The 54900-nt window shown below is 73.1% G+C and carries 41 protein-coding genes, 1 tRNA gene and 1 pseudogene (1 of these 43 running past the window's edge); 22 read left to right on the top strand and 21 right to left on the bottom strand.

Going from position 1 to position 54900, the window contains the following annotated elements:
• Nucleotides 1–130: 130 nt before the first annotated feature.
• The 3 genes from ABZ939_RS11405 to ABZ939_RS11395 are packed head-to-tail and all read right to left on the bottom strand — an operon-like array spanning nt 131 to nt 2710.
• Entirely contained in the window at nt 131–367 is a 237-nt protein-coding gene (locus tag ABZ939_RS11405) for a hypothetical protein (RefSeq protein WP_260226244.1), read from the bottom strand.
• A 20-nt stretch (nt 368–387) separates the two neighbouring features.
• Nucleotides 388–2481, bottom strand: a complete 2094-nt coding sequence (gene malQ / locus ABZ939_RS11400) for a 4-alpha-glucanotransferase (RefSeq protein WP_361851893.1) — start codon at nt 2479–2481, stop codon at nt 388–390.
• A 43-nt stretch (nt 2482–2524) separates the two neighbouring features.
• The gene (locus ABZ939_RS11395; RefSeq protein WP_361851890.1) at nt 2525–2710 is read right to left on the bottom strand and encodes a hypothetical protein; all 186 of its coding nucleotides are present in this window, start codon (nt 2708–2710) and stop codon (nt 2525–2527) included.
• A gap of 201 nt (nt 2711–2911) precedes the next feature.
• Here ABZ939_RS11395 and ABZ939_RS11390 point away from each other — a divergent pair, with 201 nt between their 5' ends.
• Nucleotides 2912–5929, top strand: coding sequence for a beta-N-acetylglucosaminidase domain-containing protein (locus ABZ939_RS11390; protein ID WP_361851887.1), 3018 nt, complete (start codon nt 2912–2914; stop codon nt 5927–5929).
• Between the two features lie 69 nt (nt 5930–5998).
• On the opposite strand, the gene ABZ939_RS11385 is transcribed toward ABZ939_RS11390, so the two are convergent.
• A complete protein-coding gene (locus tag ABZ939_RS11385; protein WP_361851884.1) occupies nt 5999–6562 on the bottom strand; it encodes an HNH endonuclease in 564 nt (187 codons plus the stop codon).
• 247 nt (nt 6563–6809) lie between these two features.
• On the opposite strand from ABZ939_RS11385, the gene ABZ939_RS11380 reads away from it, so the two are divergent.
• The 14 genes from ABZ939_RS11380 to ABZ939_RS11315 all read left to right on the top strand — a co-directional run bounded on the left by ABZ939_RS11380 (nt 6810) and on the right by ABZ939_RS11315 (nt 25979).
• A complete protein-coding gene (locus ABZ939_RS11380) occupies nt 6810–7874 on the top strand; it encodes a mechanosensitive ion channel family protein (protein WP_361851881.1) in 1065 nt (354 codons plus the stop codon).
• Between the two features lie 200 nt (nt 7875–8074).
• Nucleotides 8075–9289: an ROK family transcriptional regulator gene (locus ABZ939_RS11375; RefSeq protein ID WP_361851879.1), complete on the top strand. Its 1215-nt coding sequence runs from the start codon at nt 8075–8077 to the stop codon at nt 9287–9289.
• An 81-nt stretch (nt 9290–9370) separates the two neighbouring features.
• Nucleotides 9371–10708 carry an ABC transporter substrate-binding protein gene (locus ABZ939_RS11370; protein ID WP_361851876.1) on the top strand — a complete coding sequence of 446 codons (1338 nt, stop codon included), beginning with the start codon at nt 9371–9373 and terminating at the stop codon, nt 10706–10708.
• A gap of 19 nt (nt 10709–10727) precedes the next feature.
• Complete coding sequence (locus tag ABZ939_RS11365) at nt 10728–11687, top strand: sugar ABC transporter permease (protein WP_361851873.1); 960 nt, start codon at nt 10728–10730, stop codon at nt 11685–11687.
• Between the two features lie 3 nt (nt 11688–11690).
• On the top strand, nt 11691–12587 hold the full coding sequence (locus ABZ939_RS11360; RefSeq protein ID WP_361851870.1) for a carbohydrate ABC transporter permease: 897 nt from the start codon (nt 11691–11693) through the stop codon (nt 12585–12587).
• Nucleotides 12588–12593: 6 nt separating this feature from the next.
• The gene (locus ABZ939_RS11355; protein ID WP_361851867.1) at nt 12594–13901 is read left to right on the top strand and encodes a 6-phospho-beta-glucosidase; all 1308 of its coding nucleotides are present in this window, start codon (nt 12594–12596) and stop codon (nt 13899–13901) included.
• Nucleotides 13892–14866 (top strand): BadF/BadG/BcrA/BcrD ATPase family protein, encoded by a 975-nt coding sequence (locus ABZ939_RS11350; protein WP_361851864.1) that lies wholly within the window; start codon nt 13892–13894, stop codon nt 14864–14866. Before ABZ939_RS11355 ends, ABZ939_RS11350 begins: the two co-directional genes overlap by 10 nt.
• 389 nt (nt 14867–15255) lie before the next feature.
• Entirely contained in the window at nt 15256–16530 is a 1275-nt protein-coding gene (locus ABZ939_RS11345; protein ID WP_361851935.1) for a hypothetical protein, read from the top strand.
• Nucleotides 16531–16568: 38 nt separating this feature from the next.
• Nucleotides 16569–17609, top strand: coding sequence for a glutamate ABC transporter substrate-binding protein (locus tag ABZ939_RS11340; RefSeq protein ID WP_361851932.1), 1041 nt, complete (start codon nt 16569–16571; stop codon nt 17607–17609).
• A gap of 15 nt (nt 17610–17624) precedes the next feature.
• Nucleotides 17625–18923, top strand: coding sequence for a hypothetical protein (locus tag ABZ939_RS11335; protein WP_361851861.1), 1299 nt, complete (start codon nt 17625–17627; stop codon nt 18921–18923).
• Complete coding sequence (locus tag ABZ939_RS11330; protein WP_361851858.1) at nt 18917–21544, top strand: tetratricopeptide repeat protein; 2628 nt, start codon at nt 18917–18919, stop codon at nt 21542–21544. The genes ABZ939_RS11335 and ABZ939_RS11330 overlap by 7 nt, the downstream gene beginning before the upstream one ends.
• A 2-nt stretch (nt 21545–21546) precedes the next feature.
• Nucleotides 21547–23241, top strand: coding sequence for a protein phosphatase 2C domain-containing protein (locus ABZ939_RS11325; RefSeq protein ID WP_361851855.1), 1695 nt, complete (start codon nt 21547–21549; stop codon nt 23239–23241).
• 95 nt (nt 23242–23336) lie between these two features.
• Nucleotides 23337–24671 carry a VWA domain-containing protein gene (locus ABZ939_RS11320; protein WP_361851852.1) on the top strand — a complete coding sequence of 445 codons (1335 nt, stop codon included), beginning with the start codon at nt 23337–23339 and terminating at the stop codon, nt 24669–24671.
• A gap of 42 nt (nt 24672–24713) precedes the next feature.
• The gene (locus ABZ939_RS11315) at nt 24714–25979 is read left to right on the top strand and encodes an FHA domain-containing protein (protein WP_361851850.1); all 1266 of its coding nucleotides are present in this window, start codon (nt 24714–24716) and stop codon (nt 25977–25979) included.
• 17 nt (nt 25980–25996) lie between these two features.
• Here ABZ939_RS11315 and ABZ939_RS11310 read toward each other — a convergent pair whose 3' ends face one another.
• Nucleotides 25997–26971, bottom strand: coding sequence for a methyltransferase domain-containing protein (locus ABZ939_RS11310; RefSeq protein ID WP_361851847.1), 975 nt, complete (start codon nt 26969–26971; stop codon nt 25997–25999).
• 96 nt (nt 26972–27067) lie between these two features.
• Between ABZ939_RS11310 and ABZ939_RS11305 the strand changes: the two genes are divergently transcribed.
• The 4 genes and pseudogenes from ABZ939_RS11305 to ABZ939_RS11290 all read left to right on the top strand — a co-directional run bounded on the left by ABZ939_RS11305 (nt 27068) and on the right by ABZ939_RS11290 (nt 34772).
• Entirely contained in the window at nt 27068–27472 is a 405-nt protein-coding gene (locus ABZ939_RS11305; protein WP_329120479.1) for a globin, read from the top strand.
• A 169-nt stretch (nt 27473–27641) separates the two neighbouring features.
• Nucleotides 27642–31001 (top strand): FtsX-like permease family protein, encoded by a 3360-nt coding sequence (locus ABZ939_RS11300; RefSeq protein ID WP_361851842.1) that lies wholly within the window; start codon nt 27642–27644, stop codon nt 30999–31001.
• Nucleotides 31002–31033: 32 nt separating this feature from the next.
• Nucleotides 31034–33816: pseudogene (locus tag ABZ939_RS11295) on the top strand (FtsX-like permease family protein).
• A complete protein-coding gene (locus tag ABZ939_RS11290) occupies nt 33813–34772 on the top strand; it encodes an ABC transporter ATP-binding protein (protein WP_361851839.1) in 960 nt (319 codons plus the stop codon). The pseudogene ABZ939_RS11295 and the gene ABZ939_RS11290 overlap by 4 nt, the downstream one beginning before the upstream one ends.
• Nucleotides 34773–35022: 250 nt before the next feature.
• Here the strand turns inward: ABZ939_RS11290 and ABZ939_RS11285 are convergent, their stop codons facing one another.
• The 7 genes from ABZ939_RS11285 to ABZ939_RS11255 form a co-directional block, all read right to left on the bottom strand.
• On the bottom strand, nt 35023–35688 hold the full coding sequence (locus ABZ939_RS11285) for a hypothetical protein (protein ID WP_361851836.1): 666 nt from the start codon (nt 35686–35688) through the stop codon (nt 35023–35025).
• A complete protein-coding gene (locus tag ABZ939_RS11280) occupies nt 35685–36107 on the bottom strand; it encodes a thioesterase family protein (protein WP_361851833.1) in 423 nt (140 codons plus the stop codon). The genes ABZ939_RS11285 and ABZ939_RS11280 overlap by 4 nt, the downstream gene beginning before the upstream one ends.
• A gap of 2 nt (nt 36108–36109) precedes the next feature.
• Nucleotides 36110–37774, bottom strand: coding sequence for an energy-dependent translational throttle protein EttA (ettA, locus tag ABZ939_RS11275; RefSeq protein WP_361851830.1), 1665 nt, complete (start codon nt 37772–37774; stop codon nt 36110–36112).
• A 317-nt stretch (nt 37775–38091) separates the two neighbouring features.
• Complete coding sequence (locus ABZ939_RS11270; protein ID WP_361851828.1) at nt 38092–39483, bottom strand: Cys-Gln thioester bond-forming surface protein; 1392 nt, start codon at nt 39481–39483, stop codon at nt 38092–38094.
• Nucleotides 39484–39753: 270 nt separating this feature from the next.
• Nucleotides 39754–40269 carry a single-stranded DNA-binding protein gene (locus ABZ939_RS11265; RefSeq protein ID WP_361851825.1) on the bottom strand — a complete coding sequence of 172 codons (516 nt, stop codon included), beginning with the start codon at nt 40267–40269 and terminating at the stop codon, nt 39754–39756.
• Nucleotides 40270–40400: 131 nt separating this feature from the next.
• A complete protein-coding gene (locus ABZ939_RS11260) occupies nt 40401–42215 on the bottom strand; it encodes a GTPase (protein WP_361851823.1) in 1815 nt (604 codons plus the stop codon).
• Nucleotides 42216–42221: 6 nt separating this feature from the next.
• Entirely contained in the window at nt 42222–43829 is a 1608-nt protein-coding gene (locus tag ABZ939_RS11255) for a dynamin family protein (protein ID WP_361851929.1), read from the bottom strand.
• Nucleotides 43830–44131: 302 nt separating this feature from the next.
• Here ABZ939_RS11255 and ABZ939_RS11250 point away from each other — a divergent pair.
• Nucleotides 44132–44204: transfer RNA gene (locus ABZ939_RS11250), tRNA-Arg, on the top strand.
• A 52-nt stretch (nt 44205–44256) separates the two neighbouring features.
• Here the strand turns inward: ABZ939_RS11250 and ABZ939_RS11245 are convergent.
• From ABZ939_RS11245 to ABZ939_RS11215, 7 genes are all read right to left on the bottom strand, one after another.
• Complete coding sequence (locus ABZ939_RS11245; RefSeq protein WP_361851820.1) at nt 44257–45246, bottom strand: MBL fold metallo-hydrolase; 990 nt, start codon at nt 45244–45246, stop codon at nt 44257–44259.
• Nucleotides 45243–45701 carry a PaaI family thioesterase gene (locus ABZ939_RS11240; protein ID WP_361851817.1) on the bottom strand — a complete coding sequence of 153 codons (459 nt, stop codon included), beginning with the start codon at nt 45699–45701 and terminating at the stop codon, nt 45243–45245. The genes ABZ939_RS11245 and ABZ939_RS11240 overlap by 4 nt, the downstream gene beginning before the upstream one ends.
• 99 nt (nt 45702–45800) lie before the next feature.
• Complete coding sequence (locus ABZ939_RS11235; RefSeq protein WP_361851814.1) at nt 45801–46964, bottom strand: lactate 2-monooxygenase; 1164 nt, start codon at nt 46962–46964, stop codon at nt 45801–45803.
• A gap of 66 nt (nt 46965–47030) precedes the next feature.
• Nucleotides 47031–47384 (bottom strand): fluoride efflux transporter CrcB, encoded by a 354-nt coding sequence (gene crcB / locus ABZ939_RS11230; RefSeq protein ID WP_361851811.1) that lies wholly within the window; start codon nt 47382–47384, stop codon nt 47031–47033.
• Nucleotides 47381–47728, bottom strand: coding sequence for a DUF190 domain-containing protein (locus tag ABZ939_RS11225; RefSeq protein WP_361851808.1), 348 nt, complete (start codon nt 47726–47728; stop codon nt 47381–47383). Before ABZ939_RS11225 ends, crcB begins: the two co-directional genes overlap by 4 nt.
• Nucleotides 47725–48135, bottom strand: coding sequence for a CrcB family protein (locus tag ABZ939_RS11220; protein ID WP_361851805.1), 411 nt, complete (start codon nt 48133–48135; stop codon nt 47725–47727). The genes ABZ939_RS11225 and ABZ939_RS11220 overlap by 4 nt, the downstream gene beginning before the upstream one ends.
• Before the next feature lie 176 nt (nt 48136–48311).
• Nucleotides 48312–49013 (bottom strand): DsbA family protein, encoded by a 702-nt coding sequence (locus ABZ939_RS11215; RefSeq protein ID WP_361851802.1) that lies wholly within the window; start codon nt 49011–49013, stop codon nt 48312–48314.
• A gap of 154 nt (nt 49014–49167) precedes the next feature.
• On the opposite strand from ABZ939_RS11215, the gene ABZ939_RS11210 reads away from it, so the two are divergent.
• A complete protein-coding gene (locus ABZ939_RS11210; RefSeq protein WP_361851800.1) occupies nt 49168–50289 on the top strand; it encodes an LLM class flavin-dependent oxidoreductase in 1122 nt (373 codons plus the stop codon).
• Nucleotides 50290–50783: 494 nt separating this feature from the next.
• Entirely contained in the window at nt 50784–51977 is a 1194-nt protein-coding gene (locus ABZ939_RS11205; protein ID WP_361851921.1) for a transposase, read from the top strand.
• 218 nt (nt 51978–52195) lie between these two features.
• Here the strand turns inward: ABZ939_RS11205 and ABZ939_RS11200 are convergent, their stop codons facing one another.
• Nucleotides 52196–54169: a GAF domain-containing protein gene (locus tag ABZ939_RS11200; RefSeq protein WP_361851797.1), complete on the bottom strand. Its 1974-nt coding sequence runs from the start codon at nt 54167–54169 to the stop codon at nt 52196–52198.
• A gap of 309 nt (nt 54170–54478) precedes the next feature.
• Nucleotides 54479–54900, bottom strand: partial view of an NADPH:quinone reductase gene (locus tag ABZ939_RS11195; RefSeq protein ID WP_361851794.1) — the final stretch only. The gene runs 562 nt beyond the window's last position; 422 of the gene's 984 nt are visible here — the last part of the coding sequence; the start codon falls outside the window, past its right edge; it ends in the stop codon at nt 54479–54481.

Genomic DNA, 54900 nt, shown 5'->3' with positions numbered 1-54900 from the left:
CCTGCACCAGCGCATCGAACCGGAGCCGGCCGCCCGGTGTGCTCAGGCTGAGCTGCGGCTCGCCCTTGCGCCAGCGGGTGGTCAGCATGAACTCGTGTACCGCCGCGGCGCCCTCGGAAACTGCGGAGCCCTAGGCCTTCTTGGGCCGGTCGGACTTGTCGAGCACCATCACCAGACCGGCGATCACCAGGAACAGCACGATCGGTGCGGCCACGAACAGGCCGAGGGTCTCGACGACACTCAGCTTGGGGGCCGGGTCGTCGCCGTCGTCGCGGGTGAGCGCGAGCGCGGGGGACGACATGAGCAGCATCATCAGCGTCGTACCGGCCGCGACAGCACCGGCGCGCAGGGCGTTCTTCTTGTCCACGGTGCAAACGTAGCGAACACCTAAACGGGCCGCGCGTCCGGGGGTGCCGTACGGACGTCCCCCAGGGATTCGAAGACCGCGAGGAGGCGGTGCAGACGGGGCGAGGCGGCCAGTTCCTCCAGGCCCATCGGCTGGCCCTCCGGGCCCGCCACCGGCAGCCGCCAGTTGGGGTACTGGTCCCAGGTGCCGGGCAGGTTCTGCGGCCTCCGGTCCCCTACCGCGTCCGGCAGCCACACCCCGAGCATCGTCGCCGGGGTGCGCAGCAGGAACCGGTGGACGGCCCGGACCTCGGCCTCCTCGTCCCCCGGGCCCTCCGGGAGCAGCCCCAGCCGTTCCAGGCAGTCCAGCCACTCGGCGACCTCGGCCGCGTCCCTGGCCCGCTCCCGCCCGAGATCGCCGGTGAGCAGCCCGAGCCGGTGGCGCAGGGCGACGTGGTCGCCGGAGAGCCGGGCCGCGGTCGAGGGGAGGTCGTGCGTGGTGGCGGTGGCCACACAGTCGGTGCGCCACTCCTCCGGGGCGAGCGGGCGGCCCGTGCCCGACCAGTCCCGCTCGAACCAGAGCACGGAGGTGCCGAGCACCCCGCGGCGCGCGAGCTGCTCGCGGACGCCCGGCTCGACGGTGCCGAGGTCCTCGCCGATGACGACCGCGCCCGCCCGGTGGGCCTCGAGGACGAGGACCGCGAGCATCGCCTCGGAGTCGTAGCGGACGTACGTCCCCTCGGTGGGTTCGCGCCCCTCGGGGACCCACCAGAGCCGGAACAGGCCCATCACATGGTCGATGCGCAGCGCACCCGCGTGCCGCAACAGCTCCCTCAGGAGACCGCGGTACGGGGCGTAGCCCGAGGCGGCGAGCGCGTCGGGGCGCCAGGGCGGCAGGCCCCAGTCCTGGCCGCGGGCGTTGAACGCGTCGGGCGGGGCGCCGACCGACATACCGGCGGCGAAGGCGTCCTGTTGGGCCCAGGCGTCGGAGCCGTCCGGATGGACGCCGACCGCGAGGTCGTGCACGATCCCGACGGCCATGCCCGCCTCCCGGGCGGCCTCGGCGGCGGCGGCGAGCTGCCGGTCCGTCAGCCAGGCCAGCCGGCAGTGGAAGTCGATCCGGGCGGTCAGCTCGTCGTCGGCGCGGACGGCCACGGCGGCGGAGCGGGGGTCGCGCAGCTCCTCGGGCCAGCTCCGCCAGTGGTGTCCGTACCGCTCGGCGAGGGCACGGTAGGTGGCGTGGTCCTCCAGGGCGCGGCCGCGCTCGGCGAGGAAGTCGTGGTACTCCGCCCGTCTGCCGGGGCCGAGTTCCACCGTCCGTACGAGCTCCAGGGCGCGCCGCTTGACCTCCCACACCGCGTCCCGGTCGATCAACGCGCCCTTGCGCAGGACCCGTTCGCGCAGCTCGGCGGCGTCGGCGCGGACGGCGTCCAGTGCCTCGCGGTACTCGGGGCCCACGAAGTCGTACTCGGGGATGTCCTCGATCCGCAGATGGACGGGGTCGGGGAAGCGGCGCGAGGAGGGGCGGTACGGCGAGGGGTCCGTGGGCGCCCCGGGCACCGCCGCGTGCAACGGGTTGACCTGGACGAACCCGGCGCCGTGCGTCCGGCCCGCCCAGGCCGCGAGCTCGCGCAGGTCGCCGAGGTCGCCCATGCCCCAGGAGCGGGTGGAGAGCACCGAGTACAACTGGGCGAGCAGGCCGAAGACCCGCCGCTCGGGCCGGGGCACGCGCGCGGGGGCGACGATCAGCGTGCTCGCGCCGGTGCGCCCCTCGGGGTCCAGGGCCTCGACGCGGTGGACGCCGAGCGGCAGCCGGTCCCAGTCCGCGCCCTCGACCACGTCGCCGGACTCGGTGGTGACGCGCAGCCGGGTGCCCGGCGGGAGATCCCGGGGCGGGCGCACCGGGCCGTCGCCGTCGTCCTGCCAGCGCACCAGCGTGGCCGGCAGCAACCGGTCCTCGTCGGCCCGCCGCGCCGCCCGAAGGGCGGCGGCGACCGCCTCCGGCGTGGTGGCGTCGACGTCGAGGGCGCCGAGGACGGCCACGACCGCGGCGTCGGGCACCTGGACGGTGACGCCCGCGGACGGCTCGTACGCGGTGGCGACGCCATGGAGTTCGGCGAGACGGGCCAGGGTCACTTCACACTCCAGAGGTCTGGGACGGTGGCGGCCGGCCCACCGGTCACACTCCGGGGGACTCCGTGCCGCCCGCGGTGCCAGGGGCGGTGGGTTCGCTGGTCAGGGGGGCCGCGTGGGTCAGGGGCGGCTCGCTGGTGAGAGGGGCGGCGTCGGCAAGGGGCGGTTCGCTCGTGAGCGGGCCCTGTTTCGGTACGCGTATGTGCTCGGAAAGGGGGGTGGTCGCGGCCACGGGGGTCTCCCGGTTCGTCTCGACAGGTGGAACAACGACTCAGCCCTACCCACCGCACCCCGTTTTACCGGCGCAAGTTGTCCAAAGGACGCCACCTCGCCGAAAGCGGACCGGGCAAAACAGACACTTCGACCAGCTGCATTGACACCTTCGTCGGCCGGGTGGTGGGCTCGTAATCCACTCGTGACAAAGGAGTCCCCCGTGCACCTCGGGCGCAGGAAGCGGACCGCGACGGCCGTGGCCGCCGCGGTGATCGGTGGCCTCCTGGGCGGCGGCATGCCCGGCCTCGCCCAGGCCGCGCCGCTCTCCCCCGTCACCACACCCGACGCCACGCCCGACGCACAGCGGTCGGCCGGGACGGCGGTCTGGCCGCGTCCGCAGTCCCAGCGGGCCACGGGCGGCCCGTCGGTGCCCCTCGGCGACGAGGTGACGCTGCTCACGGACGCCGACGCCGATCCGTACGCCGTCGCCGCGCTGCGCGAGGTGCTGCGGGCGGCGGGGGTACGGACCGTCCACACGTCCCTGCCGGGCGGCGGGACCGTGATCCGCGCCGGCTCCGCCACCTCCGGAGAGGCGCTGCGGGCGCTGCGCGTGCCCGAGCGGGCCGACCTGCCGCGCGGCGGGTACCGGCTGGCCACCGGCCGGGTCCAGGACCGGGACACGGTCGCCATGGACGGAGTCGGCGAGGACGGCCTGTTCCACGCCGTACAGACCCTGCGTCAGCTGATCGGGACCGGGCGCGAGGTCCCGGGCACGGTGGTCCGCGACTGGCCCGGCACCGCCGTGCGCGGCCTGACCGAGGGCTTCTACGGCCGCCCCTGGACCCAGGAACAGCGCCTCGCCCAGCTCGACTTCATGGGCCGCACCAAGCAGAACCGCTACCTCTACGCGCCCGGTGACGACCCGTACCGCCAGACCCAGTGGCGCGACCCGTACCCCGCCGAGCAGCGTGCCGCCTTCCGCGCGCTGGCCGAGCGGGCGCGGGCCAACCACGTGACCCTCGCCTGGGCGGTGGCACCCGCCCAGTCCATGTGCCTCGCCTCGCACGACGACGTGAAGGCGCTGACCCGCAAGCTCGACGCCATGTGGGCGCTGGGGGTGCGCTCCTTCCAGCTCCAGTTCCAGGACGTCAGCTACAGCGAGTGGCACTGCTCCGACGACGCGGACACCTTCGGCCGCGGGCCCGAGGCGGCCGCCGCCGCCCACGCGCGCGTGGCGAGCGTGGTGGCCCGGCACCTGGCCGCCCGTTACCCGGACGCGGAACCGCTCACCCTGATGCCGACGGAGTACTACCAGGACGGTGCGACGAAGTACCGCACCGCGCTCGCCGCCGCACTGGACGACCGGGTGCAGGTCGCGTGGACGGGCGTCGGGGCCGTCCCCCGCACGATCACCGGGCGGGAGCTGGCCGGCGCGCGGGACGCGCTGCGCCACCCGCTGGTCACCATGGACAACTACCCGGTCAACGACTACGCCCAGGACCGGCTCTTCCTCGGCCCCTCCACGGGCCGCGAGCCGGCCGTGGCCGCCGGTTCCGCCGCGTTCCTCGCCAACGCCATGGAACAGGCGGCGATCTCCCGCATCCCGCTCTTCACGGCCGCGGACTACGCCTGGAACCCGAAGGGTTACCGGCCGCAGGAGTCCTGGCGGGCCGCCGTGGACGAGCTGGCCGGGCCGAACCCCGCGGCCCGCGAGGCGCTGCGGGCCCTGGCCGGCAACGACGCCTCCTCGATCCTCGACCCGGCGGGGGAGTCGGCGTACCTCAAGCCGCTGATGGCCGCGTTCTGGCAGAGCCGTACGACCCCGGACCCGGCGGTGCGGGAGAAGGCGGCACGCGAACTGCGGGCCGCGTTCACCGTGATGCGCGAGGCGCCCGAGAGGCTGACCGCGACCGCGGACGGCACCCTGGACGACGAGGTACGGCCCTGGCTGGAGCAGCTGTCCCGCCACGGCCTCGCCGGGGAGACGGCCGTCGACATGCTGCTGGCCCAGGCAGGCGGCGACGGCGCGGCGGCCTGGCAGGCCCAGTTGCGCCTCGAGCCGCTGCGGGAGGCCCTGAAGGCGAGTGAGGTGACCGTCGGCAAGGGCGTCCTCGATCCCTTCCTCACGCGCGCGGTGACGGAGTCGGCGGCCTGGACCGGCGCGGACCGGGAGCCGCGCGCCGGCCGGCGGGCGGACCGCGAGCCGGCGGCGTACACCGTCCGGCTGGAGCGTTCGCGGCCGGTCGAGACGGTGACGGTGATGACGGAGCCGGGCGCGGGCGAGTCGGCGCGCGTGGAGGCGTACGTCCCCGGCGAGGGCTGGCGGTCGCTGGGTCCGGTGTCCCCGTCCGGCTGGACGCAGGCGGATGTGAAGGGGCTGCGCGCGGACGCGGTCCGCGTCGTGTGGGACGGCACGGATCCTCAGGTGCGCTCCCTGGTGCCGTGGTTCGCCGACGAGCCGCGCGCCGAGCTGGAACTGGCCCGGAGCGAGACGGACGCCGAGATCGGCGGGCCCGTTCAGCGGGTGGACGTCCGGCTGTCGGGCCGGCGCGCCGACGAGGTGCGCGGGGAGCTGGCGGCACGGGCGCCGAAGGGGATCACGGTGCGGCTCCCGAAGGAGACCCGCGTGCCGCGCGGCACGCGGACGACGGTCCCGCTCGAGATCGCGGTGGCGCCGGACGTGCCCGCGGGCTCGTATCGGGTGCCGGTGTCGTTCGCGGGCGAGGAGCGGGTCCTGACGGTCCGGGCCTTCCCCCGCACGGCGGGCCCGGACCTGGCGCGGACCGCGACGGCCTCCTCCTCCGGCGACGAGACCCCCGACTTCCCCGCGGCCTCGGCCCTGGACGGCGACCCGGCCACCCGCTGGTCCTCCGAGCTGGTGGACGGCGCCTGGTGGCAGCTGGAACTCGCGCGGCCGGCCCGGATAGGGCAGGTGGTCCTCCACTGGCAGGACGCGTACGCCTCCCGCTACCGCATCCAGGTCTCCGCCGACGGCCGCACCTGGCGCACCGCCGCGACGGTCACCGACGGGCGTGGCGGCCGGGAGAGCGTCCGCATGGACGCGGCGGACACCCGTTTCCTGCGGGTCCAGGGCGACGCGCGGGCGACGGAGTACGGCTACTCGCTCTGGTCGGTGGAGACATACGCGGTGGCCACGCCGGCCGGCCCGGAGAAGCCCACGCAGCCGGAGCCGCCCGAGCAACCGGAACAGCCGGAACAGCCCGAGCAGCCAGAGTAGGGACGCCCCGACGAGGCGTCCCCACGACGATGCCGTACGGCGCGCAGGCCCGTACGACGAAGGCCCGGATCAGCCCGTCTTCACGGCCCCCGCGGGGGTGGTGGAGACGGCGTCGATCCGGGCCATCACATCGTCCGCGCCGTACGGCTGCAGATAGGGCAGCCAGCGCGGGTCCCGGTGTCCGGTCCCGATGATCCGCCAGGCCAGGCCGGTGGGCGGGGCGGGTTGGTGCCGCAGCCGCCAGCCCAGCTCGCGCAGGTGCCGGTCGGCCTTGACGTGGTTGCAGCGGCGGCAGGCCGCCACGACGTTCTCCCAGGCGTGCGTACCCCCGCGGCTGCGCGGAATGACGTGGTCGACGCTGGTTGCGACGCCACCGCAGTACATACAGCGTCCGCCGTCACGGGCGAAGAGCGCTCTGCGGGTCAGAGGAACGGGCCCCCGGTAGGGGACCCGCACGAACCGCTTCAGTCTGACCACACTGGGTGCGGGGATGACGCGGGTCTCGCTGTGCAGGAAGGCGCCGGACTCCTCGAGGCAGAGTGCCTTGTTCTCGAGGACGAGGACGAGCGCGCGACGGAGCGGTACGACGCCGAGGGGCTCGTACGACGCGTTGAGGACCAGGACATGCGGCACGGATGCCTCCTAATACGCCGGCGGCGCGTGGCTCGCGCCGGGACGAACTGCTCTCAGTCTCTCCTCATGCCTGGTCGGAGCGCCACCACGTACCGGTAACGGGCTTGAGGTGTTCTCGACCACATCGGCATCGTCGACCGGATCATCCCCGCGTGAGGTCCGTCTCTCCCTCGAACAGGGCAACAGGAGCACATCCGATGCCCCGTTAGTGTGGATGTTCCGCGTACGCCACGCCTGGAGGTTTTACGTGTCCTGGTCCGCCCTGCAGACCGACGATCCGCAGAAGGTCCCCGTCACCCTCGACGAGGCCGCGGAGAAGGCGACGAACGCCGCGGGCTGGGTGGAGGAGAACTGGTCCACCTGGCTGAACACGGGCCTTCGCATCCTTCTCATCCTGATCGTCGCGTTCCTCCTGCGCATGGCGATCCGCCGCGCCCTGACGAAGCTGATAGACCGGATGAACCGCTCCGCCCAGGCGGTGGAGGGCACGGCGCTCGGTGGGCTGCTGGTCAACGCCGAGCGGCGCAGACAGCGCTCGGAGGCGATCGGCTCGGTGCTGCGCTCGGTCGCGTCGTTCCTGATCCTGGGCACGGCGGGGCTGATGATCCTGGGCGCCTTCAAGATCGACCTGGCGCCGCTGCTCGCCTCCGCGGGTGTGGCGGGTGTGGCGATCGGTTTCGGCGCCCGGAACCTGGTCACCGACTTCCTCTCCGGTGTCTTCATGATCCTCGAGGACCAGTACGGCGTCGGCGACTCGGTCGACGCGGGCGTGGCCTCCGGCGAGGTCATAGAGGTCGGCCTGCGGGTGACGAAGCTGCGCGGCGACAACGGCGAGATCTGGTACGTCCGCAACGGCGAGATCAAGCGGATCGGCAACCTCAGCCAGGGCTGGGCGACCGCGGCGGTGGACGTGACGGTGCGCCCGACGGAGGACCTGGACCGGGTGCAGTCGGTGATCAACGAGGCGACGGTGTCCATGGCGAAGGAAGAGCCCTGGAACGAGCGGCTGTGGGGTCCGGTGGAGATCCTCGGTCTCAACGAGGTGCTGCTCGACTCCATGACGATCCGGATCTCGGCGAAGACGATGCCGGGCAAGGCGCTGGGCGTCGAGCGCGAGTTGCGCTGGCGGATCAAGCGGGCGCTGGACGCGGCCGGCATCCGTATCGTCGGCGGTGTCCCGGCCCAGGCGGAGGAGTCCGCGGCGGACCCGACGGCGGCCATGGCGGCCCCCTCGGCCTTCGCCTCGTCGACCTCCCCGCAGTCGGCGGCGGCCACCCCGATCCCGTCCGCGAAGCCGGACCTCGCCAAGTAGCACCCCGATCCGACGACGCCCCCGCAGGTAACGCTTTCGTTGCCTTCGGGGGCGTCGTGCGTGCGCGGGTATTGACGCCCCGGTGGCGCCCGGCCTACGGTCCTCCCACCGAATAGGAAACTTTCCTAACAGTGAGTTGGGGGAGCGGTCGACGGGGCAGCAGAATGGCCCCTCCAGAACCGAAGGGCAGGTGCACCGTCATGGCCGGTACGACCCCGGGTACCCCCGGCACCCCGCGCGTACTGCGGGCCATGAACGACCGCGCCGCCCTCGACCTGCTCCTGGAGCACGGGACCCTCTCGCGGACCCGGATCGGCAAGCTCACCGGCCTGTCCAAGCCGACCGCCTCCCAGCTCCTCGCCCGCCTCGAAGCCGCCGGGCTCGTCGTCGCCACCGGCACCACCGCGGGCCGGCCGGGACCCAGCGCACAGCTGTACGCGGTCAACGCCCGGGCCGCCTTCGCCGCCGGACTCGATGTGAACCCGCACCGGATCCGCGCCGCCGTCGCCGACATCACCGGCGAGGTCGTGGGCGAGTTCGAGCTCGCGACCCCGGGGCGCGCCGCGGAAGGCGTCGTACGGCAGGTCACCACCGCCCTCGACGGCGCCGTCAAGGACGCCGGGATCACCCGGGCCGAGGTGCACCGCCTCGTCATCGGCACCCCCGGCGCCTTCGACCCGGCCACCGGGCGGCTGCGGTACGCCTCCCACCTGCCCGGCTGGCACTCCCCCACCCTCCTGGAGGAGCTGGCGGCGGTGCTCCCGATGCCGTTCGAGTACGAGAACGACGTCAACCTCGCGGCCGTCGCCGAGCAGCGGCTCGGCGCCGCCCGTGGCCACGAGGACTTCGTCCTGCTCTGGAACCAGGAGGGCCTCGGCGCCGCCCTCGTCCTCGGCGGCCGACTCCACCGCGGCTTCACCGGCGGCGCCGGCGAGGTCGGCTTCCTGCCCGTGCCCGGCACCCCGCTCGTACGGCAGGTCACCAAGGCCAACTCCGGCGGCTTCCAGGAGCTCGCCGGCGTCCAGGCCGTGCCCCGGATCGCCCGGGCGCTCGGCATCGACACCCCCGAACAGCCCTATGTGCCCACCGCGACCCGGCTGCTCACCCACGCCGCCGCCCACCACGACGACGACCCCCGGTACGCGGCGCTCCTCGACCAGTACGCCGAGCGCCTCGCCACCGGTCTCGCCTCCCTCGTCGCCGTCCTCGACCCCGAACTCCTCGTCCTGTCCGGCGATGTGACCGTCGCCGGCGGGGAACCCCTGCGCGAGCGGGTCCAGTCCGAACTGGCCGAACTCGCCGCCTCCCGGCCCCGGCTCGTCCTCGGGGACGTGGACCGGCACCCCGTCCTGCGCGGGGCCCTGGAAAGCGCCCTCGCCACCACCCGCGACGAGGTCTTCGACACGTCCCGGTAGTACCTCCGGACCCCTCCGGCCCGGTCGTTCCCCTCTCCCCCTTCACCCCGTACCCCGCCCTCCGCCACAGGGAGCTTCGTCATGCCCGCACGCCCGCGCAGAGCCGCTGCCGCACTCGCCGCCACCGCCTCCATCGCCCTGTTCGCCTCGGCCTGTACCGGCTCCGCCGAGAACAAGGCGAGCGACGACCCCCAGGCGAAGACCGAGATCACCTTCTGGCACGGCTGGTCGGCGCCCGCCGAGGTCAAGGCGATCCAGGAGAACGTCGCCCGCTTCGAGAAGGCGCACCCGAACATCAAGGTGAAGGTCGTCGGCAACATCAACGACGACAAGCTCAACCAGGCGCTGCGCGCGGGCGGTTCGAACGGGCCGGACGTGGCCGCCTCCTTCACCACGTCCAACGTCGGCAAGTTCTGCGCCTCCGGCGCGCTCGCGGACCTGAAGCCGTTCCTGGAGAAGGACAAGGTGGACCTGGACAGGACCTTCCCCAAGGTCCTCCAGGAGTACACCCAGTTCGAGGGCAAGCGCTGCTCGCTGCCGCTGCTCTCCGACGCGTACGGGCTCTACTACAACAAGGACGCCTTCAAGGCGGCCGGCATCACCGCCCCGCCGAAGACCTGGTCGGAGTTCGCGACCGTGGCGAAGAAGCTGACCAAGGAGAAGGGCGACTCCTACGAGCAGCTCGGCTTCATGCCGAACTACCTCGGCTACGAGACGGTCCCGAGCCACTACATGTCGCAGTGGGACCACGCCTACTTCGACGGGAACGGCAAGTCGAACCTCGCCAAGGACCCTGCGTTCGCCGAGATGCTGACCTACCAGAAGTCGCTGGTCGACGGGCTCGGCGGGTTCGCCAAGCTGGACAGGTACCGCACCACCTTCGGTGACGAGTGGGGCGCCAAGCACCCCTTCCACACCGGCCAGGTCGCCATGCAGCTCGACGGCGAATGGCGGCTGAACTTCATCAAGGACGCCAAGGTGGGCTTCGAGGTGGGCGTGGCGCCGCTGCCGGTCGCGGACGACGAGGTGGCCGAGTACGGAAAGGGCTACCTCTCCGGCACGATCATCGGCATCGCCCCGCAGAGCAAGAAGCAGAACGCGGCCTGGGAACTGGTCAAGTACATGACCATGGACACCGAGGCCGTGGTGAACTTCGCCAACGGCATCGGCAACGTCCCCTCCACCCTGGAGGCCCTGAAGTCCCCGAACCTGAAGTTCGATGCGCGGTTCAAGACCTTCCTGGACATCGCCCAGCACCCCGAGTCCACCACCTCCGACGGCGCGGTGAACGGCTCCACGTACCAGGACACCTTCCAGGACTTCGCCCAGAAGTACGAGAAGGGCCAGGTCCCGGACCTGAAGAAGGGTCTCGAGGACACCGCGGCCCAGATCGACCGCGACATCGCCCAGGCGAAGTGACGGCCGGGACGCACCCCTCATGAGCACCGACACCCTGGACGGGCGTCACACGCTGCGGTCGAAGCGCGTGCGCAGCGCGCTTCGCACCGCGGCGTTCATGTCGCCCTGGCTGATCGGATTCGGCGTCTTCTTCGCCTATCCGCTCGTCTCGACCGTGTACTTCTCCTTCATGAAGTACGACGGGCTCAATCCGCCGACCTGGCGGGGTCTGGACAACTGGTCGTACGTCTTCTCGGATCTGCCGAAGTTCTGGCCGGCGATGCAGAACACCCTCTGGCTGGCCGTCGTCATGGTCGCCTGCCGGGTGGTGTTCGGCCTCGGCGTCGGCCTGCTGATCACCAAGATCAAGACGGGCGCGGGCATCTTCCGCACCCTGTTCTACCTGCCGTACCTGGCCCCGCCGGTGGCCGCGACGCTGGCCTTCGTCTTCCTGCTCAACCCGGGCACGGGACCGGTCAACTCGCTTCTGGAGGCGGTCGGCATCCCCGCCCCCTCCTGGTTCAACGACGCGGCCTGGGCCAAGCCCGCGCTGACCGTCCTCGCGGTCTGGGGCGTCGGCGACCTCATGGTCATCTTCATGGCGGCGCTGCTCGACGTGCCGAAGGAGCAGTACGAGGCGGCGGAGCTGGACGGGGCGTCGACCTGGCAGCGGTTCCGGTACGTGACGCTGCCGAACATCTCGCCGATCGTGCTCTTCGCGGTCGTCACCGGGATCATCGGCGCGATGCAGTACTACACCCAGCCGATCGTGGCCGCGAAGGTCGCATCGGGGGTGATGGGCGGCTCCGGCCAGACCTTCGAACCGGGCTATCCGGACGACTCCACGCTGACCCTGCCGCAGCTGGTCTACAACCTCGGCTTCGGCCGCTTCGACTACGGCGCCGCCTGCGTCGTCGCGCTCGTCCTGTTCGCCCTCTCCATGGCCTGCACCGCGCTGCTGATGCGCAGGCGCGGCGGCCTGATCGGCTCGGGTGACTGACCCATGACCACCGTGTCCACACTCGACCGTGCCGCACGCGAGACGTCCGCCGAAGCCGCCGGGAAGCGCGCCCGCCGCAGGGCGGCCCTGCACTGGATCGCCGTGCACTCCCTCGGGATCGCCGCGGCCCTGTTCTTCGTGCTGCCGTTCGTCTTCGTCTTCCTGACCTCCCTGATGAGCGACCAGCAGGCGCTGACCCGCGACCTCACGCCGAACTCCTGGCACTGGGACAACTACGTCCGGGTGTTCGAGACCCCCGGCTTCCTCACCTGGTGGAAGAACTCCCTGCTGTACGCGGGGCTCGGCACCGCCCTCGTGGTGGTGTCGTCGGTCCCGGTGGCGTACGCGCTCGCCAAGTTCCGCTTCCGCGGCCGGCATCTGTCGCTGCTGCTCGTCATCTCGATGATGATGCTGCCGCCGCAGGTGATCATCATCCCGATGTACCTGTTCTGGGCCAAGCAGATGGATCTCTCCGGGACGCTCTGGCCGTTGCTCGTCCCGCTGGCGTTCGGCGACGCGTTCGCGATCTTCCTGCTGCGTCAGTTCCTGCTGACGATCCCCAACGAGTACATCGAGGCGGCCAGGATCGACGGGTGCGGTGAATTCCGTACCCTCCTGAAGATCGTGCTCCCGATAGCCAGGCCCGGCATCGCCGCCGTGGCGCTGTTCCAGTTCTTCTACTGCTGGAACGACTACTTCGGACCGCAGATCTACGCCTCCGAGAATCCCGGGGCCTGGACGCTGAGTTACGGCCTGGAGTCCTTCAAGGGCGCGCACCACACCGACTGGAACCTGACCATGGCCGCGACCGTACTGGTCATGGCCCCTGTGATCCTCGTCTTCTTCTTCGCCCAGAAGGCGTTCGTCGAGGGAGTCACACTGACCGGAGTGAAGGGCTGATACGAGATGCTGCATTCAATCGGGGGACAGTCCCCGAACCCCCGGTCGTCGAAGATCGTTGTCGTGGGGGGCGGCTCCACCTACACCCCCGAACTGATCGACGGATTCGCGCGGCTGCGCGACACCCTGCCCCTCACCGAACTCGTCCTCGTCGACCCGGCCGCCGACCGCCTCGAGCTGGTCGGCGGGCTCGCCCGGCGGATCTTCGCCAGGCAGGGGCACGACGGGAAGATCGTCACCACCTCGGACCTCGACGCGGCGGTGGAGGGCGCGGACGCCGTCCTGCTCCAGCTGCGGGTCGGCGGCCAGGCCGCCCGGAACCAGGACGAGACCTGGCCGCTGGAGTGCGGCTGCGTCGGGCAGGAGACCACCGGCGCCGGCGGGCTCGCCAAGGCGCTGCGGACCGTCCCGGTGGTCCTGGACATCGCCGAGCGGGTCCGGCGGACCAACCCGGACGCCTGGATCATCGACTTCACCAACCCCGTCGGCATCGTGACGCGCGCGCTGCTCCAGGCCGGGCACAAGGCCGTCGGCCTGTGCAACGTGGCCATCGGCTTCCAGCGGAAGTTCGCGGGGTTCCTCGACGTGGCCCCGGCCGACGTCCACCTCGACCACGTCGGGCTCAACCACCTGACCTGGGAGACGGCCGTACGCCTTGGCGGGCCCGAGGGCGAGAACGTCCTGCCCCGGCTGCTCGCCGAGCACGGCGAGGCCATCGCCGACGACCTGCGCATGCCACGCGCGATCGTGGACCGGCTCGGTGTCGTCCCCTCGTACTACCTGCGCTACTTCTACGCGCACGACGAGGTCGTACGGGAGCTCGGCAGCAAGCCCTCGCGGGCCGCCGAGGTCGCCGCGATGGAGAAGGAACTCCTGGAGATGTACGGGGACCCGGCGCTCGACGAGAAGCCCGCGCTGCTCGGCAGGCGCGGCGGCGCGTACTACTCGGAGGCGGCCGTGGACCTGGCCGCCGCCCTGCTGGGCGCCGGAGGCTCGCCGTACCAGGTGGTGAACACGTACAACAACGGCACGCTGCCCTTCCTGCCGGACGACGCCGTGATCGAGGTGCAGGCGGCCGTGGGCGCCCAGGGAGTCTCGCCGCTCCCGGTCGCCCCGCTCGACCCGCTGTACGCCGGACTGGTCGCGAACGTGACCGCGTACGAGGACCTGGCCCTGGAGGCGGCGCTGCGCGGCGGTCGCGAGCGGGTGTTCAGGGCACTGCTCGCGCACCCTCTGGTGGGGCAGTACGCCTACGCCGACGGGCTCACCGACCGGCTGATCGCGCACAACCGGGAGCACCTCGCGTGGGCGTGAACGACGTGCTCCTCGCGATCGACGCCGGCAACAGCAAGACCGATGTGGCGGTGCTGGGTACGGACGGGAGGGTGCTCGGCGCGGCGCGCGGCGGCGGCTTCCAGCCGCCCGTGGTCGGGGTCGGGGCGGCCGTGGACGGCCTGGCGGAGACGGTGGGACGAGCGGCCTCCCAGGCCGGCCGTCCGTTGGCGTTCGCGCATGTCTCCGCCTGTCTCGCCAACGCCGATCTCCCGGTGGAGGAGGCGGAGTTGACCACGGCGCTGGGAGCCCGGGGATGGAGCCGGAGCGTCCGCGTGTACAACGACACCTTCGCGATCCTGCGCGCCGGGCTCGACGAGCCGCGCGGTGTCGCCGTCGTCTGCGGGGCCGGCATCAACTGCGTCGGCATGCTGCCGGACGGTCGTACCGCCCGCTTCCCCGCCATCGGGAAGATCTCCGGCGACTGGGGCGGCGGCAGCGGGCTCGCCGAGGAGGCGCTGTGGTTCGCGGCCCGCGCGGAGGACGGGCGGGGCGAGCCGACCGCGCTGGCGCACGCCCTGCCCGCGCACTTCGGGCTGCCGACCATGTACGCGCTGATCGAGGCGCTGCACCTGGGCCGTGTCCCGTTCGACCGGCGGCACGAGCTGACGCCCGTGCTGTTCCGTACGAGCGCGGAGGGCGACACGATCGCCCGGTCGCTGGTGCACCGGCTCGCGGAGGAGGTCGTCGCCCTGTCGACCGTCGCCCTCGGGCGGCTCGGCCTGCTCGACGAGGAGGCGCCGGTGATGCTGGGCGGCAGCGTGCTCGCCGCACGCCACCCGGAACTGGACGCCCGGATCGCGGAGCTGCTGGCCGTGAAGGCTCCGAAGGCCGTGATCGGGGTGGTGACCTCGCCACCGGTCCTGGGTGCGGCGCTGCTCGCGCTCGACGAGGTGGCGGCGGACCCCGGGGCCGCCGCCCGGCTGCGGGAGCACTACGGCGCATGAGGCCGCGCGACCGACGGGGCGTCCCGAATGACTCAAAGGGATGCCCCGTCGGTCATGTTCACCCGTACGTGGTGGAACCGATTCAGGCCGGGCGGCGTATTCATAGCAGGGGGTTCGCCCACGGGGGTGGCGCGCGCATGGGGCACGATAGGAACAAGATCGAGTCATTCCTGGTGTGCGGGTGGGGCCCCTGAGGTCATACTGCCCTCCGGGCACTACGTCGGACCGAGGGGGAGGCCACGTTGACATACCCGCCGAATGCGCCAGCCGCCTCGGCTCCGGGCACGGCGCCCGCGCAGCCGGGATTCGGTGTGCCCGCGCAGCCCTCGCCCCCGCCCGCCGCGACACCGCCGGCCGGGCACGGGGCCTGGGACGAGGTCAGGACGCGGCTGCGCCGCGCCGCCACGACCGAGCCCGGTCGGCTGCAGATCCTCGGCGCCGTACTGGCCCTGCTGGTCGTCGCGTTCGGGGCCGTCACCGCCTTCGAGGTCGCCGACCGGGCCTCCTCCGCCGACGACGTGGTGAGCCGCAGCCAGCCGCTGAGCGCCGACGCCGCCGACATCTACCGCTCGCTCGCGGACGCCGACACCGCCGCGGCCAGCGCCTTCCTGGCCGGTGCGCAGGAACCCCCGGACGTCCAGAAGCGGTACGCCGACGACATCAGGACCGCCTCCCGTCTCCTGGTCAAGGCCGCGGCGAGCACCGGGGGTTCGACCGAGTCGGCCCGCGAGATCGCCGCCCTCAACGAGCAGCTGCCCCGCTACACCGGCCTGATCGAGCGGGCCCGCGCCGCCAACCGGCAGGGCCTGCCCCTCGGCGGCGCCTATCTGCGGTACGCCAACCAGCAGATGACGAGCGAGCTGCTGCCCGCCGCCGAGCGCCTGTACGAGGCGGAGACCGCGCGGCTCCAGCAGGACGACGAGGACGCCCGTGACTGGCCGTACCTCTCCCTCGCGCTCGGGATCCTCGCCCTCGCCGCCCTGGTCTGGGCCCAGCGCCGCAACTACGCGCTGACGAACCGGGTGTTCAACCACGGACTCCTCGCCGCCACCGCCGCCTCCGTGGTCGTGCTGCTCTGGCTCGCGGCGGCGCACACGCTCGCGCGCACCGAGCTGAACAACGCCCGCGAGCACGGGCAGAGCTCGCTCCAGGTGCTGACCACCGCCCGGATCAACTCCCTCAAGGCCCGGGCCAACGAGAACCTGGCGGTGGTCTCGCGCGGCGCGGTCCTCACCGACGACGGCAAGAACGACAAGTACGAGACGGACTACGCCGGCAGCATGGAGACGCTGACCGACGCGCTCGCCGTGGCGCGGGAACGCGCCGACGACGACGCGGGACGCGGCCCGGTGGACGAGGCGGCAACCCGCACGGCCGAGTGGAAGGAGCGCCACAAGGTCGCGCGGGCGGCGGACGACTCGGGCGACTACGAGGGCGCCCTGACCCGGATCATCGGCTCGAAGGAGTCCACCGGGCAGTCCTTCGACCAGGTCGACGCGGCCCTGAAGCAGGCCCTGGACCACGAGCAGTCCGAGTTCACCCGCGCCGCCGAGGACGGCAGGGGCGCGCTGACCGCACTCCCGCTGGGCGCGGCCGCCCTCGGGATCCTGGGCGCCGCGGGCGCCGTGCTGGGCATCAACCGCAGGCTGTCGGAGTACCGGTGAGAGGGGGCGGGATGCGGAACGGCGTCGACGACGCGAGGATGCACGGCCCGGCCGGGCCCGGCGAACGCCTCAGGGGCAGACGCCCCCTCGCGCGGCTGCGCGGCTGGGGCGGGGTGGCCGCGATGGCGGTGGCCTGCGGCCTGACCGCCTCTCTGACCCTGCTGCCGCTCACCCACAGCGCGCGCGGCGACTCGGGCACGACCGCCGTGACGGGTCCGGGCGTGGGCATCGGTGTGCCCGTGAAGGCGGACACCTGCACGGACCCGGAAGCCTCCCTCAGCCCCTCCTCGGCCGGCGGTCCCTCGATCGACGCGATCAAGGCACGCGGGAAGATCGTCGTCGGCGTCGACCAGTCCAGCTACCGCTGGGGCTACCGGGACCCGTCCACGCGCACGCTCGAAGGCTTCGACATCGACCTCGCCCGGGCCATCGCGAAGGACATCCTCGGCAGCGAGGACCGGATCATCTTCCGGGCCATCCCGACCAACCAGCGGATCGCGGCCCTGGAGAGCGGCAAGGTCGACCTCGTCGTCCGGACGATGACGATCAACTGCAAGCGGATCCAGCAGGTCGCCTTCTCCACCGCCTACTTCCAGGCCGGCCAGCAGGTCCTCGCGCCCAAGACCTCCACGATCACCGGGTACGACTCCTCGCTCAGCGGCAAGCGGGTCTGTACGGCCGAGGGCTCCACGGCCTACGAGGCCCTGGAGAACAACTCGTTCGGCGCCACGTTCAAGGACGAGGCCGACGGCACCAAGAACGACAAGGACCTGCTGACCGTCCCCAACCAGCTGGACTGCCTGGCACGGCTCCAGCTGGGCGAGGTCGACGCCGTCGTCACGGACAACGCGCTGGCGGCCGGCCAGGCCGCGCAGGACCCGGCGGTCGAGCTCAAGGGCAAGCCGTTCACCACCGAGTACTACGGAGTCGCCGCCAAGCTCGGCAACGACGACCTGGTCCGCCGGGTCAACCAGGTTCTCGTGCAGTACCGGCAGGGCGCCTGGACGGCGGCGTACGTCAAGTGGCTGAAGGCGGACCTGCCCGGGATATCCGGGCCCCCCGCACCCAAGTACAAGTAGAGCGAGAGGTGATCGATGGGCGTCGCGGGCACCCCCGGGCCGGTGATGGACCGGGACGAGGTGGACCGTGCGCTGGCGCGGCTCGGCGCGGAGCACAAGGCGATCGAGGACTCGCTCCTCGCTCTCCAGGACCACGCGGGCCGCAGGCTGCTGGAAGGCGCCGAGCTGACCGGCACGACCCGGGACCGCTGGCAGTCCACCGAGCGGACCATCACCCTGCTCTGGACGTACTTCGACGCGTACACCGGCGCGCTGAGCGAAGCTCGTGAGCTGCGGGCGCGGCGGCGCTGGTCCAGTCGCGAGGACCTGGAGGAGCTGACCGAGCGGCTGCGCGGCGAGAGCGTCCTCGTCTCCGGCGGGGCGCAGCACCCCGCCCCGTCGATCACCGGTTCGGCCCGGCTCTCCGAGCGGTTCACGCTGGAGCGGCTGGTGGAGCGGATGAACGAGCTGTACGCGTCCTCGCTCGACATGGTCGTGACCGCCGACGCCGTCTGGTCCGCGCTGCCCGCCCGGATAGATCTGCTCGCCGCCGAACTGGGGCGTACGCGCTCGCTGGCGCACTCGGTCGGCGTGCGCCCCGGGGAGCACCCGGCCGGCGACGAACTGGAGTCGATCACGGCGGAGCTGACCGCGCTGCGCGCCCAGGTCGTCACCGACCCGCTGTCCTTCTGGCGTCCCGCGATGGGCAGTTCGGCGCCCGGCGGCGGACGGCCCGACACCGAGCGGTACGACCGGGCGGCGCGGGCCCTGGAGGACATCCGGCGGGAGATCGAGGCGGTCCTCGCGGTCCGGCAGGACTCCGAGGAGAGGCTGCTGCGGCTGCGGGACGTGCTCTCGCGGGCCGACCGGACGCTCGCCGAGGCCCGGGCGGCGCGCGGCGAGGTCCTCGCCAAGATCGCCGCCTCCGAGGTGCCGGCCGTCAGCGGCCCGCCGACGGTCCTCCAGGAACGGCTCTCGACGGCCGCCGAGTACCGCAGGCACGCCCAGTGGCACCGGTTGTCCCCGCTCCTGGAGTCCCTGGAACGGGAGGCCGAGGACGAACTGCTGCGCGCCCGCGAGTCCTTGACCGCCGTCACCGCGCCGCTCGCGGTCCGCGCCGAGCTGCGCGGACGGCTCGACGCGTACAAGGCGAAGGTCGCCCGCCTCGGCGCGGCGGAGGATCCGCTGCTGATCGAGCGGTACGACGCGGCGCGCCGGATGCTGTGGAGTGCCCCGTGCGACCTGCGGGTGGCCGAGCAGGCCGTGCTGCGGTACCAGCAGGCCGCGGCAGAGGTTCTGTCCGGCCCCAGAGATGCCAGGGGGAGTCAGTGGTGAGCGCCTGTCAGCGTCCCTCGTGTGAGGGCTCGTACGAGGACATGGGCGGCGGCGAGCTGTACTGCGACACCTGCGGGCTCGCCCCCGTCGTCGCGCCCGGCGGTCTGCTCCAGTCCAACCCGACCGGGCTGGCCGTGCCCGGCAAGGAGTCCGGTTCGTCGCGGTCGAGTTCGCGGGCCTCGGCCCGCAGCTCCTCGCGCTCCTCCCGCTCGGCGACCTCGCGCCGCTCGGTCTCCGGGCGGCTCTCGCGCTCGCTGTCGGGTGGGAGCAGCACCCGTTCGGTCTCGGTGCGCAGCTCCGGCGCGTCGTCGGCGCAGTCCGGGCGCAACCGGCTGGGCGCCGGCCTGGTCTCGATCCCGGAGGTGCCGCGCCCCGACCCGCGCGCCGCGGTGATGGAGAACCCCGAGGTCCCGGAGCGGAAGCGATACTGCTCGCGCTCGGACTGCGGTGCCCCGGTGGGCCGCTCGCGCGGTGACCGGCCTGGCCGCACGGAGGGCTTCTGCACCAAGTGCGGCCACCCGTACTCCTTCGTGCCGAAGCTGCGCGGCGGCGACATCGTGCACGGACAGTACGAGGTCGCGGGCTGTCTCGCGCACGGCGGGCTCGGCTGGATCTACCTCGCCGTCGACCGGGCGGTCTCCGACCGCTGGGTGGTGCTCAAGGGCCTGCTCGACACGGGCGACCAGGACGCGATGGCCGCGGCGATCTCCGAGCGTCGCTTCCTCGCCGAGATCGAGCACTCCAACATCGTCCGGATCTACAACTTCGTCGAACACCTCGACCAGCGCACCGGCTCCATGGACGGCTACATCGTCATGGAGTACGTCGGCGGCAAGTCGCTCAAGGAGATCGCCAACGACCGCCGGACGCCGGACGGCCGGCGCGATCCGCTGCCGGTGGAGCAGGCGTGCGCGTACGGGATCGAAGCCCTTGAGGCGCTCGGGCACCTGCACAGCCGGAACCTGCTGTACTGCGACTTCAAGGTCGACAACGCGATCCAGACCGAGGACCAGCTCAAGCTGATCGACATGGGCGCGGTCCGGCGGATGGACGACGACGAGTCCGCGATCTACGGGACGGTCGGCTACCAGGCCCCGGAGGTGGCCGAGGTCGGTCCTTCGGTGGCGAGCGACCTGTACACGGTGGCGCGCACGCTGGCCGTGCTGACCTTCGACTTCCAGGGCTACACCAACGTCTTCGTGGACTCGCTGCCCGACCCGGAGCACATCGAGGTCTTCCGGACGTACGAGTCGTTCTACCGGCTCCTGGTGCGCGCGACGGACCCCGACCCGGCCCGCCGGTTCGCCTCCGCGCAGGAGATGGCGGACCAGCTGACGGGGGTGCTGCGGGAGGTCGTGGCCCTCCAGTCGGGTCGGCCGCGCCCGGCGCTCTCGACGCTCTTCGGCACGGAACTGCGGGTCACCGACACGGAGTTGTTCGCGGAGCTGACGGAGGACGTGTCCGTTCTCGGGGCGCGTGAGACCCGCCGGGGACGCGGACGGAACCGGACGGCCCCGCCGGCGGCTCCCGCGGCCCTGCCGGCCGCTCCCGGTACGGCAGTTCCCGGCGCGGCCCTTCCAGGTACGGCCGGTCCGGGTACGGCCGCAACCGTCGCCGCGCCCGTCGCCCCGAGCGTGGCACCGGTCCCCGCCGGGCCTGTCGCCCCGGTCGTGGCATCGGTCCCCGCCGGGCCGTTCCTCACACCGCTCGACGGGCGAGGGGCCTCGCTCGCGCTGCCCGTACCGCGGGTGGACCCCGGGGACCCCAACGCCGGTTTCCTCGCCGGACTGATGGCCTCCGCCCCCGCCGAGCTGATCAGCGCCCTGCAGCACGCGCCCGCGCCCTCCCTGGAGCTGCGACTGCGCGAGCTGCGGGCCCGCCTGGAGATGGGCGACCTGGGCTCCGCCGGGCGCGCGCTGGTCACGCTGGAGGAGCAGTTCCCGGACGACTGGCGGGTGGTCTGGTACCGCGGCCTCACCTCCCTGGTGACCGGCGACCACGAGAACGCGGCGCTGTCCTTCGACGCGATCTACGACGCGTTCCCCGGGGAGCCGGCGCCCAAGCTGGCCCTCGGCATCTGCGCCGAGGTCCTCGGCCAGCTGGACAACGCCGCGGAGTACTACCGCCTGGTCTGGGCGACCGACCCGAGTTACGTCAGCTCCGCGTTCGGGCTCGCCCGGGTGCAGCTCGCGGCCGGCGACCGCACCGGAGCCGTACGCACCCTGGAGTCCGTACCGGAGGCGTCCATCCACTACACCGCCGCCCGGGTCGCCGCCGTACGCGCCCGGCTGCGGAGACGCCCGTCGCACGAGCCGCTCGGCGCGGATCTGACGGCCGCGGCGGCGCAGGTCTCCGCGCTCCAGGGCTTCGGTCTGGACGCGGTGCGCCGGGAGCAGTTGTCGACCGAGGTCCTCGGCACGGCGCTCGACTGGGTACTCTCCGGAAGTCCCGGAGCGGGACCGGGCGGCACACGTCTGCTCGGCAGTGAACTGGACGAGCGCGGACTGCGCTTCGGCCTCGAACGCTCGTACCGGGTTCTCGCCCGGCTCGCTCAGCGGGGCGAGGAGAGGATCGAACTGGTGGAGCGGGCCAACCGTTTCCGCCCCCGGACGTGGGTGTGAGTATGTCCCAGATGCCCGAGCACGATCTCTCCGCCTGCCCCGGCTGCGCGGAGCCGCTGGAGTCGGGTGACCGGTTCTGCGGAGCGTGCGGATACGACCTGTCGGCCGTACCGGCGCCGCCGCCGGACCGTCCGACGGTGGCGATCGGTACGCCCGTGAACTGGCCGGAGGCCCCGGCCCGCGAACCCGGCTCCCTCTCGACGGTGACCCAGCACCCGGGCGACCTGCCCGGCACGGACTCGGGCGGCCACGACCTCCCGACGACACCCCCGCACGCCCCCCAGACCGCGGCCACGCCCACGCCCGGCGGCCCGGGCCACGAAGCCCCGCCGGCCGGCGCCGCACACGGACCCCAGACCGCGGGCATGCCAGCGCCCGGCGGCCCGAGCCACGGAACCCCACCGGCCGGCGCCGCTCCGGGGGCCGGCGGTCCCGCCGGCGGTCCCGCCGCAGCCGATGCGGGTGTCGGTGCGCACACGCAGGGCGTTCCGGACGCCGGGACCCCGGCACCGGACACCGCGCCGGACCCGGCTGCCGCGCCCGGCGCCGTCGCGCACGAGCCGGAGGGGTCGGTGCCGCGGCCCGCCCGGGACCTGCCGACCGTGCCCGTCCGTACGGACGGCCCGCACGCGGCCGCGACGTCCGGCAGCGGTCTCGCGGCGCTCGCCGCGGGCACCCCGGAGGCCCCCGCCTCCCCCGTCCCCGACGGGGATTTCGAGCTCGCCGCGCCCGACCCGCGTACCGCCCCTCCGTCGGCGACCCCGCCCGCCGGGACGAAGCTGTGCGTCGCCTGCCGCGCCGGGCACGTGGACCCCGACGGGTACTGCGAGAACTGCGGGCACGCCCAGCCCCGCGAGCGCGACCACATGGAACAGGAGCTCTCCACGGTCGCCGCCGTCAGCGACCGCGGCCTGCGCCACCACCGCAACGAGGACGCGTTCGCCGTCTCCGCCACCGCGCTCCCCGACGGCTCCCCCGCCACCCTGGCGATCGTCTGCGACGGCGTCTCCTCGGCGACCCGTCCCGACGAGGCGTCCGCCGCCGCCGCGAACGCCGCCGGTCAGTCGCTGCTCACCGCCCTGCCCCGCGGCGCCCACCCGCAGCAGGCCATGCACGAGGCGATCGTCGCCGCCGCCGAGGCGGTCAACTCCCTGGCCGAGGAGCCGGGCCAGGGTGGCATGGAGCACGATCCGCACCGCCACCAGAACGCCCCGGCCTGCACCATCGTCGGCGCGATCGTCGCCGACGGACTGCTGATCGTCGGCTGGGTCGGCGACAGCCGTGCCTACTGGGTGCCGGACGACCGCACCTCCCCGCCCGCCCGGCTCACCCAGGACGACTCCTGGGCCGCCCAGATGGTCGCCACGGGCCTGATGAACGAGGCGGAGGCGTACGCCGACGCGCGCGCCCACGCCATCACCGGCTGGCTCGGCGCCGACGCGTACGAACTGGAGCCGCACACCGCCGCGTTCAAGCCCGACCGGCCCGGCGTGGTCGTGGTCTGCACCGACGGCCTCTGGAACTACGCGGAGGCCGCCGAGGACATGGCCCGGGTCGTGCCGGCGGACGCCGGCGGGCGGCTGCTGCACGGCGCCCAGGTGCTGGTCGGCCACGCCCTGGACGGCGGGGGCCACGACAACGTAACAGTGGCGCTGCTGCCGTTCACCCTCTCTCCGCAAGGGGCAGGATCGGCCTGAGCGGTCGCCGGCCCCCTGTCCCTCTCACGCCTTCTCACGCCCTCCCGCGCTTGTCTCACGCCTGTCTCACGCTTGTTGTCGAGGAGCCTCAACCCATGGCGAACTTCTCCAAGTCGAACGTGCCTCAGTTCTCGGTGGACGTGTACCAGAACGAGTTCCTGCCGGAGGGCGGCCGTGAGGTCAACGCCATCGTCACGGTCACCTCGACCGGCGGCGGCACCAGTGGCGGTGCGGCGCTCGGCGGGAGCGGGAACGGCGCCGACGCCGCCGTGGTGATCATGGTCGACTGTTCCGGCTCGATGGACTACCCGGCCACCAAGATGCGGGGCGCGCGGGAGGCGACGGCCGCTGCCATCGACGCCCTGCGCGACGGCACCTCCTTCGCCGTGATCGCCGGTACGCACGTGGCGAAGGAGGTCTACCCCGGCAACGGCGCCCTCGCCGTCGCCGGCCCGGCGACCCGTGGGCAGGCCAAGGACGCGCTGCGCCGGCTGAGCGCGGGCGGCGGTACGGCGATCGGCACCTGGCTGCGCCTCGCGGACCGGCTGCTCGCCTCCGCCGAGGTATCGATCCGGCACGGCGTCCTGCTCACCGACGGCCGAAACGAGCACGAGTCGCCGGAGGACCTGCGGGCCGCGCTCGACGCCTGCGCGGGCCGGTTCACCTGCGACGCGCGTGGGGTCGGTACGGACTGGGAGGTCAAGGAGGTCACCGGCATCGCCTCCGCCCTGCTCGGCACGGCCGACATCGTGGCCGACCCGAAGGGTCTGTCCGCGGACTTCACCTCCATGATGGAGAACACCATGGGCAAGGAGGTCGCGGATGTCGCGCTGCGCCTGTGGACCCCGGTCGGGGTTGAGATCAAGTTCGTGAAGCAGGTCGCACCTACGGTCGAGGAGCTGACCGGCCGGCGCACCGAGGCAAGCCCGCGGGCCGGCGACTACCCGACCGGTTCCTGGGGCGACGAGTCCCGGGACTACCACGTCTGCGTCCAGGTTCCCCAGGCTCAAATCGGCCAGGAGATGCTCGCCGCCCGGGTCATGCTGATCGTCCCGGACCCGGCGGGCGGCACCCCGCAATCGCTGGGCCAGGGCCTGGTACGGGCGGTGTGGACGGACGACATGGCGATGTCCACGTCGATCAACCCGCAGGTCGCCCACTACACGGGCCAGGCCGAATTGGCGCAGGTCATCCAGCAGGGCCTGGACGCGCGCAAGTCCGGCGACCACGACGGCGCGACGGCCAAGCTGGGGCGCGCGGTGCAGCTGGCGGCCGCCTCGGGCAACCAGGACACTGCGAAACTGCTTTCGAAGGTGGTGGACGTCGTCGACGCGGCGACAGGTACTGTGCGTTTGAAGGCGAAGGTCGCGGAAGCGGACGAGATGACTCTCGAGACCCGCTCCACCAAGACGGTTCGCGTCAAGAAGTAGCCCGGCCAGGAGGGCCGGACGACGAGAGGGGGAAGCACCGACATGCCGACCTGCCCGAACGGACACCAGTCGGTTTCCGACGACTGGTGCGAGGTCTGCGGCCACCGCATGGCCGGGGCGGGTGCGCCGGCGGGTGCCGTACCGCCGCCTCCCCCGCCGCCTCCTCCCGCCTACGGCTACCCCGGCCCGGGCACCGCCGGCCCCGGCGGCTACGACCCGAACGCCACCGCCCAGGCGGAACTCTGCCCGCAGTGCCGCACCCCGCGCGAGGCCATGGCCCCGTTCTGCGAGGAGTGCCGCTGGAACTTCCTGACCAACACGGCGACCTCGTACACGCCGGTGGCTCCGCCCTCCTCGCAGCAGAGCCCGCCGCCGGGCCTCAACCTGCCGCCGGGCTTCCAGTCGCCGCCGCGTCCGCCGCAGCCGCAGCAGCCGGACCCGTACGAGTACCAGGGCTCGCGGCCCTCGCAGATGAACCGCCCGGCGGAGCCGCTGTCGGCCGACCCCACGCACCACCAGGCGCCGCCGCAGCGTCCGCCGATGCAGCAGCAGCCGCCGCAGGCCCCTCAGGCTCCCCAGCAGCACCAGGGACCCCCGCCGCCGCAGGGTCCGCACGCACCGCAGGGGTTCCAGCAGGGACCGCCGCAGCCCCCGCCGTCCTTCTTCCAGGGACAGCCGCCCGCGCAGCAGGCGCCTCAGCCGCCCGCTCCGCCGGCCCCGCCGCAGCACCCGGCCTCCGGTGGTGCCGGAGGCGGCGACGACTGGCTGCTGCCGCCGCCCTCGCAGGCCCAGGCTCCGCAGGCACCCCACGCGCAGCAGGCGCCCCAGGCGCCCCCGATGCAGCAGCACGCCCCGCAGCAGGCGCAGCCGCCGCAGCAGCAGTACCAGCCGCAGCGGCCCGCCGCGGGCTGGTCGGCGTACATCGGGCCGGACCGCGACTACTTCATGGCGATGATGCAGCGCAGCGGTCCGGAGGCCTCTGGCCTGAACCTGCCCGCCTACTCCCCCGAGCAGCATCTGCCGCTCCAGGGCAACCAGGTCAGCATCGGCCGCCGCCGGCACTCCACCGGCGAGTCCCCCGACATCGACCTCTCCGTGCCACCGGAGGACCCGGGCGTCTCGCACCAGCACGCGGTGCTGGTGCAGCAGCCGGACGGATCGTGGGCGGTGGTGGACCAGAACTCCACCAACGGCACCACGATCAACGGCGGCGAGGAGCCGATCCAGCCCTACGTGCCCGTCCAGCTCCAGGACGGCGACCGGGTGCACGTCGGCGCCTGGACGACGATCACGGTCCGCCGCGGATAACGCGGACGACCCTCGCGTCAGCCGCTCGGCAGTGGCCAGGCGTACGGCCCCCCGGGGTCGTCCAGCCAGGCCCACTGCCGGCCCCCGCTCACCGTCACCCCGAAGCGCTCCCGCTCCGGCCGCCGCTCGCGCTGCCAGAGCGAGAGCGCTTCGCGCGTGTCGAGGCTGTCCTCGACCAGCGTGCGCAGGAAGCTGAAGCACTCGTCGTCGTACACCTGCCGGGGCAGTCCCATCGGCCGCCTGCGGGGGAAGCGGGCGTTGCCGCCGCGCAGTGCGACGAAGTACGCGGAGGTGGGCAGAAAGCGCCCCTCCGCATGGGCCTCGTCCTCCACCCGCAGCAGCAGGAGCCCGGTGGAGAGCGGCGCGAGGACGAGGGCGTCGGGGCGGCACTGGGTGAGCCAGGCGTACGGGATCGACGGCACGGTGCAGGTCGCGATGATCCGGTCGAAAGGGGCTCGTGCGGGGCAGCCCCGGGCCCCGTCGCCGGTGATCACGGCCGGCCGGTACCCGGCGGCCGCGAGATGGACGCGGGCGGACTCGGTGATCTCCACGTCAAGATCGACGGTGGTGACGTGCTCCGCGCCGAGCCGGTGGCTGAGCAGGGCGGCGTTGTAGCCGGTGCCGGCGCCGACCTCCAGGACGTCCTGCCCGTCCCGTACCTCCAGTGCCTCCAGCATCTGCGCCATCAGGGAGGGCTGGCTGGAGGAGGTGACCAGCGCCCCGTCCCGCACCCGGGTGGCGAGCGGCTCGTCACGATAGGCGCCGCGCAGCCAGCGGGCGCGCCGTTCGGGGTCCGGGTCGCCGGACCAGAGCCGCTCGTATCCGCCGGTCCCGGAGACGTAGTAGTAGGGGACGAACAGATGGCGGGGCACCTCGGAGAAGGCGGCGTGCCAGGCGGGGTCGCGCAGCGTGCCGCACGCCTCGATCTCCCGTACGAGAGACCGCCGCGCCCGCGCGCCGACCTCGGCGAACACATCCGGCTGAGCGGCCATGCCTCCACTGTCCTGCGCGGCGCGTGGGGAGGCGAGTGGCCGGACGGTGGTCCTAGACCTCCGGTCCTCGGTCGGAGCATCTGAGACGATGGAGCGGTGATGGAGATTCCGCGCGGCACACTTCAGGAGCAGACCTTCTACGAGCAGGTGGGTGGCGAGGAGACCTTCCGGCGGCTCGTCCGGCGCTTCTACCAGGGGGTCGCGGAGGATCCCCTGCTGCGCCCGATGTACCCCGAGGAGGACCTCGGCCCGGCTGAGGAGCGCCTCGTGCTCTTCCTCATCCAGTACTGGGGCGGCCCCCGCACCTACAGCGACCATCGCGGCCACCCCCGGCTGCGGATGCGCCACGCTCCGTTCACGGTCGACAAGGCGGCCCACGACGCCTGGCTGCGGCACATGCGGGACGCGGTGGACGAGCTGGGCCTGGCGCCCGAGCACGAGAGCCAGCTGTGGAAGTACCTGACGTACGCGGCGGCGTCGATGGTGAACACCGCGGACTGACCCGCCCGCAGCCCGCCCGCTTCCTGGCCCGCCCACGGACCGACGCATTCCGGAGCACGAACCCCGGATAACGGTCACGATCGAGTCAAGGTCGCTGTGCAAGCGGTTTCCAGGGGCGCTTGCCCTCTGAAAGCATCGGATGAACGTTCGGTGGGGTTCAGGGGGATGGGTGACCGGGTTCGTACTGCTGCGTGTCAGGGCTCACCGGTTGCTGCTCGCCGCGGCGCTCCTCGCCGTGCTGCTGACCACCTCCGTGCTCGCCGCGCTCGCGGCCTTCTCCGGCTCCATCGGCAACGCGGCACTCCAGGGCACCCTGCGGGGCCGGGCCGCGCCCGCCGCCGCGCTGGTCGTCACCGCGCAGGTGCCGGTGGCCCGGCGCGAGAGCGCCGACGCGGCCGCGCGCGAGGGGGCCGGCCGGACCTTCGACGGGCTGCCGGTGGACGTACGGAAGCTGGAGCGCTCGGGGCCGTACGCACTGCCCCGGAGCCTCCAGGATCCGGCCGCGCGCCTGGGCGAACCCGACCTCACGCACCTGGCCGCGCTCGACCGCTCCCGCCTCACGCTCGTGAAGGGCGCCTGGCCCCGCGCCGGCGCGGCGGGAGGCACGGTCGACGGCGCGGCGGGAGGCACGGTCGAGGTCGCGGCACCCGAGGAGGCCGCCGAGCGGCTGCGGATCGGGCCGGGGACCGTACTCGATCTCACCGACCGGCTCGGCGGCAAGCCGGTCAGGGCGCGCGTCACCGGCCTCTACCGGCCCGCCGACCTCACCGACCTCTACTGGCAACTGGATCAGGCCGGCGGGCACGGTGTGCAGACCGTCGTGTTCACGACGTACGGTCCGCTGGTCGCCGACCCCGCCGTCCTCGGCTCCGGGCGGGTCACCCCGGGCGAGACGTCCTGGCTGGCCACCGCCGACTTCACCGGGGTCACCACCGGCCGGATGGACGCGCTGCGCGCCTCCGCCACGGCGGAGCCGACAGCGCTCGCCGCCGACACGTCCCGGTTCGGCGGCACCGTCACCGCGCGCACCTCGCTGCCGACCGTCCTCGAACAGACGGAACGGGCGCTGCTCGTCTCCCGGTCCACCTTGATGATCGTCGCCGTGCAGCTGGTGCTGCTCGCCGCGTACGCCCTGCTGCTCGTGGCCCGGCTGCTCAGCTCCGAGCGGTCGGGAGAGACCGCGCTGCTGCGGGCCCGCGGCGGTTCGCGGCGCCGGATCGCCTCGCTGGCCGCCGTCGAGGCGCTGCTGCTCGCCCTGCCCGCCGCCGTGATCGCACCGCTCCTCGCGGGTCCGCTGACCCGGCTGCTCGCCGACCGGTCCTCACTCGGCGCGCTGGGCCTGCGGCTCGACGACGCCCCGCTCGGCCAGGTGTCCCTTGTCGCGGCGCTCGTCGCCGTGTGCTGTGCGGCCGCCGTCGTGGCGCCCGCGCTGAGCACCGGGGACGGCGGGGTGGTCAAGCTCCGCAGGGGTCGTACGGCCGCGCTGCCCGCGCCCGTGCGGGCCGGGGCCGACATCGGCCTCCTCGTCGTCGCGGCCGTCGCCTACTGGCAGCTCGACCGGCAGACCGGAGCCTCCGGGGGCGCCGGCGCGCTCAGCGGCGACCGCGGCGGCTCCCTCGGCATCGATCCCCTGCTCGTGGCCGCCCCCGCGCTCGCGCTGCTCGCCGGCACCGTCCTGACCCTGCGTCTGCTGCCGCCCACCGCCCGGCTCGCCGAGCGGCGCGCCGCGGGCGGCCGCGGACTGCCCGCCGCGCTCGCCGGCTGGCAGTTCAGCCGCCGGCCGCTGCGCGGCGCGGGGCCCGTCCTGCTGCTCGTCCTCGCCGTCGCGATGGGGATGCTCGCGATCGGGCAGAGCGCCTCCTGGGACCGTTCGCAGGAGGACCTCGCCGACTTCCGTACGGGCACGGCGCTGCGGGTCCTGACCGGCGGCGCCCCCGATCCCACCCAGGCAGGACGCTATGCCGCGCTGCCCGGGATCAGCTCGGCCGCCCCCGCGCACCGCGCCACCACGGACCTCGCGAGCAACCGGACCGCGACCGTCCTCGCCCTGGACACCCGGCACGCCGCCGACGGATTCCTGCTCCGCGACGACCTCGCCGACCACCCCGTCTCCGCCCTGCTGACGTCGCCGGCCCCCAAGGACGTTCCCCGCCCGGGGCTCGCCCTGCCCGCCGGCAGCCGTGGTCTCGGCCTCGACCTGCGGCGCACGGCGCCGCCCGGCACGACGCCGGTCCAGGTGACGGTCGTCCTGGAGGACCGGCACGGCATTCCGTACCGCCGGCTCCTCGGCCCGCTGCCCGCCGACGGGAAGCCGCACCGGCTCGCCCTCGACCTCGGCCCCGAGGGAACCGGCCCGTCGCCCGACGGCGTACTGACCCTGACCGGCGTGGAGCTGGACGGGCAGACCACCGAAGGGCCGGGCGGGCAGCAGACGTTCGCCGTCGAACGCCTCGTCTCGCTCCAGGAAGGCGGCGAGCGCCCCCTCGACGCCACGGCCGGCTCCCTCGCCTCCTGGACCACGGGCTACCGGACGACGTCGAACGGCGAGTGGCAGAACCCGCTCCCGCTCACCGGGCGCTCCGGCGCCGCCGCGCCGTACTCGGTCGCCTACCCCGTCGCCGGTGTGTCGACGACGGACCTCTTCGCCGGCCCCGAGAACTTCCACGTGCGGATCGCCGCCCCGCGGCCCGCCCCGCCGACGACGCTGCGCGGGGTGGCGAGCGACGCCTTCCTCGCGGCGGCGGGAGCGAAGAAGGGTGAACGGGTCGAGGTGTCGCTCGGCGGCCTGCGCCTGCAGGTGACGATCGTGGACAGCGTCCGGGAGCTGCCCACCACGGGCGCCGGGGCCCGGACCGTGTCCGCGACCGCGCCGTCCGTCACACCCGACGACGGCGGCGCGCTCCTCGTCGACCTGCGCGCGGCCAACCAGTACCTCGCCACCGACCGCACCGCGACCCTGGCGCCCACCGAGTGGTGGCTGACCGCCGAGCCCGGCCGGACCGACGAGGTCGCCCGGACGCTGCGCGCCCGCCCCGACACCGATCCCGGCCAGGTGCTCGTACGGGACGAGGCCGCCGCCGAGCTTCTCGGCGATCCGCTCGGCGCCGGCCCCAACGCCGCGCTCATGGCGGTGGCGGCGGCCGCCGCCGCGCTCGCGGCGGTCGGCTTCGCGGTCAGCGCGGCCGGCTCGACCCGTGAACGGTCCGCCGAGTTCGGGGTGTTGCGGGCACTCGGCGCCCCGCGTCGCCAGCTGGCCCGGCTGATCGCCGCCGAGCAGGGCCTGCTGGTCGGCATCGGCCTGCTGGTGGGCGTCGCCCTCGGCACCGTGCTGACCCGGGCCGTCGTCCCGCTGGTCGTCCTGACCGGGCAGGCGACCCGGCCCGTCCCCCGCGTCCTGGTCGAACTCCCGCCCGGACACGTGGCCCTGCTGCTCGCCGGGGTCGCCGCGCTGCCGCTGCTGATCGTCGCCACGATCGCGCTGCGCCGCACCGACCCCGCCGTGACCCTGCGCCACCAGGGGGACCAGTGATGCGTAAGGAACAGCGTAGGAAGGCGACCGACATGCCCCGCAAGGACGGCAGACCCGCCCGCGCCGTGGCGCCCTGGGTGCGGACCCGGCTGCGGACCGCGCCGGGGACGGCATGGGCCTTCGCGCTCCTCGTCCTGGTCACCGCCTTCCTCGCCGCCGCCCTCCCGCGGACCGTCGACGCGTACGAGACCGAGGGCCTGCGCCACGACATCTCCGCCGCCGCGCCCCGTACCTCCGTCCTCGACTCACCGCTCCCCCGCCGCCGCCCGACCTCTCGCAGAAGACCCGGGAGAGCGGCATGGGCGCCGAGGCGCTGGCCCGGCAGCGGACCGCGCTGGAGCGACTGCTGCCCGCGCCGCTGCGCGTCGACCACGAGGAGTCGGTGCACGGGGTGCGGACCACCAAGCGGGCCGCCGGGCTCGATCCCTGGCTGCCCCAGCCGTACCGGATACCGCCCGAATTCATGCTGGCCGCGCCGTCCGGGCTCGCCGAGCACACGACGGTACGGGAGGGCCGGCTGCCCACGAAGGCCGACCCGGCCACGGGCACGAGCGAGGCGGCCGTCACCACGGCGACGGCGAAGTCGCTGCGGCTGAAGGTGGGTTCGGTGGTGCACCTGCCGTCCAAGTTCTCCTCGACCCCGCTCGCCGTCAGCATCACCGGCATCGTGGATCCGGTGCGCCCGGAGGGCGGCTACTGGTCCGTCGAACCACTGCTGCGGTCGCCCCTGTACGCCGTGGTCCCGCGCGGCGACGGCACGCAGTTCTACTGGCAGGCCACGCTGCTGCTCGCGCCCGCCGGCGGCCCCGTGCTCCTCTCGGGCACCGGCGAGCCTGAGCTGTACTGGCGGCTCGCCCCCACCTCGGGGCACCTGACCGCGCAGGACGAGCCACGGCTGAGCGCCGCGGTCGCCTCGCTCGCCGGCGGCCCCGACCTGGTGAAGGTACGGGAGACGGTCGGCCGGACCGGCGCGGTCGCCACCGGTCTGGACGAGATCATGGCGGGCTACCGCGGGATGCGGGCGGCGATCGCCCCGGTCGTCGCCGTCGCCGCGTTCGGCATCGGCGCGGTCGCGGCGGTCGTCCTCGCCATGACCGGCGGCCTGTTCGCGGCACGGCGCTCCGCCGAGCTGGCGCTGCTGCGCTCGCGCGGCGGCTCGCTCGCCGGCATCGGCGTCCGGCTGCTCGGCGAGACGGCCGTCCTGACGCTGCCCGCCTCCGGACTCGGTCTGCTGCTCGCGACGCTCGCCTTCCCGGACGCCCGCTTCCTGCCGGCCCTGGCCGCGGCCGGCGCGGTCGCGCTCCTGGCCACGCTGGCGCTGCCGCTGCGCGCGCTGTTCCTGCACCGCAGGCCGCTCACGCAAGGCGGACGCACGGACGTGGTCGACGCCCGCCCCTCCCGGGGCCGTACGGTCGCCGAACTCACCGTGCTCGTCCTGGCCGTCGGCGCGGTCGTCGCGCTGCGCCGCCGCGGCACGGAAGACTCCGGTGACCACCTCGTCAGCTCGGCGCCGGTGCTGGTCGCGCTGATCGCCGCGCTGGTGCTCGTACGGCTGTACCCACTGCCGCTGCGGTGGGCGGCCCGCCCGGCGCGCAGGCTGCGCGGGGCGGTCGGCTACCTCTCGCTCGCCCGGGCCGGGCGTTCTTCGGCGACCGGAGCGCTGCCGCTGCTCGCGCTGCTGGTGGCGCTGACGACGGCCGCGTTCGGCGGCTCGGTGCTCGCCGGGGTGGCCGACGCGCGCGACCGGGCCGCGCTCCTGGAGACGGGCGCCGACGCGCGGGTGACGGGGAAGGCAGACGGAGCGCCGCTGCCGGCCGGTCTGGCGACGGCGGTGCGCGGTTCGGCCGGGGTGCGGGACGTGGCCGCGATCCAGATCGAGTACGGCCTGCTGCTGCCGGTCGGGACGGGCCGTACGACGGAGGCCCGGTCCGCACCGCTGGTGGGGGTGGAGCCGGAGTCGTACACCCGGCTCGCCCGGCAGACCGGCTTCGGCCCCTTCCCCGCCGGCCTGTTGAAATCCACCGGGACGGGCGGCCGGATCGACCACCAGCGGATTCTGCCGGCGATCGCCTCGCCGGCGGTCGCGGCGCGGCTCGGCAGCGAACCGCAGAGCGTGACGGCGGCCGCCGGTGAGTTCAAGGTGCGGATCGTGGCGGTTCGGGCCGTCACCCCGGCCCTGCCCGGCGGGGACTTCCTGCTGGTCAACGCCGCCGACCTGACGAACCGGGCGGACACCACACTGCTGGCGTCCGGCCCCGCGGTGGACGGGAGGGCGCTGCGGGCCACGGTCGCCGCGAAGTCCCCCGACTTCTCGGTGGTCCTGCGGACCGAGCGACGGGCCACCTACGTGGACTCGCCGATGCAGTCGGGCGCCGAGCGGATCTATCTGGCGGCGATCGGCGCGGGCGCCGGCTACGCGGTGCTCGCCGTCCTGCTGTCGCTGATGCAGTCCGCGCCGGAACGGGCCACGCTCCTCGCCCGGCTGCGGACCATGGGCCTGACCCGGCGGCAGGGCAGGCGGCTCCTCGGTCTCGAGGCGCTGCCGCAGGCGCTGCTCGCGGCGGTCGGCGGAACGCTCGTCGGCTGGGCGACGATCCTGCTGCTCGGGCCGGGCGTGGATCTGGTCCGGCTCTCCCTGGCGGCGGCGCCGGGACTGGCCGTGCTCGACGGCGCGACCCTGCGGGCGGACCCGTGGTCGCTGGGGCTGCCGGCGCTGGGCGTGCTGGTCCTGGCGGCAGTGGCGGCCGCCCTTCAGGCATGGTGGTCGGCGCGCACAGGCTCGATCAAGGAACTCAGGGCAGGAGACGCACGATGACCGACATCAGCCTCGCCGAGCTGGAGAAGCGGGCGACCGCGCACCGCGACCGCCCCTCGTACGGACACGACGCGCTGATCGCCTGCGACCGGCTGGTACGGATCTTCACCACGGACGGGGTGGAGGTGCAGGCGCTCCAGGGACTCGATCTCCTGGTGAAGGAGGGCGAGTTGATGGCCCTCGTCGGCGCGTCGGGCAGCGGCAAGTCGACCCTGATGAACATCCTGGCGGGTCTGGACGTGCCGACGGCCGGCGCGGCGAAGGTCGCGGGCTGCGATCTGCTGGCCATGGACGCGAAGGCGCGGCTGCGGTACCGGCGGGACGTGGTGGGCTTCGTCTGGCAGCAGACGGCACGCAACCTGCTCCCCTACCTGACGGCGGCCCAGAACGTGGCGCTGCCCATGCAGTTGCGGGGCGGTTCGCGGCGCGCGAAGAAGGCCGAGCGGACGGAGGAGCTGCTCGCGATGCTGGACGTCGCGGACTGCCGGGACCGGCGGCCGCACCAGATGTCCGGCGGCCAGCAGCAGCGGGTCGCGATCGCGGTCGCGCTTGCCAACAACCCCTCGGTGCTGCTCGCGGACGAGCCGACCGGTGAACTGGACTCGGCGACCGGCGAACAGGTCTTCGCTGCCTTCCGCCGCGCCAACGAGGAGCTGGGCACGACGATCGTGATCGTCACCCACGACCAGGCGGTGGCCTCCGAGGTCCGCCGCACGGTCGCCATCCGCGACGGTCGCACCTCCTCGGAGGTCCTGCGCCGCACGGAGGTCGACGCGGAGGGCCAGGAGTCCGTGGTGGCGCGGGAGTACGCGATGCTCGACCGAGCGGGCCGGCTGCAGCTCCCGGCGGAGTACACGGAGACGCTGGGCATGGAGCAACGCGTGATGCTGGAGCTGGAACAGGACCACATCGGCGTGTGGCCGGACGCCAAGGAACGGGACGACGCGGGCCGGTGAACGGGCGCGGCGGGGGTGAACGGGGGCGGCGCGGGTGAACGGGCGCGGCGCGGAGGGCCGGGCGCGGCGCGGATGAACGGGCGCTGCGGCGGTGAACGGGCGCGGCGCGGGTGAACGGGCGCGGGCGCGGAGGGCCGGATCCGGATCAGCCGTTCAGGGCCATGAGCCCGGGGGCGGTGACCGGGGCGGGCTGCGCGCGCTGGGGCTCCGTCCCCGAGCGGGCTGCGCGCCGCGGCTCAATCCCGGAGGGTCAGTGCGCCGTGATGCCCGGGGTGACGGTCAGGCCCATCGGTACCGTACGGAGCGCGATCGAGCCGTAGGGGGTGCGCAGCCGGAGCCACGGTCCCGAGGCGAACAGCGCGACCGGCATCTCCTGGGGCGGCAGGAAGCCCAGCGACTGGGCGGCGTGCACGGCCCGCAGGGGCAGCCCGGTGTCGGCGAGGGTCCGGGACCAGATCTCGCGCCCGATGCGGTCCCGCTCGGCCCGCGTGCGCCGCTCCTCGGGCAACTCCTCGTCCCGGGAGCGGAATTCCGCGACCGCCGCCGCGACCGCGCCCCGCATCTCGGGGACACCCGGCACTCCGGCGACCGCCTCCCAGCCGCCCCGCGGCGGCAGGACACCGGCCCACGGCGGGCCGGTGACGGCGCCGGGGACGACGGCCTTGCCGGCCGACTCCTCGATGCCTTCGAGGAGTTCACCGGCGGACACCGTGATGTCCAGATCCACCGCGTCGACCAGCCGCGCCGTGCGGATGGCGAGCACCTCGAACGACGGCGGCCGGCCGAACACCGCGAGCGCCCCGCCCCCCGCCTGGAGGCGGACGGCGGCGGCGCGGTCGTAGTGGATCAGCCGGGCCAGGAAGGCGGCGAGGTCCGCCGCCTCCCTGGCATCGGCGAAGTGCAGCGGCGCGATCATGCGGCGGCCGTCATCCCGTCGTCGACGTACTCCTCGAGGAACGAGCGCTCCTCGGCGGAGATACGGCGCGGTCGCTGCGCCTCCAGGTCGAAGGGCACGACGACCGTGGAGGCCCGTACGTACGTAACGTCCGGGTCCTTGATCTCGTACGCGATCGTCAGCGACGCCGCGCCTATCTTCGTGACCCACGACTCGATGGTCACCGGCGCGTGCCGGTGGACCAGCGGCCGTACGTAGTCGATCTCGTGCCGGGCCACGACGGACCCGCCGGAGAACGACGGCGAACCGTCGCCCGGCGCCAGCCGGAACATGAAGTCGATCCGCGCCTCTTCCAGGTACCGCAGGAAGACGACGTTGTTGACGTGCCCGAAGGCGTCCATGTCCGACCAGCGCAGGGGACAGCTGTAGATATGACGCACGCTCAGCCTCGGGTCAGCTTCTTGTACGTGGCGCGGTGCGGACGGGCCGCGTCCGGGCCGAGGCGCTCGATCTTGTTCTTCTCGTAGGACTCGAAGTTGCCCTCGAACCAGAACCACTTCGAGTCGCCCTCGTACGCCAGGATGTGCGTGGCGACCCTGTCCAGGAACCAGCGGTCGTGGGAGACGACCACGGCCGCACCCGGGAACTCCAGGAGCGCGTTCTCGAGCGAACCGAGGGTCTCGACGTCGAGGTCGTTGGTCGGCTCGTCGAGGAGCAGCAGGTTGCCGCCCTGCTTGAGGGTGAGCGCGAGGTTGAGGCGGTTGCGCTCACCGCCGGAGAGGACGCCGGCCGGCTTCTGCTGGTCCGGGCCCTTGAAGCCGAACGCGGAGACGTACGCACGGGACGGCATCTCGACGTGGCCGACGTTGATGTAGTCCAGCTCGTCGGAGACGACGGCCCACAGCGTCTTCTTGGGGTCGATGTTGGCGCGGCTCTGGTCGACGTACGAGATCTTGACGGTCTCGCCGACCTTGATGTCGCCGGAGTCCGGGGTCTCGAGGCCCTGGATCATCTTGAAGAGCGTGGTCTTGCCGGCGCCGTTCGGGCCGATGACACCGACGATGCCGTTACGCGGCAGCGTGAAGGAGAGGTCGTCGATGAGGACCTTCTCGCCGAAGGCCTTGGAGAGGTTGTTGACCTCGACGACGATGGAGCCCAGACGCGGGCCCGGCGGGATCTGGATCTCCTCGAAGTCCAGCTTCCGCATCTTGTCGGCCTCGGCGGCCATCTCCTCGTAGCGAGCGAGACGGGCCTTGGACTTGGCCTGACGCCCCTTGGCGTTCGACCGCACCCACTCGAGCTCCTCCTTCAGACGCTTCGCACGCTTGGCGTCCTTCTGGCCCTCGACCTTGAGGCGGGTCGCCTTGGTGTCGAGGTAGGTGGAGTAGTTGCCCTCGTAGGGGTGGGCGCGACCGCGGTCGAGCTCGAGGATCCACTCGGCGACGTTGTCGAGGAAGTACCGGTCGTGGGTGACGGCGACGACGGTGCCGGGGTACTTGGCGAGGTGCTGCTCCAGCCACTGCACGGACTCGGCGTCCAGGTGGTTGGTGGGCTCGTCGAGGAGCAGCAGGTCGGGGGCCTCGAGGAGGAGCTTGCAGAGCGCGACGCGGCGCTTCTCGCCACCGGAGAGGTTGGTGACGGGCCAGTCACCGGGCGGGCAGCCCAGCGCGTCCATGGCCTGCTCGAGCTGCGCGTCCAGGTCCCAGGCGTTGGCGTGGTCCAGGTCCTCCTGGAGCTTGCCCATCTCCTCCATGAGCGCGTCCGAGTAGTCGGTCGCCATGAGCTCGGCGACCTCGTTGAAGCGGTGCAGCTTCCCCATGATCTCGGCGGCGCCGTCCTGGACGTTCTGCAGGACGGTCTTGGACTCGTCGAGCGGGGGCTCCTGGAGGAGCATGCCGACGGTGTAGCCGGGCGACAGGAACGCGTCACCGTTGGACGGCTGCTCAAGGCCGGCCATGATCTTGAGGACGGTGGACTTACCGGCACCGTTCGGGCCGACCACACCGATCTTCGCACCGGGCAGGAAGCTCAGCGTCACGTCATCGAGGATGACCTTGTCGCCGTGCGCCTTGCGCGTCTTGCGCATCGTGTAGATGTACTCAGCCAAGAGAAACCGTCCGGCAAAGAGTGAGTGGGCAGATACACCCCATCTTGCCTGACCGCCACCCCCAGGCGGAAACCAGTAGGCGCGGAACCCCCTGACCTGCGGGTTCCTGAGTCACCCTGGTAGCCGACCTGTCACTGTCGGTCTCCACCGGTCGCCTCTAGGCCCCGTCGAGCGCTTGCTGCGGGGTCAAGGAACGGCGCCGGCGCTCGGCGGGTGCGTGGTCGCCTCGGTGACCGCGTGAGCCACCTGCCGCACACGTGCGACGGCCCCGGTGCGCGGGGTGCGCACCGGGGCCGTCGCGGGCCGTTCAGCGGGGGTTACTGGCCGGCGGCCTTCTTCTTGCGGAGGAAGAACACCGCGCCGCCGCCGAGGGCCACGAGGACCACGGCGATGCCGGCGATCATCGGGGTGGCGTTGGAGCTACCGGTCTCGGCGAGGTCGCCGCCACCGGTGGTGCCGGTGGTGGAGCCGCCCGTGGAGCCGCCGGCCGTGGCCGGGCTCGGCTCGGTGGACGGGGTGGTGGACGGGGCCGGGGTGGCCGGCTTGCAGTCGAGGACGCCCTTGAAGGTCTTCTCGAAGCCGTTCGGGCCCTTGATCGTGAAGTCGTACGCCTGGTCCTCGGCGAGCGGGACCGTCACGGTCTCGGACTTACCGGCCGCGATCGTGTGCTTGACGCCCTTGAGCTCGAAGGTGAAGTCCTCGTCGCCCTCGTTGGAGGCGGTGATGTCCAGGCCGCCCTTGGCGCAGTTCTTCTCGGCCGAGACGGCCGGGATCGCGCCCTTCTTCGCCCAGGTCGCGGAGCCGTTCGCCTCGACGGTGGAGGTGCTCGTGCCGGCCAGGATCAGGGTCTGGCTCTTGACCTTGGTGGAGACGAACGCGCGGCCGATCGGGACCGTGGTGTCGGCCTTGACGTTCAGCGCGGCCGAACCGTCGGCGGTGCCCGCGGGCACGTCGAAGAAGACCTTGCCGCCGTCGACGACGTCGGTGACGACCTTGCCGTCCTTGTCGACGAGCTTCACGCCGGACGGGGCGCCCGGAGCCAGGGAGACCGTGGCCTTGGCGGCGTTGGTGTTCACCGTGATCGGGCCCAGGCGCTCACCGGCCTTGCCGGCGACCGAGGAGGGGTTGAGGCTGAGGGAGGCCTTCGGCTCCTCCAGCTCCACGGCCTTCTCCCGCAGGTACGTGGTGAGGGCCTGAGCGTCCTCGTTGACCGGCTGGGCGTCGGCGTTGTCGGAGAAGTACCAGATCGCTGCCTGGGTGGCGGCGGCGGCCGTCTTCTCCGTGAGGTCCTTCGCGCCGACCTTGGCGGCGAGCGCGTCGAGGTCGTTCACCTGCGGGTAGGAGTTCTGCAGGATCCAGCGGATCTTGCCGGCGTTCTTGTTGTTGTGGAGGACGGACTGGTCCCAGCCGACCTCCTTGTACTCCTGGTCCTTCAGCGCATCGGTGTGCAGGTCGATGCAGTAGGTCTGGATCGAGCCACCGGGCTCGACCTTCATCTCGAAGAGGCCGGCGGAGTACGGCTTGCCGTCGATCTTCACCTCGTCGTGGATCTTCAGGTCACCGAGCGTGGCCGTGGCGCCGCCCGTTCCCTGCAGACCCTCATCGGCCGCCGCCGGTCCCGCGACAGCCATCGCACCCGCGGCGACGAGGCCCGAGACCACGGTCGCGGCGGCAAGGCGGGCAACGCCGCGCCTCCGTACAGAAAACATGAATTTCCCCTCCGGGCGAGCTGCTCCGCGTCATTGGTCGAGACACGTGGGGGGAGCGCATCGCCAGCAGACTCACAAGACCCAGTTGACTCAAGTGACTCAAGGCCCCACTCAAGTCCCGTATGAGTACCCGGGAATCCTAGGGATGGGGAAGAGCCGAGTGCCCCTTCGTACGGTCTGATAACCATTCCGAATCGGAATCGTTATGACCGGGGCCCGTAACCTGCGAAAGCGCTGGTCACAGTATCGACAAATCCCCACAACTTCAGGTCAGAGCACGGGTTCCAGGACCTTCGGGATCTCTGCCCCCTCAACCTCCGCCCCCTGCGCCTTCGTCCCGGGGGCTTCCGCTCCCTCCCACGGGTCCCGCTCGGCTCCCCCGTTCCCCTGGCGTTCCGTCAGGCGTGGCTCGCTCTTCACCACTCGACGGAACGCCGCGGTGCCGCGCGTCAGGTCGTGGCCCACCGCCAGCGCGTCGATGTCCACGAACGTCCGGCGCCTGCCGTCCGGCCGCCCCTCCTCCAGGTCCTCCTCGCGCACCCGCAACCGGCCGTGCACCACCAGCGGTTCGCCCACCGAGACCGAGGCCGCCAGGTTCGCGCCCAGGGCCCGCCAGGCGAACACCGTGTAGAAGCTGGTGTGTCCGTCCGTCCACGCACCCCGCCCCCGGTCCCAGCGGCGCGCGGTCACGGCGAAACGGAACCGGGCCACCCCACCCGTCGCCGTGTCCCGGTACTCCACGCTCGTCGCCACGTTCCCGACCAGCGTCACCATCGTGTCGTTCATGTCCCTCCCCTTTCCGGTCCCTTCCGCGTCCGTTCCATGCTGGACCGGGCGGACGGAACGTGCCGGAGCCTGTGGAGAGGTCATGGCCTGGGGAAAAGACCGTCACCCGCACGGGTGACAGTCGGGGCTCATCACCTCAACCGCGCCCCCGGCCGCGTACCGCCCCATCGTGTACCGCCCACCCCGCCCAGCCGTGTCACCCGCGCGCCGCCCCGCGTCCCCGACACCGTCACGTACTGCTCGCGCACCTCCCGGTACCGCATCAGCTCCGCCGCGATCGGGTCCAGCACCCGTGCCCGTCCGCACGCGGCCGCCGCCTCCCGCAGCTTCCGCTCGGCCTCCTGCCCGTACCGCAGGGCCGGCCCCTTCACAGCCGCGGCGCACGCCCACTCCACCAGCGGCCCGCCGACGATGCCGGCGACCATGATGAGCACCGGCGGCAGCAGACCGGGCTCGACCACGCCGACGATCTGGCCGACCAGCCACACCGCACCGAAGATCTGCAGCAACGTCATCAGGACCTGGGCCAGGACCGCGGCCGGCCACCAGGCGGGCCGCGGCGGCCGGGCGGCCGGGTCGCCGATGGTCACCGTGAGCTCGTCCAGCGCCTCGGGCAGCCCCTCGGCTCCGCGCGCCGCCGCCTCGCGCACCGCCTGCGCCCAGGGCACCGGAAGCCCGCGCGACGCCTCGTCGGCGACGGTCCGTACGGCCTGTTCCACCCGTTGCCGCGCGGTCAGTTCGTCCTCCACCGGCGTCTGGATCCGCGGGTCGGTGGAGCCGTGCGCGCGGACCCGCTCGTACCAGCGGTAGAGCCGCAGCCAGGGGGTGCCGCAGGCGCGGATGGCGCCCCGGCGCCAGACGCGTTCGGCGGCCTCGCCCGCGGCGGTGGCGCCGACGGCGACCGCGAGGCGGCGCGCGAAGTCCTCCCGCGCCCGCTCCCCCAGTCCCGTCTGTCCGTCGGAGACGTACACCGGCCTGAGCCGGGCGGCCGCCGCGTCGACGTCGGCCGAGAGACGGCGCGCGGGCGCGGTCCTTTCCTGGACGAACCGGCCGAGCAGGTCGCGGAGTTCTCCCACGCCCTCCCCGGTGAGGGCGGAGAGGGCGAGGACGGTGGCGCCGGGCTCGCCGTGTTCGCCGAGGGCCATGCCGTCCTCGTCGAGGAGGCGGCGCAGGTCGTCCAGGACGAGGTCGGCCGCCTCGCCGCCCAGCCGGTCGATCTGGTTGAGGACGACGAAGGTGACCTCGGCGTGGCCCGCGAGCGGGCGCAGATAGCGCTCGTGGACCGTGGCATCGGCGTACTTCTCGGGGTCCACGACCCAGATCACGGCGTCGACCAGGCCGAGGACCCGGTCGACCTGGTCGCGGTGGGCGGTGACGGCCGAGTCGTGGTCGGGCAGGTCGATCAGGACGAGCCCCTGCAGGTCCTCGTCGCCGGCGCCGCCCGCGAGGGGGCGGCGGCGGAGCCGGCCGGGGACGGCGAGCCGGTCCAGGAGCCCCGCCGACCCCTCGGACCAGCTGAGCGCGATGGGAGCGGCGGTGGTGGGGCGGCGCAGCCCGGTCTCGGAGACGGGGACGCCGGCGAGAGCGTTGAAGAGGGTGGACTTCCCGCTGCCGGTGGGTCCGGCGATGGCCACGACGGTGTGGCGGGCGGAGAGCCGCTGGCGGGCGGCGGCCTCGTCCAGGACACGTCCGGCCTCGGCGAGCCCGGCCTCGGCGAGGGTGTCGGTCTCCAGGCGGGTACGGGAGAGGCCGACGAGTTCGTGGAGGGCGTCGAGGCGGGTGCGCAGGGAGCCGCCGTAGTTCCCGGCCAGGGGCGGGAAGTCCTCGGGCTCTGCCTCCGGCGAGGAGGGATCACGTGGCTTCTCCCCGCTCTTCTCCCCCGCCCGGCGCGCGATCAGGCCGTCGTCCCAGCGGTCGTCCACCGTGGTGCCCGTGCTGCTGCTCACCGTTCGTCACTTCTCCTTCTGCAGTACGGAGAGCGCGGCGATCAGCTCCGCCTGCGGCTCGGGGGTCACGTCGAGGGCCACAAGGGGGGCGAGGCGCCGGTCGCGCTCGGTGTACAGGGCTCGGTCGAGATACGTCATGACCAGCTCGCCACCCTTGTCCCGCAGGCGCAGGGCGGCCTGGGCGCCGAGGAGTTCGGCGAGGCGTTCACCGGCGCTGCGGGTGCGGCGACCGCCGAGGAGAGCGGCGGCGAGCAGGACGGCGACGGTGTCGGCCTCGGGGGCCGCGGTGCGCGCGCTCCCCGGACGCTCCGTGGTGCGGAGCTCCTCCTCGGCCAGCTCTTCGAGGACGCGCCGCCAGCGCCGTACCGTCATCTCGATCCGTTCGCTCGCCTCCCGGTCGGGGGCGGCGACGGCGATGCCGAGGGCCCCCGCGGCGGGTTCGCGGCGCCAGGCGTCCCGTACGCGCTCGTCGGCGGCGGCGACCGCGCACTGGAGGAGGGCGGCGAGGGACTCGACGAGGGCGTCGAGGAGTTCGTCGGCGGAGCTGTCGCGGGGGTAGCCGCGCCAGCGGGTACGGGCGTCCCCGGCCAGGACGGCGCCGCGGCTCAGCTGCTGCCGGAGGCGCTCGGCCTGTTCCGCGTACGCCGACTCGACGGCGCCGCCGAGCCGGACGGCGGCGGCGTACTGGGCGGCGACCGCTCCCGCGAGCTCGGGAATCCGGGAGTCGAGCGAGCCGACGACACCGGAGGCGGTACGGCTGACGGCCTGCTGGCGGGCGGCGGGGTCTTGCGCGTGGTGGGCGAGCCAGGCGCGCAGCGGGGCGACGGCGGTGTCGGGCAGCAGCCCGCGGCCGCCACCCGCGGACTCGGGGAGCTCGGGGATGGTGAACCGGGGCACCTCGCCGAGCCCCGCCTTGTGGAGCAGGGCCTCGTACTGGCGGGAGACCTCGCCGATGATCTGGTGGGGGACGCGGTCGAGGACGGTGACGAGGGTGGCGTCGTACTCCTTGGCGGTACGGAGCAGATGCCAGGGGATGGCGTCGGCGTACCGGGAGGCGGTCGTGACCATCACCCAGATGTCGGCGGCGCAGATCAACTCGGCGGCGAGCAGCCGGTTCTCGACGACGAGGGAATCGATGTCGGGTGCGTCGAGCAGGGCGAGTCCGCGGGCCAGGGCGGAGGACGTCTCGACGCGCAGGGCGTTGTCCTCCTGGGGCTCCTCGGCCGGGTGGTCGTCGTCCTGCTGGGGCAGCCAGACGCGGGTGAGCTGGGGCAGGACGCGCATCCCGGCGAACCAGTGGTGGTCGTCGGGGTGGCAGACGAGGACGGGTGTGCGCGTGGTGGGGCGGAGCACGCCGGCTTCGCTGACTCGCCGCCCCACAAGGGAGTTGACGAGGGTGGACTTGCCGGCCCCGGTGGAGCCGCCGACGACGGCGAGGAGAGGGGCGTCGGGGTCCTTCAGCCGGGGCACCAGATAGTCGTCGAGCTGGGCGAGCAGTTCGGAGCGGTTCTGCCGGGCGCGTGGAGCGCCTGGGAGAGGGAGAGGGAGACGCACGGCGGCGACACAGTCGCGCAGGGCGGAGAGTGCGTCGATCAGCTGAGGCCGTTCGTCCAAGGTCACCACATGCGAAGAATGCCCAATTTTGGAGCCTTTTTGAAGCGTATAACGGTCCTGCGCGCCGACCGAACAGCTGATGACACGAGCCTCAGGCATAACGAGTGCACAACACCCGGGCCAAGTGGCGCGAAAAGCGCTGCGGGAATCGCACCTGCCTGCGATTATCGTTCCGCTTCACCGAACCTCCACATCGTGCCACGCAGGTGAAGCAACCGGGTCAAGGGGATCGGAGCCCTATCCTTGACCCGGCAGGCCACGCCCCACCCACCAGGGGCTCCCGGCCGCACGGCCACCACCCGGCCCCCGTAGCTCAGTGGATAGAGCAGGCGCCTTCTAAGCGCTTGGCCGCAGGTTCGAGTCCTGCCGGGGGCGCTTTACCACGGACCCTCCTTCGGGAGGGTCTTTTTGCTGGTCAAAGGCTCTTTTACGACGCCGGCGGCTTCGGGGCGGGCCAGGCGCGTGGGAGGGGGACGCGCAGTGCAGCGGGCTGGACCGGGGTGTGGGTGGTGGCGGCGTGGAGGCGGTCGTCGCGTAGGACGATCGCGCCGGCGGCGAGCATGGTCGTGATCAGATCGGCGGCGAGCGCCTCGGGCGGGAGGTCCAGGAGGTGGGCCGCGTCGGTCAGCCAGGCGCGTGCCAGCAGGTACGGCTCGACCTCGTCGGCCAGGATCCCTCCACGGATCATCAGGGCGAACGCGAAGATGCGGCGGGCGCCGTACCGGACCGCTCCGTCGGGGTCGTCGACGAGACGCTGGGCGCGGCGCAGAGCGGTGGCGAAGGCCGCGGCCGGGTCGGCGGGGATCGGGCCGTGGGAGGGAAGGATCACGCGCGGGGCGAGGTCGGCCAGCCGCTTGAGGGAGGCGAGCGCGGTGGTGGCCGCGTCGAGTCCGTCGAGGGCGAGGTTGACCCAGCCGACGTCGTAGTCCGACAGCGCGTCGCCGACCACGAGCAGCCGCTCCTCCGGCTGCCACAGCGCCACGTGCCCGGGCGTGTGGCCGGGCGTGCGGACCACCTCCCAGTCGGTGTCGCCGAGGCGGAGGAGCGCTCCGTCGTCGAGGGCGATGTCGACCGCGTACGGGGCGACCGGCTGGTCGAGGTACTCCGCCGCGCAGCAGCCCGGGTCCCGGCGGGAGAGGGCCTCCGCTTCCGGGGCTCCGGCCGCGATGGCGGCGCCCCTTGCCTGGAGGAGGCCGTTGCCTCCGACGTGGTCGGAGTGCCAGTGGGTGTTGACGACCAGGTCGACGGTCCCGGCGTGCGCGTGGGCCCATTCGGCGGTCTCCTGGGCGTGGCCGACGAAACCGCTGTCGACCAGGGCCGGTCGACGCCCGTGCAGCAGGAGCGTGTTGGCGTCGGGGAACGGCCGTTGCCACCAGGTCATCCAGGACGGCAGCGACGGCGCGGGCTGCGGGCTCACTCGGCGGGCGTGTTCACACGGATCAGCGTCTGCTGACCGTTCGCGACGAGCTTGCGCTCGCCGTCGGCCTGGACGCCGTACACCTCCAACTGGCAGACGGTCAGTGTGCGTCCGGACTTCAGGACGGTGCCGATCGCCTCGATGTGGTCGCCTTCGGCGGGCGCGAGGAGGTTGATCTTGTACTCGACGGTGAGCACGTCGCTGTCCTCGGGGAACAGCGTGTACGCGGCGTAGCCGCCGGCGCTGTCGGCGATGGCGCCGGTGGCACCGGCGTGGAAGTAGCCGTGCTGCTGGGTCACTTCGGGACGGCTCGGGAGCACGATGTGCACGCGACCCGGGCCGATGTGGGTCATCCGCGCACCGAGGTGGCTCATCAGCCCCTGGCGGTCGAAGCTTTCCTGGACGCGCTTCTGCACCTCGGGGCTTGCCTGTTCCTGGCGCGGCCGGCCTTCCACGTGCTCTCCTTCGTACGGGGGGAGTCGGGTTCGTCAGGAGGCGAGGACGCCGACGGCGAGGTGGACGAGGGCGCAGGCGGTCATGGGAGCGTGCCGAGCTCACCCCGCCTGTTCCGCCAGGTCCGTCCTCGTCAGGGTCTTCGGGGTCGCGTGGCCCGACAGGGCGAGGGTGAGGTCGAGTTCGGCGAGGAGGCAGCGGATGACGTGGTCCACGCCCGCCTGGCCGTCCAGCGCCAGACCGTAGGCGTACGGGCGGCCCACGAGCACGCCGTCCGCGCCCAGGGCCAGGGCCTTGGCGATGTCGTCGCCCGTGCGTACGCCGCTGTCGAAGAGGATCGTCAGGCGGTCGCCGACCGCGTCCGCCACCGCCGGGAGGGCGTCCGCGGCGGCGATCGAGCCGGCCACCTGGCGGCCCCCGTGGTTGGAGACGACGACCCCGTCCATCCCTGCGTCGGCGGCGGCGCGGGCGTCGTCGGGGTGGAGGATGCCCTTGAGGACGATCGGGCCGTCCCAGTTCTCGCGCAGGAACGCCAGGTCGGCCCAGGTCTTGCCCGGGTCGGAGAACATCGACACGAAGTGCATCACCGCCGCGTTCGGGTCCTCCTCGACCGGCTTCGCCAGGCCCGCCCGGAACGCCGGGTCGGAGAAGTAGTTGGCGGTCCCCACCCCGTGCAGGAACGGCAGATACGCCTGGTCGAGGTCGCGCGGCCGCCACGACAGCATCGGCGTGTCGAGCGTGACGACGAGCGCCGTGTAGCCGGCCGCCTTCGCCCGGCTCAGGAAGGAGCGGGCGACCTCGACGTCCTTCGGCCAGTACAGCTGGAACCACCGCTCCCCCTCCGCCATCGCCTCCGCGACCTGCTCCATCGACGTGCTGGACGCGGACGAGAGGATGTACGGGATGCCGCGCGCCGCCGCCGCGCGCGCGGCGGCCGGCTCGGCGTCGGGGTGCAGGATCGACAGCACGCCGACCGGAGCGAGGGCGACCGGGGCGGGCAGCGGACGGCCCAACAGCTCTACGGAGAGGTCCCGTTCGCGCACGTCACGGAGCATCCGCGGGACGATCCGGCGCCGTTCGAGTGCCGCCCGGTTGGCGCGGGCGGTCGAGCCGTCGCCCGCGCTGCCGGCGACGTAGCCGACGGGCCCCGGGCCGAGCCGCTGGGCGGTCAGTTCCTCCAGCCGGGTCAGGTCCGTGGGGAGCCGGGGCACGGCTCCGGTCAGCCCGTTGAGATAGATCTCGTACTGGAAGTCCGCCCAGCCCATGCGCGGGTACCGCCCTTCGGAGGATCGACTCGCCGTGGGAGCACCTTGCCACCGGAGCCCGGCGGCTCACCAGGCCCGTGCCGCCTCCACTCCCAGCCACACCGCTCCGAGTCCGGCGGCCAGGCTGCCGGCCACGTTGGCCACCGCGTACCCCTTCGCCCCGCTCTCGTACAGCTTCAGCGTCTCGTAGGAGAAGGTGGAGTACGTCGTCAGCGCCCCGCACAGGCCCGTGCCGAGCAGCAGGTGCGTGCGGGCGGAGGAGACGCCGGTCAGCAGGCCGAGGACGAACGAGCCGACGATGTTGACCGTGAAAGTGCCCCAGGGGAAGACCGAGTCGTGGCGCGACTGGACGGCCCGGTCGGTGAGATAGCGCAGCGGTGCGCCGATCGCCGCGCCGGCGAGCACGAGGAGCCAGTTCACGCGCGCTTCTCCCGGCCGGCGTACCGGATGACGTCGCAGTCGTCGAGGATCACCAGACCCTCGGTCACCAGCGCGTCGAGCTGCGGAAGGAAGTCCCGTACCCGGTCCTCGGTGTCCACGATCACGACGGCCACGGGCAGGTCCTCGCTCAGCGAGAGCAGGCGCGAGGTGTGGACGAGCGAGGACGCGCCGAAGCCCTCGATGCCCCGGAAGACGGAGGCGCCGGCGAGGCCCGCCTCGTGGGCGCGGTGCACGATCTCCGAGTACAGCGGCCGGTGGTGCCAGGTGTCGCTCTCGCCGAGGAGGATCGTCACCCGCAGGGCCTTGCCCGCCAGTCTCGTCATCGTGTTCTCCTCGCCAGAGCGCCACGGGTCGCGGTGGTCGCGGCCCAGACGGCGGCCACCGCGGCCGCCGCCGTCGCTCCCATGTATGCCACGCCACGGGCCGTATCTCCGGCGCTCAGCAGCCGCTGCGTGTCGAGGGCGTACGTGGAGAAGGTGGTGAAGCCGCCAAGGACGCCCGTACCGAGGAAGGGGCGTACGAGCGGGTGGGGCGGGGCGGCGACCTCGGTGACCAGGACCATCAGGACTCCGATCGCCGCGCAGCCGGACACGTTCACGCCGAACGTGGTCCAGGGGAACGCGCCGGGTGGGCCGGCCCAGACGAGGGAGGCGCCGTAGCGGGCCGCCGCGCCGACAGCGCCGCCGGCGGCGACGACCCCGACCACCGGCAGCTGCCCACGTACGTCCATGCGGCCAGGCTAGGGCCTGGTCCGCCGGACAGGTCCTAGGGCCTGTCCGGCGGACCAGGGTCGGATGGGTCGCGGCGTCTGGTGCATGGGGGTCTCCCCAGGCCCCCAGGGCCTAGGGGATGCGGCGAGGTGCCGGCCAGGCGTCGCGGGCCCGGCCGTGATCCGCCGGACAGGCCCTAAGGGGCGCTCGGCGCCAGGGAGTCGAGGAGGGTCGCGGCCCAGCCCGCGTCGTAGTGGTCGAGGCGGGGGAAGCCGCCGTTGTACAGGTCGCCGGTGAAGACGTAGGTGGCGCCCGGGTTGTGGGCCGCGTAGCCGCCGTTCGCGAAGAAGTGCGGGCTGCCCTGGATCTGCGGGCCCTGGGCCTCGTGCCACTGCTCGTACACCTCGCGCCGGCCCGCGCCCCGCGCGAGAGCGGCCTCAAGCGCCAGGGCGTCGACGTCGGCGCAGGTCTCGGCGATGTCGAGGATGACGGAGTGGATCGCTATGCAGCGGTGTTCGGTGTAGAAGGCGTGCCGCAGCCCGGCGTCGAGCTGGTCGGAGCCGCGCAGCCCGCCGACCTCGGGGGCCTTGGCGGCCTGGACGGCTTCGAGGGCGGGCAGGACGCTCGACGGGTACTCCCACGCGGGCGCGTCCCACAGGCGCCAGCCCAGTTCGGGGCGGTGGGCGCCGAGCATGACGATCTCGGCGTCGACGATGTGCTTGGGCGTGGGCTGGCGGTTGAACAGCTCCAGCGGGAAGGCGCGGTGGTCGATCAGGAGGTCCTGGCCGCGCTCGGCGGCGGTGGCCCGCAGGGTGTGCAGGGCGAGCGAGGCCCAGGGACAGCCGATGTCCGACCAGGCGGTGACGACGGGCGATTGCGCGTCTCGTACGGGAGTCATGGCTGTGAGCGTGGGTGTCCCACGGCGGCTCGTCCAGTGACCGCGACAGACTTCGTCACCACACCCGGACCTTTCCGGATAAGTTTCCGTTTCCGCTCCGGCTCGTGCACTATGGGGAGGACAGACTTCCTGGGGCGGCTTGGAGTGTTGTGTCATGCAGTTCGGAATATTCACCGTCGGGGACAGGACCACCGATCCCACCGACGGCACCACACCGGGCGAGTACGAGCGGATCAAGGCGATGGTCGCCATCGCCCGCAAGGCGGAGGAGGTCGGGCTCGACGTCTTCGCGACCGGTGAGCACCACAACCCGCCGTTCGTGCCGTCCTCCCCGACGACGCTCCTCGGGCACATCGCGGCCCGTACGGAGCGGCTGATCCTGTCCACGTCCACGACGCTGATCACCACCAACGACCCGGTGAAGATCGCCGAGGACTTCGCGATGCTCCAGCATCTGGCGGACGGGCGCGTCGACCTGATGATGGGGCGCGGCAACACCGGTCCCGTCTACCCGTGGTTCGGTCAGGACATCCGGCAGGGCATCCCGCTCGCCATCGAGAACTACGCCCTCCTGCACAAGCTGTGGAGGGAGGACGTGGTGAACTGGGAGGGCCGCTTCCGTACGGCTCTCCAGGGCTTCACCTCCACGCCGCGCCCGCTCGACGGGGTGCCGCCGTTCGTCTGGCACGGCTCCATCCGCTCCCCCGAGATCGCCGAGCAGGCCGCGTACTACGGCGACGGCTTCTTCGCCAACCACATCTTCTGGCCCAAGGAACACACGGCCAAGATGGTCGGCCTCTACCGGCGGCGGTACGCGCACTACGGCCACGGCACCCCGGAGCAGGCGATCGTCGGTCTGGGAGGCCATGTGTTCATGCGCAAGAACTCCCAGGACGCGGTACGGGAGTTCCGCCCGTACTTCGACAACGCGCCGGTCTACGGTCACGGTCCGTCGCTCGAGGAGTACACGCGCGAGACTCCGCTGACGGTCGGCTCCCCGCAGGAGGTCATCGACCGCACGATGTCGTTCCGCGAGTACGTGGGCGACTACCAGCGGCAGTTGTTCCTGGTGGACAGCGGCGGCCTGCCGCTGAAGACGGTCCTGGAGCAGCTCGATCTGCTCGGCGAGGAGGTCGTCCCGGTGCTGCGCAAGGAGATGGAGAGCCTGCGGCCGGCCGGGGTGCCCGCGGGTCCGACCCACGCGGCCCGGGTGGCGGCGCGCGACGCGGAGGCCGGCACCGGCATTCGGGATCGGGTGGAAGCGGGAGAGGCCTAAGGCCTGTCCGGCGGATCAGGGTCGGACAGGCCCTAAGCGGAAGGGGTCGAGGACCCCGTGACGTGAGCGAGGCGGACAGGCACGGTTCCTGGCCTGGGGCATTAACCAGGAGCCGGCCCGTGCCGCCTCGTTCTGCGATGGTCGACCCGAGCCCTACCCCGGTCAAAGCCGGGCCGCAGAGTCTGTCAGATCACCCCCACCGGGCCTTGCGTCCCGGCCCCGGCCCGGCGCCCGGCCCCCCGGCCTCTGGTGGTCCGGCCACACCCGACCCCCTGTCCGACCTGTGCCCGGCACCCGCTGCGGCACTCCCCGAGCCGGCGGCGGTGGTCCGGTCACCATCCGGCGGCCCAGACGGGTGCCGGGTACACCTCGTGCCACGGACGCCCGGACGAGACCGTGGAGGGGCAGCTGGAGGGAGCTGCAAAACCGTAGGCAGGAGTGTCGTGAGTACATCCGTCGCAACCAAGCGCAGGACCCTTCTCGATCCACTGGGAATCCAGCACCGAACCGGACACGGGCCGCACGCCGCGCCGTACCGGAACGCGGTGGCCGACGATGTCTACGACGAGCTCTGTTCCACGCTCTTCTCCGGCTTCCCCCGGCGCGACCAACGGCTGAAGGCGGAGCAGTACCTCCGGGGGCTGCTGACCGCACAGGGCCGCAAGTCCATCCGTAACATCGCGGCGCAGATCGGCGGGCCGGCCGCCGAGCAGAGCCTGCACCACTTCATCTCCAGCTCCACCTGGGACTGGCGGCCCATGCGGGCCGCGCTCGCCGGGTTCCTCGAGCAGAACAGCTGCCCGCAGGCGTGGGTGGTGCGGTCGATGCCGATACCGAAGGCCGGCGAGCACTCGGTCGGCGTGGACCGCCGGTTCGACCCCGAGCGCGGGCAGGTCTTCCGGGGCCAGCAGGCGTTCGGGGTGTGGTTCGCCGCCGAGGAGCTCAGCGTGCCGGTCAACTGGCGGCTGTTCCTGCCCGATCCGTGGGTGAACGACCGGACCCGGCGCGACCGGGCGGAGGTTCCCGAGGGTGCGGGCGAGGAGACGCTGGAGGAGTGCGCGGTCGCGGCGGCGCTGGACACGGCGCGCTGGCAGGACGTCAGCCGCAAGCCGCTGCTGCTCGACATCCGGGGCGGCGCGGGGCGGGCGGCGCTGAACCGGCTGTCGGGCGCGGGCGTGCCGGTCGTCGCCCGGATCGGCGCGACGTGCCGGCTCGCGGTCGCGGACCGGTCGCTGCCCGGCTTCGGCGCCGGGCCGCTGCCGGCGCAGCAGATCCTGGAGTCGCTCAAGGGCCTGCGCCGCCCGGTGAGCTGGCTGGACACCGCGGGCGGCGCGCGGACCTCGCGTACGTCGCTGGCGACGGTGGTACGGGTCGCGCTCCCGGCGCCCGCGGGGGAACGGATGCGTCCGCTGCTGCTGCTCGGCGAGTGGGACGACCCGCGGCGGCCCCCGGCCCGGCTGTGGATCACGGACCTGACCAACTCGACGGTCGGCTCGCTGCTCCGGCTGACGAAGCTGGCCGGGCGGGTGGAGCGTGACTTCACCCAGGTCGGCGAGGGGGCGGGCCTGCGGGACTTCGTGGGCCGTTCGTTCCGCGGCTGGCACCGCCACATCACCCTGGCCTCGGCGGCCCACGCGGCGACGGTCCTGGCGACGGACTGGGACGCGGCGTACGGCTCGGCCGGCTGACACCGGCCGGGGCGGGGCGCGCCACAGTGCCCCCGCCCCGGCCGGTCATGTCACGTCGTCGGGCGAGCCTGGTCCGGGGCCGGCCGGCCATGTCACGTCGTCGGGCGAGCCGGTCCGGGGCCGGGCGGCCATGTCACGGCGTCGGGCGAGCCTGGCCCGGGGGACCGGCGGTCACGTCGCGGCGTCGGAGGAGCCGGGTCCGGGGCCCGGCGGCCGTGTCACGGCGTCGGGCGAGCCTGGTCCGGGGCCGGGCGGGCCGGGTCCACGGCGCCCCGTTGCTGGGCCAGGACGTCCCGGGTGCGCTGGAGACGGAGTGCCAGCTGCACCTCAAGGACCTGACCCGGCTTCTGCCATTCGGCGCCGAGGAGTTCACCGATCCGCTCCAGCCGGCGCGAGACCGTGTTCGGATGGACGTGCAGCGCCTCCGCCGCGTTCGTCGGGCTGCCGCCCGAGGCGAAGTACGCCTCCAGGGTGCGTGTCAGATCGGTGAACCGTTCGGCGTCGTACTCCAGCACGGGGCCGATCGCCGACTCGATGAACCCGTCCACGTCGTGGTCGTCGGAGAGCAGCAGCCCCAGGAAGCCCAGGTCCTGAACCGACGCGGCCGACCCCGAACCGCCCAGCGCGCTCATCGCGTCCAGGCAGCGCATGGCCTCCAGATACATCCGGCCCACACCGTCCGGGCTCCAGCCCGGACCCGCGGCGGCGACCGACACCGGGTGGCCCAGCAGCGGGGACAGCTCGCCGGAGACCGCGCGGGCTGCGGCCGAGGCCTCGAGCCCGGGCAGCAGCAGCACGAGGCAGCCGCCCTGCACCGTCTTCAGACCGGACATCCGGTACGCGTACGAGGACGCCCACACCACCGCCCGCCCCTGCTCCCCGCCCTCCGGCCGGGCCACCACCAGGACGTGCGGCTTGCGCAGATCGATGCCGAGCCGGCGGGCGCGCTGCACCAACTGCTGCGGCGGGGCGTGCTGCGGGTCGGCGAGCAGGTCGTCGAGGAGCTCGTCCCGGACGGGGCCCTCGGCGACGGCCGTGGAGCGCTGCATCAGGAGCAGGAACGCGACGGACTGCGCGGCCAGTTCGAGCAGCCGCTCGTCCTCGCCGGTCAGCCCGGTCGCGGCGCGCATCACCAGCACGCCGAGGTCCTCGGAGCCCGCTATGACGGGCGCGACCCAGGTGTTGTCGCCGGTCACGACCGGCCGCCGGCCGGCGTGCGCGTCCAGCGACGCCTTCGCCACGGACTCCTCGTCGAGACCCGGGATGTCGCCGCCGGAGACGAGGCTGCGGCCCCCCGGGTCGCGGATCAGGACGGTCCCGTCGAGCGCGTCCCCCGCCGCCTTGGCCACGTTGCACAGGTCCCCGCCCGCGAGGACGAGATTCATGATCCGGCTGTGCGCCTCGCTGACGTGCCGCATCCGGGTGAGGCTGGTCCGGGCCCGGGAGCTGTCCAGCTCCAACTCGGTGACCTCGGCCCTGGTCTGGTCGAGGAGCCCGGCCTTCTCGATGGCGACGGCGGCGAGGTCGGCGAGGGAGGACATCAGCCCGATCTCGTCGGGGGTGTAGTGGCGGACCCTGCGGTCGGCCCCGTACAGCGCGCCGACGGTCGTGTCGCCGCTGCGCAGCGGTACGGCCATGATCGCGTGCAGCCCCTCGGCCCTGACAACCTCGTCGACCGCCCGCGCGTGCGGAAAGCGGTCGTCCTCCAGGTAGTCGGAGGTCCAGGCCGGTTCACCGTGGGCGTGCGCCTCGCCGCCGAGGCCGTGGCCGTCGAGGACGCGCAGGTCGTTGGTGAGCCCGGTGTGGGAGCCCTCGGTGGTGTGGATGAACGAGGACCCGTTGGTGTCGCGCAGGCTGACGTACGCCATGTCGAAGTCGAGGAGCCGTTTGGCGCGACGGGTGATGACCCGGAGCAGGCTGTCGAGGTCGTACGGCAGCGTCAGGTCGCGGGCCGTGTCGACGAGGGCGGCGAGGCCGGCCTCGCGCTGTTCGCGGCGGTCGAAGGAGGAGGCGATGCCGGTCGCGAGGTGGACGGCCCGTTCGAGCCGGGCCAGTTCGGCTGCCGGGGTGCCCGCGTCGCGGGCCTCGTGGAGCAGGGACTTGTAACGGCTGGGTGGGGCCTGTTGGGCCAGCAGCTCCAGAACCGTGAGCGCGTCGGTGCCCCCGCCGCCGTCCGCGCCGTGCTTGGACATGTCCCAACCCCCGTTGTTGAGAGAAACCGGGAGCCCCGGAGGAAACCCGTACCGCTGGCCGAAACTAATTCGGCTCCGGGAGACGGTCAACGGTGACCTCGGCCACTTAGTTCCCGCCGCGTGAGAGGGGTGCCGGGACCACCGCCGGGCGCGGGGAGCGGTGTCGTGGGACCACCTTCCGCCAGGGGGAGGGCGGAAGGTGGCCGACCTGGGTACGGCGTCGGGGCCGGTCGTCGGGCGGAGGACCCGTTCGTCAGGACGCCATCCTCGGGGCCCGTTCGTCAGGACCCCGTCCTCAGGGCCCGTTCGTCAGGACGCCGTCGTACGGAGGACGAGGCGGGTGCCGTGCGGGCCCAGGGTCTCGATGCGGCGGTGGACCTCGGCGGCCTCGCTCAGCGGACGGACCTCGATCTCGCGCGGACACAGCAGCCCGGCGGCGAGCAGATGGTTGATCGCGTCGGCGGCCTCGGCCAGTTCGGCCGTGGTGGCGTGCGAGATGACGAAGCCGGCGATCGAACCGTCCTTCATGTAGAGCTGCCCGGCGGGCAGGACGGGCCGGCTGCGGGCGCCCGCGAGGAGCACGATCCGGCCCCGGCGGGCCAGCAGGTCCACGCTGTGCGCGAGGTCGTTGGTGCCGGAGGCGTCCAGATACGCGTCGACGCCGTCCGGGGCCGCCTTGCGGATCAGCTCGTGCGCGGCGGGATCGGTGTAGTCGAAGACCTCCGCCGCGC

Source organism: Streptomyces sp. NPDC046712, assembly GCF_040645695.1.
Taxonomy (GTDB): Bacteria; Actinomycetota; Actinomycetes; order Streptomycetales; family Streptomycetaceae; genus Streptomyces.
The sequence above is the reverse complement of the archived record's forward strand: the minus strand, read 5'-3'. Positions and strand labels throughout refer to the sequence as shown.

What these genes read in the sequence shown, in the direction of transcription:
- ABZ939_RS11265 (WP_361851825.1), bottom strand. Translation starts at nt 40,269, where the DNA reads ATGAACGACACGATGGTGACGCTGGTCGGGAACGTGGCGACGAGCGTG.
- ABZ939_RS11360 (WP_361851870.1), top strand. Translation starts at nt 11,691, where the DNA reads ATGACCACCGTGTCCACACTCGACCGTGCCGCACGCGAGACGTCCGCC.
- ABZ939_RS11290 (WP_361851839.1), top strand. Translation starts at nt 33,813, where the DNA reads ATGACCGACATCAGCCTCGCCGAGCTGGAGAAGCGGGCGACCGCGCAC.
- ABZ939_RS11235 (WP_361851814.1), bottom strand. Translation starts at nt 46,964, where the DNA reads ATGGGCTGGGCGGACTTCCAGTACGAGATCTATCTCAACGGGCTGACC.
- ABZ939_RS11225 (WP_361851808.1), bottom strand. Translation starts at nt 47,728, where the DNA reads ATGACGAGACTGGCGGGCAAGGCCCTGCGGGTGACGATCCTCCTCGGC.
- ABZ939_RS11270 (WP_361851828.1), bottom strand. Translation starts at nt 39,483, where the DNA reads ATGTTTTCTGTACGGAGGCGCGGCGTTGCCCGCCTTGCCGCCGCGACC.
- ABZ939_RS11370 (WP_361851876.1), top strand. Translation starts at nt 9,371, where the DNA reads ATGCCCGCACGCCCGCGCAGAGCCGCTGCCGCACTCGCCGCCACCGCC.
- ABZ939_RS11335 (WP_361851861.1), top strand. Translation starts at nt 17,625, where the DNA reads ATGGGCGTCGCGGGCACCCCCGGGCCGGTGATGGACCGGGACGAGGTG.
- ABZ939_RS11220 (WP_361851805.1), bottom strand. Translation starts at nt 48,135, where the DNA reads ATGGACGTACGTGGGCAGCTGCCGGTGGTCGGGGTCGTCGCCGCCGGC.
- ABZ939_RS11210 (WP_361851800.1), top strand. Translation starts at nt 49,168, where the DNA reads ATGCAGTTCGGAATATTCACCGTCGGGGACAGGACCACCGATCCCACC.
- ABZ939_RS11310 (WP_361851847.1), bottom strand. Translation starts at nt 26,971, where the DNA reads ATGGCCGCTCAGCCGGATGTGTTCGCCGAGGTCGGCGCGCGGGCGCGG.
- ABZ939_RS11365 (WP_361851873.1), top strand. Translation starts at nt 10,728, where the DNA reads ATGAGCACCGACACCCTGGACGGGCGTCACACGCTGCGGTCGAAGCGC.
- ABZ939_RS11325 (WP_361851855.1), top strand. Translation starts at nt 21,547, where the DNA reads ATGTCCCAGATGCCCGAGCACGATCTCTCCGCCTGCCCCGGCTGCGCG.
- ABZ939_RS11355 (WP_361851867.1), top strand. Translation starts at nt 12,594, where the DNA reads ATGCTGCATTCAATCGGGGGACAGTCCCCGAACCCCCGGTCGTCGAAG.
- ABZ939_RS11375 (WP_361851879.1), top strand. Translation starts at nt 8,075, where the DNA reads ATGGCCGGTACGACCCCGGGTACCCCCGGCACCCCGCGCGTACTGCGG.
- ABZ939_RS11340 (WP_361851932.1), top strand. Translation starts at nt 16,569, where the DNA reads ATGCACGGCCCGGCCGGGCCCGGCGAACGCCTCAGGGGCAGACGCCCC.
- ABZ939_RS11215 (WP_361851802.1), bottom strand. Translation starts at nt 49,013, where the DNA reads ATGACTCCCGTACGAGACGCGCAATCGCCCGTCGTCACCGCCTGGTCG.
- ABZ939_RS11200 (WP_361851797.1), bottom strand. Translation starts at nt 54,169, where the DNA reads ATGTCCAAGCACGGCGCGGACGGCGGCGGGGGCACCGACGCGCTCACG.
- ABZ939_RS11285 (WP_361851836.1), bottom strand. Translation starts at nt 35,688, where the DNA reads ATGATCGCGCCGCTGCACTTCGCCGATGCCAGGGAGGCGGCGGACCTC.
- ABZ939_RS11315 (WP_361851850.1), top strand. Translation starts at nt 24,714, where the DNA reads ATGCCGACCTGCCCGAACGGACACCAGTCGGTTTCCGACGACTGGTGC.
- ABZ939_RS11320 (WP_361851852.1), top strand. Translation starts at nt 23,337, where the DNA reads ATGGCGAACTTCTCCAAGTCGAACGTGCCTCAGTTCTCGGTGGACGTG.